Source organism: Rhizobium sp. SU303 (assembly GCF_021052345.1).
In the GTDB taxonomy this organism is placed as follows: domain Bacteria; phylum Pseudomonadota; class Alphaproteobacteria; order Rhizobiales; family Rhizobiaceae; genus Rhizobium; species Rhizobium laguerreae.
The window spans coordinates 835,586-889,858 of record NZ_CP088095.1 but is presented as its reverse complement, the minus strand read 5'-3'; the positions used below and the strand labels follow the sequence as shown (position 1 = coordinate 889,858).

The 54,273-nt window shown below is 59.7% G+C and carries 64 protein-coding genes and 2 pseudogenes (2 of these 66 only partly in view); 36 read left to right on the top strand and 30 right to left on the bottom strand.

Translation table 11 applies throughout. The annotated features are described in order from the left end of the window. From RlegSU303_RS04460 to RlegSU303_RS34495, 3 genes and pseudogenes are all read left to right on the top strand, one after another. Positions 1-384: the 3' portion of a peroxiredoxin-like family protein gene (locus tag RlegSU303_RS04460; protein WP_151520009.1), read on the top strand. Its footprint begins 258 nt before the window's first position; only the last 384 of its 642 coding nucleotides appear in the window; its start codon lies off the left edge, out of view; it ends in the stop codon at positions 382-384. Between the two features lie 184 nt (positions 385-568). Further along, on the top strand, positions 569-2,854 hold the full coding sequence (locus RlegSU303_RS04455) for a PBP1A family penicillin-binding protein (protein WP_231283505.1): 2,286 nt from the start codon (positions 569-571) through the stop codon (positions 2,852-2,854). A gap of 46 nt (positions 2,855-2,900) precedes the next feature. Next, a pseudogene (locus RlegSU303_RS34495) lies at positions 2,901-3,003 on the top strand (quinone oxidoreductase); the annotation flags it as partial. 14 nt (positions 3,004-3,017) lie between these two features. Here the strand turns inward: RlegSU303_RS34495 and RlegSU303_RS04450 are convergent. The 10 genes from RlegSU303_RS04450 to RlegSU303_RS04405 form a co-directional block, all read right to left on the bottom strand. Next, positions 3,018-3,521, bottom strand: a complete 504-nt coding sequence (locus tag RlegSU303_RS04450; protein WP_094086470.1) for a hypothetical protein — start codon at positions 3,519-3,521, stop codon at positions 3,018-3,020. Between the two features lie 462 nt (positions 3,522-3,983). Next, the gene (locus RlegSU303_RS04445; RefSeq protein ID WP_331275229.1) at positions 3,984-5,165 is read right to left on the bottom strand and encodes a glycoside hydrolase 5 family protein; all 1,182 of its coding nucleotides are present in this window, start codon (positions 5,163-5,165) and stop codon (positions 3,984-3,986) included. Between the two features lie 16 nt (positions 5,166-5,181). Continuing rightward, positions 5,182-6,561, bottom strand: a complete 1,380-nt coding sequence (locus tag RlegSU303_RS04440; RefSeq protein WP_222329500.1) for a hypothetical protein — start codon at positions 6,559-6,561, stop codon at positions 5,182-5,184. 2 nt (positions 6,562-6,563) lie between these two features. After that, the gene (locus RlegSU303_RS04435) at positions 6,564-7,565 is read right to left on the bottom strand and encodes a glycosyltransferase family 2 protein (protein WP_231283503.1); all 1,002 of its coding nucleotides are present in this window, start codon (positions 7,563-7,565) and stop codon (positions 6,564-6,566) included. After that, positions 7,558-8,388 (bottom strand): hypothetical protein, encoded by an 831-nt coding sequence (locus tag RlegSU303_RS04430; protein ID WP_231283502.1) that lies wholly within the window; start codon positions 8,386-8,388, stop codon positions 7,558-7,560. The genes RlegSU303_RS04435 and RlegSU303_RS04430 overlap by 8 nt, the downstream gene beginning before the upstream one ends. Next, the gene (locus RlegSU303_RS04425; protein ID WP_131630537.1) at positions 8,385-9,272 is read right to left on the bottom strand and encodes a DUF6492 family protein; all 888 of its coding nucleotides are present in this window, start codon (positions 9,270-9,272) and stop codon (positions 8,385-8,387) included. Before RlegSU303_RS04425 ends, RlegSU303_RS04430 begins: the two co-directional genes overlap by 4 nt. Beyond that, positions 9,269-11,368, bottom strand: coding sequence for a hypothetical protein (locus tag RlegSU303_RS04420; protein WP_231283501.1), 2,100 nt, complete (start codon positions 11,366-11,368; stop codon positions 9,269-9,271). Before RlegSU303_RS04420 ends, RlegSU303_RS04425 begins: the two co-directional genes overlap by 4 nt. Beyond that, complete coding sequence (locus RlegSU303_RS04415) at positions 11,355-12,515, bottom strand: glycosyltransferase family 4 protein (RefSeq protein WP_131630535.1); 1,161 nt, start codon at positions 12,513-12,515, stop codon at positions 11,355-11,357. Before RlegSU303_RS04415 ends, RlegSU303_RS04420 begins: the two co-directional genes overlap by 14 nt. 26 nt (positions 12,516-12,541) lie before the next feature. Next, on the bottom strand, positions 12,542-13,315 hold the full coding sequence (locus RlegSU303_RS04410; protein ID WP_131623882.1) for a glycosyltransferase family 2 protein: 774 nt from the start codon (positions 13,313-13,315) through the stop codon (positions 12,542-12,544). Positions 13,316-13,431: 116 nt separating this feature from the next. After that, positions 13,432-14,805 carry a polysaccharide biosynthesis/export family protein gene (locus RlegSU303_RS04405; protein WP_231283499.1) on the bottom strand — a complete coding sequence of 458 codons (1,374 nt, stop codon included), beginning with the start codon at positions 14,803-14,805 and terminating at the stop codon, positions 13,432-13,434. A 561-nt stretch (positions 14,806-15,366) separates the two neighbouring features. Between RlegSU303_RS04405 and RlegSU303_RS04400 the strand changes: the two genes are divergently transcribed. After that, positions 15,367-16,320, top strand: coding sequence for an NmrA/HSCARG family protein (locus tag RlegSU303_RS04400; RefSeq protein ID WP_168277355.1), 954 nt, complete (start codon positions 15,367-15,369; stop codon positions 16,318-16,320). 105 nt (positions 16,321-16,425) lie between these two features. Here RlegSU303_RS04400 and RlegSU303_RS04395 read toward each other — a convergent pair whose 3' ends face one another. Both RlegSU303_RS04395 and RlegSU303_RS04390 read right to left on the bottom strand, forming a co-directional pair. After that, the gene (locus tag RlegSU303_RS04395) at positions 16,426-17,346 is read right to left on the bottom strand and encodes a LysR family transcriptional regulator (RefSeq protein ID WP_131708505.1); all 921 of its coding nucleotides are present in this window, start codon (positions 17,344-17,346) and stop codon (positions 16,426-16,428) included. Between the two features lie 126 nt (positions 17,347-17,472). Next, a complete protein-coding gene (locus RlegSU303_RS04390; RefSeq protein WP_231283845.1) occupies positions 17,473-18,462 on the bottom strand; it encodes a LacI family DNA-binding transcriptional regulator in 990 nt (329 codons plus the stop codon). Positions 18,463-19,059: 597 nt separating this feature from the next. Here RlegSU303_RS04390 and RlegSU303_RS04385 point away from each other — a divergent pair. After that, on the top strand, positions 19,060-20,565 hold the full coding sequence (locus RlegSU303_RS04385; RefSeq protein WP_231283498.1) for a DegQ family serine endoprotease: 1,506 nt from the start codon (positions 19,060-19,062) through the stop codon (positions 20,563-20,565). Between the two features lie 151 nt (positions 20,566-20,716). On the opposite strand, the gene RlegSU303_RS04380 is transcribed toward RlegSU303_RS04385, so the two are convergent. Further along, entirely contained in the window at positions 20,717-21,091 is a 375-nt protein-coding gene (locus RlegSU303_RS04380; protein ID WP_179039087.1) for a hypothetical protein, read from the bottom strand. Positions 21,092-21,162: 71 nt separating this feature from the next. Then, on the bottom strand, positions 21,163-21,567 hold the full coding sequence (locus tag RlegSU303_RS04375; RefSeq protein ID WP_017959494.1) for a hypothetical protein: 405 nt from the start codon (positions 21,565-21,567) through the stop codon (positions 21,163-21,165). A 189-nt stretch (positions 21,568-21,756) separates the two neighbouring features. Between RlegSU303_RS04375 and RlegSU303_RS04370 the strand changes: the two genes are divergently transcribed. The 8 genes from RlegSU303_RS04370 to RlegSU303_RS04335 all read left to right on the top strand — a co-directional run bounded on the left by RlegSU303_RS04370 (position 21,757) and on the right by RlegSU303_RS04335 (position 25,026). Further along, positions 21,757-22,056, top strand: a complete 300-nt coding sequence (locus RlegSU303_RS04370; protein WP_011650973.1) for a hypothetical protein — start codon at positions 21,757-21,759, stop codon at positions 22,054-22,056. A gap of 140 nt (positions 22,057-22,196) precedes the next feature. After that, a complete protein-coding gene (locus tag RlegSU303_RS04365; RefSeq protein ID WP_003546348.1) occupies positions 22,197-22,460 on the top strand; it encodes a DUF1488 domain-containing protein in 264 nt (87 codons plus the stop codon). A gap of 78 nt (positions 22,461-22,538) precedes the next feature. After that, positions 22,539-22,901 carry a hypothetical protein gene (locus tag RlegSU303_RS04360; RefSeq protein ID WP_017959493.1) on the top strand — a complete coding sequence of 121 codons (363 nt, stop codon included), beginning with the start codon at positions 22,539-22,541 and terminating at the stop codon, positions 22,899-22,901. Positions 22,902-22,972: 71 nt separating this feature from the next. Continuing rightward, on the top strand, positions 22,973-23,119 hold the full coding sequence (locus tag RlegSU303_RS04355; protein WP_017959492.1) for a hypothetical protein: 147 nt from the start codon (positions 22,973-22,975) through the stop codon (positions 23,117-23,119). 66 nt (positions 23,120-23,185) lie between these two features. Continuing rightward, positions 23,186-23,629: a pyridoxamine 5'-phosphate oxidase family protein gene (locus tag RlegSU303_RS04350; RefSeq protein ID WP_131720272.1), complete on the top strand. Its 444-nt coding sequence runs from the start codon at positions 23,186-23,188 to the stop codon at positions 23,627-23,629. A 214-nt stretch (positions 23,630-23,843) separates the two neighbouring features. Continuing rightward, positions 23,844-24,080, top strand: a complete 237-nt coding sequence (locus RlegSU303_RS04345) for a hypothetical protein (protein ID WP_017959490.1) — start codon at positions 23,844-23,846, stop codon at positions 24,078-24,080. Positions 24,081-24,306: 226 nt separating this feature from the next. Continuing rightward, complete coding sequence (locus tag RlegSU303_RS04340; RefSeq protein ID WP_131630634.1) at positions 24,307-24,489, top strand: DUF3606 domain-containing protein; 183 nt, start codon at positions 24,307-24,309, stop codon at positions 24,487-24,489. 336 nt (positions 24,490-24,825) lie between these two features. Then, positions 24,826-25,026, top strand: a complete 201-nt coding sequence (locus RlegSU303_RS04335; RefSeq protein ID WP_131623872.1) for a hypothetical protein — start codon at positions 24,826-24,828, stop codon at positions 25,024-25,026. Between the two features lie 607 nt (positions 25,027-25,633). On the opposite strand, the gene RlegSU303_RS04330 is transcribed toward RlegSU303_RS04335, so the two are convergent. Together RlegSU303_RS04330 and RlegSU303_RS04325 are read right to left on the bottom strand one after the other, a co-directional pair. After that, on the bottom strand, positions 25,634-25,819 hold the full coding sequence (locus tag RlegSU303_RS04330) for a hypothetical protein (RefSeq protein WP_231283497.1): 186 nt from the start codon (positions 25,817-25,819) through the stop codon (positions 25,634-25,636). Positions 25,820-25,944: 125 nt separating this feature from the next. After that, positions 25,945-26,373 carry a DUF1515 domain-containing protein gene (locus RlegSU303_RS04325; protein ID WP_231283496.1) on the bottom strand — a complete coding sequence of 143 codons (429 nt, stop codon included), beginning with the start codon at positions 26,371-26,373 and terminating at the stop codon, positions 25,945-25,947. 132 nt (positions 26,374-26,505) lie between these two features. On the opposite strand from RlegSU303_RS04325, the gene RlegSU303_RS34205 reads away from it, so the two are divergent. Together RlegSU303_RS34205 and RlegSU303_RS04320 are read left to right on the top strand one after the other, a co-directional pair. Beyond that, positions 26,506-26,631, top strand: coding sequence for a hypothetical protein (locus tag RlegSU303_RS34205; RefSeq protein ID WP_261332663.1), 126 nt, complete (start codon positions 26,506-26,508; stop codon positions 26,629-26,631). Between the two features lie 928 nt (positions 26,632-27,559). Further along, a complete protein-coding gene (locus RlegSU303_RS04320; RefSeq protein ID WP_051077377.1) occupies positions 27,560-28,441 on the top strand; it encodes a dienelactone hydrolase family protein in 882 nt (293 codons plus the stop codon). 110 nt (positions 28,442-28,551) lie between these two features. Here RlegSU303_RS04320 and RlegSU303_RS04315 read toward each other — a convergent pair whose 3' ends face one another. Further along, the gene (locus tag RlegSU303_RS04315; protein WP_231283495.1) at positions 28,552-29,007 is read right to left on the bottom strand and encodes a hypothetical protein; all 456 of its coding nucleotides are present in this window, start codon (positions 29,005-29,007) and stop codon (positions 28,552-28,554) included. Positions 29,008-29,124: 117 nt separating this feature from the next. Next, entirely contained in the window at positions 29,125-29,610 is a 486-nt protein-coding gene (locus tag RlegSU303_RS04310; protein ID WP_017959481.1) for a hypothetical protein, read from the bottom strand. A 166-nt stretch (positions 29,611-29,776) separates the two neighbouring features. Here RlegSU303_RS04310 and RlegSU303_RS04305 point away from each other — a divergent pair, with 166 nt between their 5' ends. The 4 genes from RlegSU303_RS04305 to RlegSU303_RS04290 all read left to right on the top strand — a co-directional run bounded on the left by RlegSU303_RS04305 (position 29,777) and on the right by RlegSU303_RS04290 (position 32,029). Beyond that, positions 29,777-30,106: an ArsR/SmtB family transcription factor gene (locus tag RlegSU303_RS04305; protein ID WP_026158580.1), complete on the top strand. Its 330-nt coding sequence runs from the start codon at positions 29,777-29,779 to the stop codon at positions 30,104-30,106. Continuing rightward, the gene (locus tag RlegSU303_RS04300) at positions 30,103-30,567 is read left to right on the top strand and encodes an SRPBCC family protein (RefSeq protein WP_231283494.1); all 465 of its coding nucleotides are present in this window, start codon (positions 30,103-30,105) and stop codon (positions 30,565-30,567) included. The genes RlegSU303_RS04305 and RlegSU303_RS04300 overlap by 4 nt, the downstream gene beginning before the upstream one ends. 43 nt (positions 30,568-30,610) lie before the next feature. Further along, positions 30,611-31,027: a GFA family protein gene (locus RlegSU303_RS04295; RefSeq protein ID WP_017959478.1), complete on the top strand. Its 417-nt coding sequence runs from the start codon at positions 30,611-30,613 to the stop codon at positions 31,025-31,027. Positions 31,028-31,237: 210 nt separating this feature from the next. Next, a complete protein-coding gene (locus RlegSU303_RS04290) occupies positions 31,238-32,029 on the top strand; it encodes an aldolase (RefSeq protein ID WP_017959477.1) in 792 nt (263 codons plus the stop codon). Positions 32,030-32,209: 180 nt separating this feature from the next. Here RlegSU303_RS04290 and RlegSU303_RS04285 read toward each other — a convergent pair whose 3' ends face one another. Genes RlegSU303_RS04285 through RlegSU303_RS04275 form a run of 3 tightly spaced genes read right to left on the bottom strand, consistent with a single transcriptional unit; the run spans position 32,210 to position 33,562 of the window. Next, entirely contained in the window at positions 32,210-32,683 is a 474-nt protein-coding gene (locus RlegSU303_RS04285; protein WP_231283493.1) for a nucleoside deaminase, read from the bottom strand. A gap of 13 nt (positions 32,684-32,696) precedes the next feature. Continuing rightward, entirely contained in the window at positions 32,697-33,116 is a 420-nt protein-coding gene (locus RlegSU303_RS04280; protein ID WP_231283492.1) for a nuclear transport factor 2 family protein, read from the bottom strand. Next, positions 33,113-33,562 (bottom strand): VOC family protein, encoded by a 450-nt coding sequence (locus RlegSU303_RS04275; RefSeq protein ID WP_017959474.1) that lies wholly within the window; start codon positions 33,560-33,562, stop codon positions 33,113-33,115. Before RlegSU303_RS04275 ends, RlegSU303_RS04280 begins: the two co-directional genes overlap by 4 nt. A 51-nt stretch (positions 33,563-33,613) precedes the next feature. Here RlegSU303_RS04275 and RlegSU303_RS04270 point away from each other — a divergent pair, with 51 nt between their 5' ends. Next, entirely contained in the window at positions 33,614-34,216 is a 603-nt protein-coding gene (locus tag RlegSU303_RS04270; protein ID WP_017959473.1) for a TetR/AcrR family transcriptional regulator, read from the top strand. Positions 34,217-34,269: 53 nt separating this feature from the next. On the opposite strand, the gene RlegSU303_RS04265 is transcribed toward RlegSU303_RS04270, so the two are convergent. Beyond that, entirely contained in the window at positions 34,270-34,590 is a 321-nt protein-coding gene (locus RlegSU303_RS04265; RefSeq protein WP_017959472.1) for a hypothetical protein, read from the bottom strand. Between the two features lie 74 nt (positions 34,591-34,664). After that, positions 34,665-35,381 carry an SOS response-associated peptidase gene (locus tag RlegSU303_RS04260; RefSeq protein ID WP_026158579.1) on the bottom strand — a complete coding sequence of 239 codons (717 nt, stop codon included), beginning with the start codon at positions 35,379-35,381 and terminating at the stop codon, positions 34,665-34,667. Positions 35,382-35,578: 197 nt separating this feature from the next. Between RlegSU303_RS04260 and RlegSU303_RS04255 the strand changes: the two genes are divergently transcribed. The 6 genes from RlegSU303_RS04255 (at position 35,579) to RlegSU303_RS04235 (ending at position 42,421) form a co-directional block, all read left to right on the top strand. Then, a complete protein-coding gene (locus RlegSU303_RS04255; protein ID WP_231283491.1) occupies positions 35,579-36,169 on the top strand; it encodes a TetR/AcrR family transcriptional regulator in 591 nt (196 codons plus the stop codon). 71 nt (positions 36,170-36,240) lie between these two features. After that, entirely contained in the window at positions 36,241-36,858 is a 618-nt protein-coding gene (locus RlegSU303_RS04250) for a hypothetical protein (protein ID WP_231283490.1), read from the top strand. A gap of 229 nt (positions 36,859-37,087) precedes the next feature. Further along, a complete protein-coding gene (locus tag RlegSU303_RS04245; protein ID WP_222329486.1) occupies positions 37,088-37,666 on the top strand; it encodes a DUF308 domain-containing protein in 579 nt (192 codons plus the stop codon). 1,113 nt (positions 37,667-38,779) lie between these two features. Further along, entirely contained in the window at positions 38,780-40,702 is a 1,923-nt protein-coding gene (locus RlegSU303_RS04240; protein WP_231283489.1) for an adenylate/guanylate cyclase domain-containing protein, read from the top strand. Between the two features lie 532 nt (positions 40,703-41,234). Then, entirely contained in the window at positions 41,235-41,432 is a 198-nt protein-coding gene (locus tag RlegSU303_RS34490; RefSeq protein ID WP_222283534.1) for a DUF2934 domain-containing protein, read from the top strand. A gap of 254 nt (positions 41,433-41,686) precedes the next feature. Further along, complete coding sequence (locus RlegSU303_RS04235) at positions 41,687-42,421, top strand: phosphotransferase enzyme family protein (RefSeq protein ID WP_231283488.1); 735 nt, start codon at positions 41,687-41,689, stop codon at positions 42,419-42,421. A gap of 23 nt (positions 42,422-42,444) precedes the next feature. Here the strand turns inward: RlegSU303_RS04235 and RlegSU303_RS04230 are convergent, their stop codons facing one another. The 3 genes from RlegSU303_RS04230 to RlegSU303_RS04220 form a co-directional block, all read right to left on the bottom strand. After that, positions 42,445-42,939, bottom strand: a complete 495-nt coding sequence (locus RlegSU303_RS04230) for an SRPBCC family protein (protein WP_222283536.1) — start codon at positions 42,937-42,939, stop codon at positions 42,445-42,447. Then, complete coding sequence (locus RlegSU303_RS04225) at positions 42,920-43,282, bottom strand: ArsR/SmtB family transcription factor (protein WP_222283537.1); 363 nt, start codon at positions 43,280-43,282, stop codon at positions 42,920-42,922. The genes RlegSU303_RS04230 and RlegSU303_RS04225 overlap by 20 nt, the downstream gene beginning before the upstream one ends. A 66-nt stretch (positions 43,283-43,348) precedes the next feature. After that, positions 43,349-43,990, bottom strand: a complete 642-nt coding sequence (locus RlegSU303_RS04220; RefSeq protein ID WP_231283487.1) for a dihydrofolate reductase family protein — start codon at positions 43,988-43,990, stop codon at positions 43,349-43,351. A gap of 150 nt (positions 43,991-44,140) precedes the next feature. On the opposite strand from RlegSU303_RS04220, the gene RlegSU303_RS04215 reads away from it, so the two are divergent. The 6 genes and pseudogenes from RlegSU303_RS04215 to RlegSU303_RS04195 all read left to right on the top strand — a co-directional run bounded on the left by RlegSU303_RS04215 (position 44,141) and on the right by RlegSU303_RS04195 (position 47,078). Next, complete coding sequence (locus RlegSU303_RS04215; RefSeq protein ID WP_231283486.1) at positions 44,141-44,497, top strand: ArsR/SmtB family transcription factor; 357 nt, start codon at positions 44,141-44,143, stop codon at positions 44,495-44,497. Next, entirely contained in the window at positions 44,472-44,960 is a 489-nt protein-coding gene (locus tag RlegSU303_RS04210) for an SRPBCC family protein (protein ID WP_205913588.1), read from the top strand. Before RlegSU303_RS04215 ends, RlegSU303_RS04210 begins: the two co-directional genes overlap by 26 nt. Before the next feature lie 213 nt (positions 44,961-45,173). Next, positions 45,174-45,278: pseudogene (locus RlegSU303_RS34485) on the top strand (DoxX family protein); the annotation flags it as partial. Positions 45,279-45,654: 376 nt separating this feature from the next. Further along, positions 45,655-45,987, top strand: coding sequence for an ArsR/SmtB family transcription factor (locus tag RlegSU303_RS04205; protein ID WP_017959456.1), 333 nt, complete (start codon positions 45,655-45,657; stop codon positions 45,985-45,987). Continuing rightward, complete coding sequence (locus RlegSU303_RS04200) at positions 45,980-46,465, top strand: SRPBCC family protein (RefSeq protein WP_231283844.1); 486 nt, start codon at positions 45,980-45,982, stop codon at positions 46,463-46,465. The genes RlegSU303_RS04205 and RlegSU303_RS04200 overlap by 8 nt, the downstream gene beginning before the upstream one ends. After that, positions 46,458-47,078 carry a glutathione S-transferase family protein gene (locus RlegSU303_RS04195; protein WP_179038969.1) on the top strand — a complete coding sequence of 207 codons (621 nt, stop codon included), beginning with the start codon at positions 46,458-46,460 and terminating at the stop codon, positions 47,076-47,078. The genes RlegSU303_RS04200 and RlegSU303_RS04195 overlap by 8 nt, the downstream gene beginning before the upstream one ends. A gap of 110 nt (positions 47,079-47,188) precedes the next feature. On the opposite strand, the gene RlegSU303_RS04190 is transcribed toward RlegSU303_RS04195, so the two are convergent. Beyond that, positions 47,189-47,539 carry an ethanolamine utilization protein gene (locus tag RlegSU303_RS04190; RefSeq protein ID WP_026158575.1) on the bottom strand — a complete coding sequence of 117 codons (351 nt, stop codon included), beginning with the start codon at positions 47,537-47,539 and terminating at the stop codon, positions 47,189-47,191. 425 nt (positions 47,540-47,964) lie between these two features. Here RlegSU303_RS04190 and RlegSU303_RS04185 point away from each other — a divergent pair, with 425 nt between their 5' ends. Continuing rightward, a complete protein-coding gene (locus RlegSU303_RS04185) occupies positions 47,965-48,903 on the top strand; it encodes a sialate O-acetylesterase (protein ID WP_222283538.1) in 939 nt (312 codons plus the stop codon). 140 nt (positions 48,904-49,043) lie between these two features. On the opposite strand, the gene RlegSU303_RS04180 is transcribed toward RlegSU303_RS04185, so the two are convergent. Further along, positions 49,044-49,517 carry an SRPBCC family protein gene (locus RlegSU303_RS04180; protein WP_168277327.1) on the bottom strand — a complete coding sequence of 158 codons (474 nt, stop codon included), beginning with the start codon at positions 49,515-49,517 and terminating at the stop codon, positions 49,044-49,046. A 33-nt stretch (positions 49,518-49,550) separates the two neighbouring features. Then, positions 49,551-50,420: an SDR family oxidoreductase gene (locus RlegSU303_RS04175; RefSeq protein ID WP_131720282.1), complete on the bottom strand. Its 870-nt coding sequence runs from the start codon at positions 50,418-50,420 to the stop codon at positions 49,551-49,553. Between the two features lie 104 nt (positions 50,421-50,524). On the opposite strand from RlegSU303_RS04175, the gene RlegSU303_RS04170 reads away from it, so the two are divergent. The 3 genes from RlegSU303_RS04170 to RlegSU303_RS04160 all read left to right on the top strand — a co-directional run bounded on the left by RlegSU303_RS04170 (position 50,525) and on the right by RlegSU303_RS04160 (position 52,668). Next, a complete protein-coding gene (locus tag RlegSU303_RS04170) occupies positions 50,525-51,415 on the top strand; it encodes a LysR family transcriptional regulator (protein ID WP_131720283.1) in 891 nt (296 codons plus the stop codon). A gap of 81 nt (positions 51,416-51,496) precedes the next feature. Beyond that, positions 51,497-51,931 (top strand): hypothetical protein, encoded by a 435-nt coding sequence (locus tag RlegSU303_RS04165; RefSeq protein ID WP_131720284.1) that lies wholly within the window; start codon positions 51,497-51,499, stop codon positions 51,929-51,931. A gap of 152 nt (positions 51,932-52,083) precedes the next feature. Next, positions 52,084-52,668 (top strand): GNAT family N-acetyltransferase, encoded by a 585-nt coding sequence (locus tag RlegSU303_RS04160; RefSeq protein WP_131710181.1) that lies wholly within the window; start codon positions 52,084-52,086, stop codon positions 52,666-52,668. Between the two features lie 565 nt (positions 52,669-53,233). Here RlegSU303_RS04160 and RlegSU303_RS04155 read toward each other — a convergent pair. Further along, on the bottom strand, positions 53,234-54,273 hold the 3' portion of the coding sequence (locus tag RlegSU303_RS04155) for a TRAP transporter large permease (protein WP_077976769.1). It continues 388 nt past the right edge of the window; only the last 1,040 of its 1,428 coding nucleotides appear in the window; its start codon lies off the right edge, out of view — the gene reads right to left on this strand; the stop codon is at positions 53,234-53,236.

Sequence of the window (54,273 nt, the reverse complement as noted above, 5' to 3'; positions counted from 1 at the left end):
CGGCTCTATTTCCGTTACCATCCGATACCCGATCTTCTTGCTGCTTCCGACCCGGTACGGGCTTCGCACCAAGCCTTCGGCTTACGCGAGGTCGGGCTCGACACGGCCATGGCGATACGGATCGATCTTCCGGGCGAGTTGCCCGAGCCTATGGGCGTGATGGCAATGGACGAATTTCTCAACGAGAAGGAAGGATATCAGATTACGGAGGCCGATCAGCAGATGATGACTGCAGACCACGGGCAGCTTGTCGGTCAGTTCCTAATCGACAGGGAGGGAATCGTGCGCTGGAGCTTCACTGAAGTTCTGGAGGCTGGGCTCCAGACATTTCAGGCTCCGAATTCCCAGGAATTGATGTCGGTAGCTTCCCAAGTCGCACATTGACAACGAAAACTCGCTCGACGCCCAGCCGCAAGTCGGCCTTGCCTTCGACGCGCAGATCGTTGCCTTGCAGCCAGAGGGCATCGAGCCCGGAAACTCCTCGGAACCGTTGCGGCCTTTTACGGTGGAACACTCCGCGTCACCCGGCTATAAAGGTCAATGTGCGTTGGCTTTTTCGCGGTAATCGATGCCCAATTCTCCCGAATCCTCAGGTGAAAGCGTTAGCGGCTCGAGCTCCGGTCGCGATCAGACACTCGATTCAGCAGCGCAAGCGGCTGCCTCGGATTCGCCGGGAACCACCCGAGTCGACGACTCGCAACCGCCCCCCGGATCCTTCGGCCAAACTCGACGGGCCGCCAGGACTCTGTTGCGTGCGCTGCGCCAAGATTTGCAGGCAAGTTCTGTTTTGGCAAAGATCAAGACGGCCGCCTTGTCTTGGAGGACAAAACTGAGGTCGACGCGACCCGGAATCGCGTCCGCTGCCCACAAGTGGATTACGAGTGCTTTGGTTAAAGTGGGGCGCGGTCAGCGTTCAAAGCCGCGTGAAAGTCGACGAAGCGCTCCGTTCATTGCGGGCTGGCGCAAATTCGCTATCGGGTTGGTCTTGCTTGTCTGCCTCCTCGCAGGAAGCGTGCTGGTGTGGGCACTGAAAGACGTGCCCTGGAGCGAAATCCGGGCTGGAACATTAAAGCCGGTCGTCGTGCTGGAAACTGCCGACGGCGCGCCATTGGTAAGACAGGGACCTTATCAAGGACCATATGCGCGATACGACCAGTTTCCGCCCCATCTGATCGATGCCGTCCTTTCGATCGAGGATCGCCGGTTCATGGATCATTTCGGCGTCGACCCCAGGGGCATCGGGAGGGCGCTTCTGCGGAACTTGGAGGCTGGCTCGGTGGTGGAGGGTGGCAGCACGATCACCCAGCAACTCATCAAGCTGCAATACCTCGACAGCGACCGAACCATAAAACGAAAGATACAGGAAGTCGTCATCGCCTTCTGGCTGGAGTGGAAGCTCGGCAAGGCGGAAATCCTGACGCGCTATCTCAATAGCGTCTATCTTGGCGCGGGCGCCACCGGCATGCCTGCCGCAGCGCGCATCTATTTCAACAAGGAAATCGGCGCCCTCAACCTGCCGGAGTCTGCGATGCTGGCGGGGTTGCTGCGGGCGCCGAGCCAATGGAATCCGATCGACAATTTCGAAGGCGCCCGGCAGCGCACCTTGGTGGTTCTCGACGCGATGGCAGCCAATGCCAAGATCACCGAGCCACAGGCGGCGGAGGCCAAGACGAGCTTTGCCAGGCTGCACCCAACGACGCCTACGCCGCGCTCCGGAAGCTGGTTTGCCGACTGGATTTCGCCGCAAGCAAGCGAAATCGCCGGCTCCTCGCCAGGTTCGACGACGGTGCGCACCACGCTGGTGCCGCGGTTGCAGCAGATCGCCGAAAGGGTCGTGAAAAGAGCCCTAGACAGTGAAGGAAAGACGGTCGAAGCATCACAGGCGGCCTTGGTTGCGATGACGCCCGACGGCGCGGTCGTAGCGATGGTTGGAGGGCGCGACTACAAGGCAAGCCAGTTCAACCGCGCCGTCACTGCGATGCGCCAGCCGGGTTCCACCTTCAAACTATTCGTCTATTACGCAGCATTGAAGGCTGGGCTCACCTTGTCTGACCAAGTTCCGGACACGCCAATTGACATCGATGGCTGGTCGCCAGAAAATTCCGGTGGCAATTATCGCGGCTGGGTAACCCTTGCCGAGGCGTTCGCGCGATCGCTCAATGCCGCCTCAGTGGCGCTTGCCGAAGAGGTGGGTCTGGACAATGTGATTGCCGCAGCGCGTGAACTCGGCATCGATGCGCCACTGGCCAACACGCCGTCTTTGGCGCTTGGCACATCAGAAGTAAATCTGCTTAACCTCACCAGCGCCTATGCGTCCGTCCAACTCGGCAGGGCACCTGTCAGGCCCTGGGGCATCATCGACTTCCAGGCGGCGGGGCAGCCCAAGACGTTTCGAGTTGGCTCACAAGCAAAGCCGAATGTCGATCTTTCGCCCTACCAGTCCGACCTCCTCGGCCTGCTGCAGTTGGTGGTCGAGCGCGGCACTGGACGTGGGGCAGATCCCGGCACGTTTGCGGCCGGTAAGACCGGCACGAGCCAGAACAATCGTGATGCCTGGTTCGTCGGTTTCACGGAAGCGCTCGTCGTCGGTGTCTGGGTCGGCAATGATGATGACGCGCCGATGAAGGGGGTGACGGGCGGCGACCTGCCGGCGCATATCTGGCGGGACTTCATGCGTGAGGCAACGACCGAACCGACTCTGAACGGAGTGCGATCGACCGAAGCAGTGGTCGATGGTCAAGGCGCACCCCAGTCCTGTAACATCACCGCCTGCTCGCGCAGTTACCGCTCATTTCGGCCGTCCGATTGCACTTATCAGCCATATTCCGGCGGCCGACGGCTTTGTGAAAAATGATGTGATTCGGCAGAGATCGAGCACCGGTCATCCTTGCCTCACGCCCGTTTCGCAGATCGGCGCCGAATAATCGTTTGGCCGATATTGCGAAGGCGCACGAAGAGATGGAATCCGGACGTTCGGCGGGCAGTCTCCTGCTGAGACCTTGATTGGTCAACGTCCGTTATTTCGGCTTACGCAGATGGAGAGATCCAGTCGGAATAGGGACCACACTGGCAAGCCGTTGGCCTACCACCGTACCGATTGTGGGAACCCCGGACGTATTCCTGGATGCGGGCTCGATTTGCCGGAGAAACAGTCCGCTATTATCCGCGAGAGGTCCGATAGTAATCATCGGCTCATCGTCGACGAAAAGTATCAATCCAATGCCGGATCCAAGCTTATCCTCCACCCTGCATGGCAGGGCTCGCAGTACGGTCTCCGCCTTTGTCGAAAACAGGGATTTCACAAGCCCGCCAAGTGCCTCGATACTATTGACAAACGGCCGGACGACAAGCGTGACTGCTTCTTGTTCGGATAGAGAGAGTTCGACGGAAAGCTGAGCCGGCGCAGAACCGGTTGGCAGGCAAGCACTATAAAGCTGGAAAATCGCGGCGCGGGCGAAATTCAAGCGTGTATCATGGGATTCGGCTTCGACGATTGATTGAAGAAAGCCTGAAGAGTTCACTGCCGCAATCCCTATTTCGAATCGGGGTAGCCCGATGAAGTTTCATTATACGATACCGCTTCTGCGGGCGAGCCGTCCGCATTATTCATATTAACAAATGCTGACCTTCAAAAATCTCCGGTTTGTCCCCTATATCCTGGGATAGACCGCGAATATTTGTCCAAGCTGGAGACCCAGTTTAGATCGCAACAAAATATGGAGGCATTTAGGTCAATACTCCAGCGTGTCGAGATCGCTATCACTCGTCTATTAGTATGCGGCGATGTTGCGGAGAGTGTCAGCGGTATTCGGACGACATCATGCTCTGTACAAACAGGATTCAGATTTTAGGCCGACCCGGCCTAAATCATCCTGTTCTAGGGGAAAGAACGCGCCACCGTTCCGGTTCGCAGGCGCGCTTCCGATCTTCGTGTCACGCATATTGTCTCTTGAAATCGGTTTCCGCCTTCGAGCGAGCCCTGATTATTGAAACTTGAGGGCGGCGGCGCGCAGAGCCTGCCAAGCAGGGCCTCCATCGTTATGGATGTCGAATTTGTCGTGGTCGTCCTGGGGATAGAGGCCCGAGTCCTGCGCGCTGGTGAGCCGCCAAACCACCCAGCCTCCGCAATCCGACGTGGCGATCGTGTTCAGCCAAATTTCATAGGCATTTGCCTGATCGGGATCGGATCGGGGAATTCCAAATTCCTCCAGGATCACCGGTTTTCCGATATTTCGTGCGATCGTGCAGTATTCGCGAATGCGGGCATCGAAATCGGAATGGCTCATTTTGACGTAGGATGGGTAGCCATGCCATGTGCCGAAATCGACGCTCGGAATGTTCATATCCGCCAGCTTCTGTTCCATGTTCCCATGGCCCGTCGTGACGAGCTGTTTCGGTGCCAGGGATTTGACATAGGCTGACATTTCCGACACCCAGTCATGAAGGAGCGGTTTGGGATGGATGTCAGGTTCGTTGGCCAGATCCCAGGCAAATATGGTGGGGTCATCGGAATAGCGCGCACCAGTAATCGTGTTGACGCGCGACAGAACATGCCGAACCCATGCCTTGTAATCGCGGCGGGTTCGCGGATCAGCGGCAAAAAAGGTGTATTTGTCCGAACTCCCATACCAGGCGTTCATCTGCTGGGCACCGCCCGTATAGGCCCAGAAATCGACGAATGCGAGGATCAGCTTGAGCTTGCGCTTCGCCGCTTCCGCGATGAGGTAATCGACCTTTTGCAAGCCGTCGGGTCCGTCGTTGGGAACCATCTTGTTGGTTATCGGATCCCAACTCATCATATAGATGCCCTTGGTCCCAAGATTGCTGGAATCGGCAGTGCTTTTTGAATTCCAGATCGTCGGCACACGGCCGTCCAGCGACCCTATAACCGGTTGCAGGAAGGTGCGCACCACATTGGCACCCATTGCCGTGGCATCGTCCAACACGCGGGTGACTTCGCCTGGCGAGCCAAATGTCAGATAATGGTTGTTTACGCCGGCCACGCGAAATGGCTTGCCGTCCAGAAGAAAGCCCCCCTCCTTCGTCGTGACGAAAGATTGCTGCGCAGATGACTGCGCGTCCGCAGATCCGACTTGAGCAGACCAAAAAAGCGCCAGCGCCACAGCGCCGGTAGCGAAATTCCGGAAATGGTGAATAGGCCTCATGCGAAAAAACTCCCTTTCAAGCCCGTGACGCAATTCCGATTTGGTCTGTCTCATCGAGGGAATTGCCGTATGTCGAGACACCGGCAGCCGCTGATGGCGCGATGGTGGACGGCGTCGCAGTGCGCCGTGCGGCGCAATACAAAGCCGGGCACAGAAGGAGGCCTTCCAGCGAAACCGCAATGACCCAGAAGTTGGCTGTGCCCGCGATCCCGAATTGCGCACCACCGACGGCGGCCGCGATCTCCAGCACCGCACCGCCGGTCAGAACGAGCGTGGCAAAACCGAGGCGCCGTCGGACACGTTGAACCGCCAGATAATGATACTTCAACGCCATTCCGAAAGCGGCAACGCCCAGAAACTGGAGACTATTTCCTGCAATCACAGCATAGGCCGGATTGAATATCCAGAGCATGAAGCGCGACAGGAAGAGGAACGCCAAGGCGGTCGCCGCGCAGACCAGCATCGACAAGCCGAGCGACAGCCGCAGGCGCGCAGGAAATAGCTCCGGCTCCCGCACAGCGATGGCAAACAACACCGAGGCGAGTGACGCAGGGACGAGAAGCGCGACGTTCAGCACCGTCCAGGCGGCATAGAAGGCGGCGTTGATCTCAGCAGACAGCATCACCGTGACGACGAAGGGCAGCAAAAGCGCCGGCGCCTGAACAGCCATGCTGAGCGTATGATGGCCGAAAACCTGTCCGAGCGCCGGGCGGTAGGCGCGGATCTCCGGCCGGTGGAAAACGCGCCTGCCGGCATAAACAAGAAGCCCGGCCACGACGACCAGCGAGACAAGCTGTCCGACAAACCAGGTGGTGAAGATCCCCAGCTCGCTGCTCGCGCGGCCAAGTGTCAGGCCGAGAGCGATCAGTAGAAGAAGCTTGCTGGCGGCGAAGACGACATTTCGGGCCAGTTGAAGGCCGCTGCGCAGAAGGCCAACAAGGGCTTGGTCGAGCACGAGGGTCACGGCCGTCAGAGCGCAACCAGCGACGAAGAAGAGATCGGTCGCGGAGGAACCGACAATCGAGCCAAGCTGCGTCGATGTGAAGGCAGCGATAGCAAGATAGATCAGCCCCACGATGATGGAGGCGCTGAACGAGGCCAGGAGGGCGCCCGCCAAAAAGGGACCTGCTCTTTTCTGACGGCCTATCTCGCCCATCAGGAAGGGCCCGAGACCGACTTCGCCGAAATTCGCGAGGAGATTCATCAACGATATGGCGGCGGCAGCGAGCCCGACAGCTTCGGCCGAGAAGGAACGCGCCGCGAACCACCAGTAGACGAAGCCGAGAACGGCCGTCATCAACGTTCCAAGCCCCAGCATGCCTGCATTGAGGAGCAAAACCGCCTGATTCATCAGCAGACTGCGGACCTTGGTCATGGCGGCCCTGACGGTCATCATGCCTATTCCACCGGTTCGAGAGCGCGAGCAGGAACGGAGGTGAACGGTCGCGTAAGGGCAGCGCGGGTCCTGCCGAGAGCGAAGCCGGCCGCAGTGGCCGCTAGGCCGGCGCCCAGCGCGACGGCGCGAAGAAGGCCGCTCGGCTGACCAAGCAGCACATCAGCGAATCCCCGCATAATCCCTTGGGGCAACGTCCTCGTCATATAGGTCTTTTCCGACGCCAGCGCCTCGCCGGAGCCTGCCATCAACGACAGGCTGGCTTTTGAAAGCCCTTCGGCCCAGCATCGATGAAGGAAGTATTTCCACGTCGCGCGATCGGCGGGTATGGCGTGATCGCTGCCGCTCGACGGCTCGAAGACGAAGCGGCCATTCGGCAAGGCCCTGGTTGCACGGATGCAGAGTTCGGTTTCCTCGCATCCGAGCGGCAAAGCCTTGGCCGTTCGGCCCAAGCCGGAATCGAAGCCGCCCGTATGATCGAAGACGTATCGGCGGATGCACATGGACGCGCCGATGAGGTTGCGCACCGACCCCGGATGAAGGCCGCGATAGGTGCAGCCGAGGGTCCACAGGAATTCGTCGGGAAACCAGGACGGACGGTCTGTTTCCCACAGCGGGCGGATAGCGGAGACGGCGCCCAGAACCGAAGGATCCTCCAGTTGCCGCACCAAGGTCGCCAGCAAATCTTGATCCGACACGGCGTCGTCGTCGAGAAACAGGATGACCTCTCCGCGGCTGACAGAAATCCCGGTGTTGCGGGCACCGGAGAGGCCGGGCGGATGAATATTCTCGACGATGCTGAGCGGGGTTTCGAAGCGCTTGGCGCGCAGACGCAGCGCGAGTGCCGGATTATGATCGACGATGACGACGATCTCGTCCGCGGCCGGCACCTGGCGCGCTGCCGCCTCGATTGCCTTGTTGAGAATGTCCCAACGCTTGTCGGAATAGCAGCAGATGACGATTGCCGTCGTGAGCTTGCCGGGCACGGGGTGCTGGAAATTATCCATTCTTCGGCTCCGGGGCGAACTGAAGGGTTATTCCGGTTGGTGCCGGGGACTGGAGCGCGTCGATGGTCATCCAGACCTTGCGGTAGATCGTTCCTCTGTCGCCGTCCTTGTAGAGCCAGGCTTCCAGCCGTGCGGGGGGGCGCGTTTTTTTTGTCGGTACGGAGAATTCGAAGGTTTGGCTGGAGGAAGGCGCCAGTTCGAAGGTTGGCATCTTTCCAATCAACGTGCCGCCCAGAACAAGGTCAAGACTGTAAAGCGTCCTGGCGTCTTCCGAATTGCGCACGCCGACCGTTACCACATTGTTCGTCCAGTTCCATTTGGGCACCATCCAAAGCTCAGTGAACTGAAACGGCTTGTGTTCAAGCGCGACCGGGCGCGCCATGAGGACGGAACTCGTCGCCAAGATCATGGAAGCTGCGAAGGCGCCAAAGCGGCGGCCGGGCCAAGCCCAGGGAATGCCTGGATCCGGCCTTGCGAGCTGCAAAACGACATTCAGCCATCGAATGGCGATAGTCGTCAGGCCCAGCGCGTATACCCAGCCTCGCGCATCGAGATGCCCGACGACATGCAGCAGAAGCCCCAAAAAAATGCAGGTCGCGAAGCTCAGAAACACCGCGAGCGTCCCCCTTGTGACCGTATCGCCCTCGATGCGCAGGGTGTCCACCAGCATGCGGCCAGGGAAATACAATATCAGCGGCGCGCAGAGCGCCAGGCGGACCGCCTTCTCCCAGGTCGAAAAGGTTTCGGGCAGCCACGTTACGGCCAAGGCAGCGGCAAGAACCCACAGCGGAATGATTCCCAGAAAGACACGGCGGGCCATCATCGGGGACGCGCTCCTGCATCCGCCCATGCCGTCGCTCCGATGATCTGAGCGGCGCCCGGGTTCACCTTCATGAGCTTCTGGCGGATCACGTTCGGGTCGAAGGATTTCTGGACGAGATGAACGATCTTGCTGTCCAGCCGGCTCAGAGTGAGGCCGAGGCGGCTATGGATCTGCGTCAGATAGGCCCCGCGCGCATCGCGCATCGTCGGCGACTGGTGCATCACATCGAGCAGAAAGACGGAATAGAGCGTCCATTCCCCGAACCGTGTCTGGTCTTTTGACGCACTCAGACCCTTGAGCAGCTCGACGTAGGGTTTTGAGCCGTATTTCGACGCGATGTAGTCATTCAGCGCGATGAGCCATTCACGCTTGAAGCAGAAGAAATCGTTGATGAAATCGACGTAGCGAAAAGATCGAACCGGCTCGACGCCGAGGATCTTTGCAACATTGCGCAACCGTTGCTTCTCGAAACGGTAGTGCAGATCGGGCAGCCTGTGGCTGGAATAATAGAGAACCGGTTCGCCCCGGTCGATCAGATCGGTCGTCGCGATGGGCCGCAGCAGCAGTGTATCCGCACCGAGATTGCAGAAATGCTCGGTCCGGCAGAATTCGAAGGCGCGCAGCTTGACGATCTGCTGCCGAAACCAGCCGGGAAGTTCCAGTTCGCTGGCGGAAAGCCAGTCGTTGTCGCCGGTGACGGCTGCGCCGGGCACGAGACCCTTCGCGTCGAGGAAGGCTCTTAAAGCGGCCGGGTTGTCGGTGACCATGGTCAGGTTTCCCTTGTCGGGGAAATGCTGCTGGTAGGAGCGAAGGGACGCTTCGAGCAAATATTCGATGTCCCGCGAATGGACGCACATGAAAGCGTCGATACGGCTATCGATCATTGCAAATCTCCGTCTGTTCGTCCCAAGGATTGCACCGGCTCTCCGGTCCGCTTACCAGGGACGGCGGGCTGCCGCGCTTTCCCGAGCCGCCCGACGTCGAAAATGACCATGAAGCCGTTGTCGAAGATGCGGTCGACATCGGGCTCGGAATTGAACTTGAGCAGCGACGGCGACTGGAGGGGGACCAAGTGGTTTCGATCCTGCGCGCCGCCGTCGAAATAGACGCCGACGCCGGGCAGGCCGGTGGTCATGCGCAGATCGACCATGACGAAACCGACGCCCGCGTCGATCAGCAGTTTGCGTTCCATCGAGCCGAGATCGGCAGCAGTGATGGCCATGCCTGTATCCTGCCCGCTCTCAAGCGTGGTCGAGACCTTTTGCCGGCCGTAGGTGGACAGGAGCAGGCGATTGATCCGGTCGGTTGCGAAATGCTGGTCGTCGCCCAGCCATTCCCTGGTCCACTTTGCGGCGCTGATCCCCATCGGTTCTATCGACGAGGAGTCGGCCGACACCTCATAGCCGGCCGGAACCAGGATACGTGGCCCCTCGGAGCTGATGACGCCACCAATCAGCACCGTCGTTGCGGCGGCGGCAAGCGCCGTTGCGCGCAGCCAGCCACGCGACATGCCGTGCCAGAACGCCGCGACGGCCACCGCGACGACAATTGCGACGCCGAGGAAAGATAGGGAGCCGATGCGGTTGCCGATCTCCCACCCACTGCGCGTCAGGCGGAAGATGATACTGACAGGATAGGCCAGCGTCACCAAAACGAGGACGACGAGAAGGCTTGACCGCCATAGGCGCCATCTGGTCGGCGGCCAGAGGATGCTCGCATTCCGTGGCTGCCCATTGAAAACGAGCGAGCGGAGAAAGCCGGTGAGAAGTCCGAGGCAGATCAGCGCGACGCCCGCCATCGTCAGATAACGTTGCCACGCAGGCGCCAAGGCTCCCGTGTCCGACACGAAAAGCTTACGTGTCGCGGCCGAGCTCGATACGAGTTGCACTACCTCGTGTATGCCGCCTGCCAGTACCGGAAGGATGTAGCTGCCGGTGGGGTTCCCGATGATCTTCGACCAGGCGACAGGAGCAATCACGGCGATCGAGGCCAGCAGGATCGCCCGCTGCCTCTGCATAGAGGACGCGCCATGCCTCAGGCATTCCATCACCGCCGTGCTGCACAAAAGGGCCATGCAAAAATAGGAGGTGAGATGATGAGTAATCGCGAGTGCCACGATGAGGACCATGGTGGCGACGACCGTCGACCAGCCTGCCGCGTCGCTTCGCTCCATGCGTCGGCTTTCCGAAGCCAACAGCACGGCCGCAAGCATGGGGATCGCCAGGCTTTCATAGGAGTAGTGGACGTCAAACAGCAAAAACGCGGACGAGCCCATGTAGATGAGGCAGGCGATTGAGGCGATCCGTGCCGAATCCGTGATCTTCTCAAAGAGCAGGAAGAGCGCGCACATCAGCATCATCCGTGCCGCCGCCAACACGATGAGGCCTGCCGCGAAGACGGACAGTCCGGACAGGTTGACCAAAGCGGACGTTATGAGCTCCAGGCCGGGATAGAGGGGGCTGACCGGCAACAGGGGATTGGGCAGGAACAGTCGCCCCGCCTCCAGAATGTCGTTCACCGTCGCCCAGTGCAGGAATTCGTCATGGTCTATGAAGGCGACGGGCGCGCGGATGAGGCGCACCACGAAGAGGGCTGAGGTGACGATCATTATGAGCGCCAAGCGCTCCAGGCGGCTGGCCCCTGGATGGATGATCCGCGCCGCCGCGGGGAGAAAGATCGCGGCGATGGCGCAATAGAACGTCGGAACCGCCCAGCCCTCTCCCAGCCGACTGGCATTTGCAGCAAGAGCGGCCACAATAAGGGCGCAGCTGCATAGGAAGGCGAAGACCGGCGACATCCCCAGCGACGAAGGATCGGCAGCATCCCTGACCGCGCTGTCTTGCCTGCGCAGGCCCAGAAATGCTGCGATCCACAGATCGACGCGTGGAATGGAAACCCTTCCTGGATAGCCATGACGATAAGCTCCGTCCTGGTAGGCCTTCTGCCGGCCTGGAGAAGCCCGCCCCTTAACAACGGTCATCGTGCTTCAAATCTCCAAGCAGTGCTGGACCGGTTCGCAGTTCAGGCTGCGGATGCAAAAGTACGCGTCCGTACACCTTCAGCAGCCGATCCGTGCAATCGTTCCAGTCGGGCAACCTCGTCTCAATTGAGATCGGCCCCGCGTCCATGGCGGCGAGCATTTCGCGCGCGGTGAAGTCTGGCGAAGCGTTGAGCGGAATGGATCGCACGAGGCCCTCCTCAGCCAGTTCCCGAAAGCCGGATGTGTCGGTGGTCAGTACGGGAGCCTTGACCGAAAGCGCCTCCATAACCGCCACGGGATGAGCTTCATAATCGCTGAGGAGCACGACAAGAGCGGCCGAAGACAAAAGATCGGCCATTGCGGACCGGTCGGTCGGCGGAATTGCCCCGATCTCGACACGGTTGCCGAGCCCGAGCTCGGCCACCTGCTGACGCAGCTTCGCCTCATAGGGCCCCTCCCCCAGGATCCGAAGGCTCATATCAGGGAATTTCGTTGCCAGCACATGAAATGCAGCAAGCGCCCGATGATGACCTTTGTAACGCTCCAGCCTGCCGAGCGAGACAATCAGCGGCCCGTCGCGAGGTGAAGCCGGCCGACGCCCGGACTTTTCCGGCAGGCGCGCGCCATTGGGGATAACGATGAACCGGTCTCTCGCGATTGCCATATTGTGGCTGAATAGATCCGCTTCGAACCGCGACACGCCGATGAGTTGCGCTGCTCTGGCGGCCAGAGGCGCAAGCATTCTATGTTGGAAGCGCCGGATCGAAGACCGAAATCGCGACGAATGGCCCCCGCTGTGAAAGGTGACCACGAAAGGAAGACCCTTGCGCGATGCGGCGGCCATTCCGAGCGGTGCCAGAAAGGTGTGGTAGCCCTGGACATGCATCAGGTCCCAATCGCCTTCGGCGACCGCCCTGAAGACGCCGGGAGCGAAGCACCAATCCCGCCCACGGGGATACGTCTTCAGCCTGACAATCTGCACGCCGTCTCGGGTTTCCGCTGCCGGAAGAAGGCCGTCGGGATTGCCCGTCAAGACCGTCACCGCATGCCCCTTGCGCACGAGCCGGATTGCGACCTCGCTTACATGGGTTTCCGTTCCTCCGGCAAAAGGCAGGTATCTCGCGCTGAGCATCAAAATGCGCATCATGCGGCCTCGCCAATTACATCCGGACCTCAGGACATGCCCTGCTCGAGGACTTGGACGCCCGTCGGCGTACTGACGCGTTCTCGGAAGATCGTCTTCAGCACGCGCCAGCCGTCCGGAAGGGCACGCAGATTGCTGACGCCGTAGATACGCTCCGATTCAAAGCTCGCGACTTCCATGATTTTGAGCTTGTTCTTCAGGGCCCGCAAATTGATCAGCGTCTCAATTTCGAAGCCGTCGCAATCGGCACGCAGCAAGGGAACATGCCGTCTCCAAAAGCCCATGTAGCCGTAGCACAGATCGCTGAAAGAGCTGCCATAGAGCATCCGGACCAGGAGGGTCAGGCCCAGATTGCCGAAACGGCGGATGACCGTCATGTCGCTGGTGCCGCCACCCTGCATAAAGCGCGAACCCTTGACGAAATCCGCACCTGCAACAAGAGCCGCGACGAACAGGATGATTTCGTAGGGATCCATCGACCCGTCAGCATCAAGCATCACGATCATATCACCAGATGCGGCTTCGAAGCCCGTCCGCAATGCGATGCCTTTGCCCTTCTTAGGCTGAAGTACGATCTTGACATCATCGCGCATGCTTCGTGCGATTTCCGGCGTTCCGTCTGTCGATCGCCCATCGACGATGATAATTTCATGTACCCATGTCGGTATGCGGGGCAAGAGCAGCTTGATGTTTTCGGCTTCGTTCAAGGTTGGAATGACGAGTGAGGTCCTTGGCAACTTGAACATCGGACCTTGGACCGGCATTGAGGAATGCGAGGATTCTAAAGCTTCGATTGTAGACATAAGCTCTCCTTGGCGTTTTGGACCGCGTGACAAATCGCAAATCGACGATGCCCCTGAGCTCTTTGGCCGAGAGGAGGACTAAACTCTCCCCGGTCGGAGGAGTATGCGGCTAAGCCTCAATGTACTTTGATCAGATCGCCTGGCTGTAAGACCGTTTCTTCGGTCGCAGGTTCGACGATGACACCATTCGGTCCAGGCCGAACGATTTCAAATTCAACACCGGCGCTATCATTCGACGATACCATCGACCGGAAAATTTCAAGATCGCTCTCGGTCGTCTTCAACGCCGTGGATAGGCCTCTTTCGGCATCCGCTGCCGACTTTTCGATCTCGATCTTGCGTTCGATACGATCGCGCTCAACGTCCTGTTTCGCTGCCGCCAGCCGTTGCTTCGCGCTCTCGACATCGATGACGGCCTGCTGCTTTCGATCTTCCGACTCGGTCAGTTCGCTTTGTGCCCGGGTCAACTCAATGCTGGTGACAAGTTTGTTTTTGGCCAATTTCTCGATACTTGCCAGCCGATCCTGACGGACCCGAATGGTGGCATCATAATTACCGACGCGTGCCTGACGCAGATCGAGATCGGCCTGAGCATTTGCCACAGATTTCGCGTAAGCACTGCTCTGCGCATCCTTGCTCGTCGTTACCAATTGGCGCTGCCATGTCTCATCATCCAGTAACCGCTGAGCATCGGGATCGGGACCAAGAACAGGTGTGCCAATGCTGGCAATTTGTACGGAATCGCGTTTCGCCCTGAGCACCTCGGTTCGCGACGCAAGCCGCTTCAGATCGGCCAGCCCAGCCTTCAACCGCTCGATCTGGCGTGTAATTTCCACGCTCTGCCATGGCTCAATACTCTTCGCCGCCATGCCACCCGCTTGCGCAACGGCATGCAGAACAGTCATGCCATCAACATATCGAAACGATCCAGGGTTACGAACCGGGCCGGTAATGTAAATCGGCTGGTGCTCAATCTTGACGATATTCACGAACCCCTTTCTGCCGACCAAACTTTCGTACGAAGGAAGAATTATCGCCTCCACATCCGCCGGAGGAAGCCCTCGAACCGGGAAGCGTCCCAAAAGCGGAAGCGAAATCGTTCCGTCCGCTTCAACGACGTATTCGCCAGTGAGCTCGGGCCGCTGGTAAAAGTTCCAGGGAACCGTCCCCCGCGAGCCCGTCCAGCGATCTTCGACGGAGGCCAAGCTTTCGTAAAATGCGAGATTCAATCTATCGCCTGAGCGAAGAACGTCACGCAACGATTGAGGCTGCCGGGCCGAAGTCTCACCAGATGTCACAACCGAGACTGCTTCCTTGGGCGCAGGTAACTCCTCTGCTGCTGACGCCACTGGAACAATCGCTGCAAATACAACGCATAGTATTTTTTGATTTAGGCGAGAACCGATTCTCAACCTATATTCAGGCATAGCCGGCGATATTATCTGCGAAAGCTTCATGCTTCGAATTTCCGCTTTGAAAACGCTGAACACCCTCTGATCTCTTTAAGATTAACATAATATTAACCATATTCAATAGTGCTTAACAGTGATTAATACATCTGACAGGCAGACTAAGAGTCTGAATTGGAAAGAATTCAATAAACATAACATCTTGCAGCGACTGTGCAGCACTTAGAAAACCTTGACCTCATCGGTTTATTTGACGATCTGCAGGGTGAACTTTGCGATCTTTGCAATGCAGCTCTGAGCCAAGGCGAGCGTTTGAGAAATGGCTTCATGAACGACACTTGCGCCGTCGCGATCCTGAATATCGGCGGTGTCCAGGAGATGGCTTTCCGCTTCCGACCATCCGGGCGCGGGTTTCGGCGTTCTGATGCGGGATGGCGAACCGAGTTGTATGCGCGCCGGCTGGCAGCCATTTATCCGAAAAATGGCATTATGTTATGTATTTCAGATATCTACAGCCATAGAACCTGTTGCGATAGGGTACCCGCCATGGAGGTGGGCTCTCGGCACAGGCCGACCGCTCTCCCGCAAAACGACGCCTGGCACCGTAGCCGGCGTCAATGACAGGGAAAGGTTTAAAGCTCTATGTCTGCACATGAAAAGCCACTGATCGCGATCGCCGGTGCAACGAGCAAACAGGGGCGCAGCGTCGCCGCGGCACTCCTTCAGAGCCAACGTTTCCGAGTGCGAGCTTTCACCCGGAAAAAGGATTCGCCTGAAGCTCTACGCCTGGAGAAACTCGGCGCTGAAATCGTCACCGTCCCTCTGGTACTTGGCCTTCGGAAGGACCTCGTTGCGGCATTCAAAGGCGCGGAGGGCGCATTTTTGATGACGCCGCCGATCGCCCCGCCCGAGACCATCGAGGAGCCTCTCGGCCGACAACTGGCGGATGCCGCCGTGGAGGCCGGCGTCGGGCATATTGTTTTCAGCACCCTTGAGAATGTCGACGAGATCACCGGGGGCACGAAGTATGCGCCGCATTTTACCGACAAAGCGCGCGTTGCAGACCATATTCGCGGCCTGCCTATCTCTCATTCCTTCGTCATGCTGGCGTTCTTCTACACCAATCTTCTCGAATATTATGTGCCGCGCATGGAGGGCGATACGCTCCTGCTGCCGATTTATCTTCCCGAAGATTTCCGAGCGCCTTTTGTCGATCCGCTGACGGCGACCGGGCCGGTCGTCCTCGAAATTTTCTCAAACCCCGAGCGCTACAATGGGAAAACGCTGCCGATCGTCGGGGATATCATTTCTCCGCGGGAGATGGTCGAAACCTTTCAGCGTGTGACCGGGCTCAAGGCCGAGTATCGAAACGCTTTCACCAGGGATGGCCTGCTGCGCTTTTTTCCAGAGTTTGCCGCCAACGAACTTCTCGTTCGAGAGATTCTCGGGATGGTCGAATATGCCGTCGAATATGGGTATTTCGGCAAGGAGCATGACCTCGAATGGAGCCGTCGCCTGAACCCCGATACGCTCAACTGGGAGCAGTATCTACGGAAGACGGGGTGGCGTGGCGATAAACAATCTTTTGGATTCTAAAGCGCGTCGCGATCTTTCGGATTCGCTTGTCGCGCTTTAGCTCTTTGTTTTTCCGCATGTCGTTAGCGCAAAACCGTTGCACAGTTTTGCGCGACAAGCTTTAAATCACGATGGCCGGATTCCCGGCAATCTGGAAATCTCGGCGACAAGGAAGTCGACGAGAAGCCGAACGCGGGCAATGGCGGCGCGCTCCGGAACGATTAGCAAGCTCACAGGAACCGGTGCGGGACGATAGTCGCCAAGCAAGACCTCGAGCTGACCGTCGTCGAGAAGATCGTGAACCAACCAGAGGTGTGCGGGACCAATTCCGCGCCCGGCGGCAAGGGCTTTGCGCGCCGCAAGCCCGTGATCGACGCGCAGCTTGCCGCTCACCGGGATCATCAGGCTTGTGCCATCGGGAGAGGAAAGAACAAGCTGATCGCTCCCCGCCACATTGGACATTATAACGGTTTCGTAGCGGGACAGATCGGCTGGGCGCTCCGGCCGTCCATGGGCCGACAAATAGGTCGGAGCGCCCACCAACAGCCGATGGCTCTCTCCGAGCGCATGAAGTTTCATTGCGCTGTCGGCGAGAGGCCCAAGACGAAGAGCCACGTCGACGCCTTCGCGAACCAGGTCGATTCGCTCGTCCGTCAGGTTGAGGTCGACCCGGATGTCCGGATGCTTGTCCTGGAAATCAAAGATCAGGCGCGTGATGTGCATCACACCGAGCGCTGCCGTACAGGAAAGCCGGACAGCACCCGCGGGGGCCTGACGGGCATCTCTGGCTTCTTCAGCAGCCTGTTCGACCAGACGCAATATCTGCAGGCAGTTGGTGTAATAGCGGCTACCCTCGTCGGTAAGGGTGACGCGACGCGTGGTTCGGCTGAGAAGCGGGACGCCGACAGCCTCCTCAAGCTCATTGAGGTGCCGTGTCACTGTGGATTGACCAACGCCCAGCTCTCTGGCCACCATCGACAGGTTGCCGCGTTCTGCGACGCGGACAAAGGTACGCATTCTGTCCAGAGACAGTCCCGCACTATCCATTTTTCAGCACAGTCATCCTCATTCCCTCGGTATAGGGAATAATCTGGGCTATGCCTAGTTTGAGCATACGACAGTTCGGTCGCATTTCATTCGGCAGATCATAGCAGCTTACCGCGTCGAGCCGCGCTAGCGCGTCGAGCCACGTGGGATGATGGAGAAGCCGCAATCGACCTTGTCTTCGCCGGGCGGCTCGTCGCGGACGGCGCGCAGCAGCATATCGGCGACGCGGTAACCGATATCGTAGCGCGGTATGTGCACCGTCGTCAGTGACGGCTCGGTGAAGGCTGAAAATTCCAGATCGTTGAAACCGCAGATGCCGAAATCCTCCGGCACGCGGATGCCGCGCACGCCACATTCGATGAGCACACCGAGCGCCAGTTCGTCATTCTGGGCAAAGACGGCATCGACATCAGGCACGCGCTGCAACAGGCGGGTCAACAATTCCCTTCCGAGACCGGTGGTGCCCGTCGCATCCGCGCCGATGGCAAGATCGGGATCGAAACGGCCGGCTTCGCGCATCGCGTCCTCATAGCCCTCCCTGCGGCGGCGGGAGCGAAGATCAGTGCTGCCGCCGATGAAGGCGATCCTCTGATAGCCCCTCGACAGCAGGAAACGCGTGGGTTCGGCGCCTGCCGCATGATGATCAAGGCCGACGACCAGCCTTTCCGGCTCCTGGCTGAGATCGGTGATATGGGCGATCGGACAGGCGGCATTCTCGATCAGCGGCAGAAGATCATCATAGGATTCGGCACCGGCGATGATGACGCCGGCCGGCTTCTGCATCAGGAAGGATTTCAGCTGGCCGGCCTCCCGATCGGCATGGTGGAGCGTGTTGGAATATTGCACACCGAATTCGGTGGCGCGCAGGCGATCCTCGATGCCGATCATCAGGCCTGCAAAGGCGGGCCGGTGCAAAGCGGGCGTGATGACGCCGACGGTGCCGTTGTGGCGGCCGGCCAGCGCCCGGGCGGCAAGATTGGGGATATACCCCATCTCGTCTACCGTGCGCAGAATAACCTCGCGCAAATCTTCCGAGACGATTTCAGGATTGCGAAGCGCGCGCGAAATGGTGATGGGGCTGACCCCAACCTTTTTCGCCACATCGCTCAACTTCACATGCGCGCCGCGCCTGGCCTTCCGCCCCCGCTTCACTGCCGTCCCCACCGCCCCGTTATATCTAGCCCGCAAGTCTCGCTTGCTCTCGATTCGCGATCTTTACTTTCTGAAGAATAAATAATTTAGAGTCTACTAACATTTTATATTCGCAACAGGATCCCGGAATATAATTTACAGAAACGGCAGCGGGATCGTCTGTCGGCAAATTACGGGCGCATGCGGCGATCGGATCATCACCTCCTGGAAAAAGTGCGTTTATTTTCGAATGAAAACATCGTGGAGGCCGCCTGCGAAGCAAAATCAGGCCGGAATTTTTGAGCCGCTCAAACGCTGGGTGAGCGAAGATTAAGTTCCAGTCATTAGCTTACAAATCGGCAATATAAACATGATCAAACTTTAATTTGTAAATCCGCTTGGTGGGATCATATGAATCCCGAGCGCCAATTCTTCTCTTCCCCCGGCCACCGCCCTCGACGACTGCGTGTTCCCAGGAGGAATTGGCGCCAAACGCCATCCGACGCCAGGTCCCAGGACATGGAACCACGACGCCATCCAAGCCAACGCTCTCGCAAGGGACCCGCCCAAGGGATCACCACCATGTCACACATCCTCCGCAACCATCGCACCACAGCCCTTGTCGGGGCCGCCATCATCGCCGGCGCAGCCTGCCTGCCCTTCGCCATCAACGCCTCCAATGCCGTTGCCGCGCCCTCTGATACCGGCGGCATTCTCGCGCCGAGCGGCTCCTTCGCCTCCATCGTCGATGCCGACAAGCCTGCCGTTGTCACCATCACCACGACAATGAAGGCGACCGATGTCAGCGCCGGAGAGCAGGAATCGCCGATGGACGAGCAGTTCCGCCAGTTCTTCGAGGATCAGGGTGTCCCGCTGCCGCGCCAGGCACCGCAAAAGCGGCCTTCGCAGCAGGCGATGGCGCTCGGCTCCGGCTTCATCATCAGCCCCGACGGGGTGATCGTCACCAACAACCATGTCATCGACAATGCCGTCGACATCAAGGTGACGCTGGATGACGGCACCGAACTGCCGGCCAAGCTGATCGGCACAGACCCGAAATCCGATGTCGCCGTGTTGAAGATAGAGGCGGGCAAGCCGCTGCAGACCATCGCCTGGGGCGATTCCGACAGGCTGAAGCTCGGCGACCAGATTCTGGCGATCGGCAATCCCTTCGGCATCGGCACCACGGTGACGGCAGGCATCGTCTCGGCGCGCGGCCGCGACCTGCACAGCGGGCCCTATGACGATTTCATCCAGATCGACGCGCCGATCAACCACGGCAATTCCGGCGGCCCGCTGGTCGACCGCAACGGCAATGTCGTCGGCATCAACACCGCTATCTATTCGCCGAACGGCGGCAGTGTCGGCGTCGGTTTCGCCATTCCCTCCGACGAGGCCAAGGCGATCGTCGCCAAGCTGCAGAAGGACGGTTCGATCGACCACGGCTATCTCGGCGTGCAGATCCAGCCGGTCACCAAAGACGTCGCCGATGCCGTCGGCCTCGACAAGACCGGCGGCGCGCTGGTTGCCGCCGTCACCGCCGATACGCCGGCCGCCCATGCCGGCCTAAAACCCGGCGATATCGTTACCTCAGTCGGCGACGAGAGCGTCAAGACGCCGAAGGACCTGTCGCGCCTGGTCGCCGACCTTTCGCCGGGCGCCAAAAAATCCCTCGGCGTCTGGCGCGACGGCAAGACGATCGATCTCAACGTCACCGTCGGCACCAATGAGGAAAGCCAGAAGCAGGCCGCGGCCGAAAGCCCGGACACCCAAGGCCAGAGCACCGGCCAGCCGAGCCTCGGCATCGGCCTTGCGGATCTGACGCCCGACGTGCGCCAAGAGCTCAACCTGCCGCGCTCGATCAGCGGTGCTGTGGTCGCCAAGGTCGCCCCGGACAAGTCTGCGGCTGCCGCCGGCATCCAGTCGGGCGATGTCATCGTCTCGGTGAATGACAGACCGGTCCACAATGCCCGCGACGTCAAGACCGCGATTGCAGAGGCCGGCAAGGCCGGCCGCAAGTCGGTGCTGCTGCTCGTCGAACGCGATGGCAACAAGACCTTCGTCGCCGTGCCGTTTGGGGCAGCGTGACGGCGGCCTGGGCTTTGCCGCAAACAGGAAAAGCCTGCCTGAGGCGGGCTTTTCAGCGGACCGGAGCGGAAAAGCGTTGGAGCCAAGCACCGCTCAGTCGGCAGGAAAGTTATAGGGCGCCGTCCGCTGCTCTATTGCTCATATCTCCTGCTCAGGGATATTTCAGCTTCGTCCGCTTTGAACGCATACGAAATTTGCCTTTTTGGCGGTTTGCCTCTTGCTGCTTTACCGCATCGGATTGGCTGCGTTGCGCGGCCTCCAATTGCTGCCGCGTCGGGAGATCATGGTCGTAGGTGGAGGCACTGAATGCCGTCGCGTTATCGAACGGACCTCTGTGTGGACGCGCCAAACCATAGGCTTGCCTATCGGCGCTATCGATCCCCTCCTCCGCTGACGATGATCGCGCTTGACGCGCCTGCGCTATGAGATCGTCTGCAGTCGGGCCCAAGGTTGCGATTTTCCGCAGGAAGGCGATGATTTTGCTTTTCCTGGCCCTGTCCTTTTGATCGGCGGGAATCCCAGACATGTCTTCTTCCTTGTTCGTCATGTCATCGCGACGATCGATCGGGGGGTGCCGGCGACATCGCGGCAAGACGTTCACGGGATCTCGGACAATCGTTCAGGCAGCCTGGTTTTGGGAAAGCGGTAGGCTGGCGGCCGCAGTGGTGCGTCCGCACGCCCGGACGCCGTATACCGCGCGATCCGATAGGCTTTCACCGGGGCGCCGCCGTCATCCTGCCATCGGGCAAATGAGGCGTCTTCCATTGCCAGCGGAAGCGGGCCTGAACTCAACTGTGTCGCGAGATACATTTTCAGCGCCGATTTCAACGCGGCCTCATCGACGATCCCCATCTGGAAGCAATCAATGAGGAAACTTGTGGCGGTGATCTCACCCTCATCGGCCGCGTGGGTTTCGCCGCCGCGAAAGCCGGCCTTTCGCAGGATACGATCGAGCATCCTCAAATTGCCGACGCCGAAAAACTGATCTGATGTGGAAGACATGGCGTCCTCCTTCGTTGGGGCTAGGGTTGACTGGCGGCAGATTTCCCGCCGCGCCCCAAGCAGCGGTGCCCGTATCGTGCCCGCCGATAAATTAGCTTGCGCTTATTGCCGGCTGACCGCAACCTCATTCGCGGCGGCCATTGATAATGGCGTGGCGGAACCCATTTTAGCTATAGGAGGATTCGCATCATGCAGTTCAACGATGAAGCGACCCTCACAAAGCCGTCGGCACTGCCGGTGGAAAGGCGTGCGCTGGTCGATCACCTGCGAGAGGCGATCGCGCGCCTGACGCACGGGCTGGCAGCCGCCGGATTGGTGGAATTCGTGCCGCCTCTGCTGGAGATCAACAAAGTTCTCCGCGATATGACGGACGAAATTTCCCGTGCGGATTCGCTCTATTCCGATGAGGTTATCACGGGTACGATGCGCTTAATCAAGACATCGGAAGCCTTGCTTGAAAACCGGGTTATCGTGCAGACCATCCATTGAGATCTGCCGACATCCGGACATGCAGGCAGGCTGATCGCTGGACATCCGGCGTCAAGCTATTCGCTCCCTCGTGCATCCATCATCACAACCGGTGCCCGAGTTCCGCAGATCGGCCGCGCCCACTTCCAAGGATAACTGCAATGACACTTATTTTCCCCAATAGAAGCCGCAGCTTCGACGAAGCAAGAAAAGGCGTCCGCTTCACCGGCTATGACGGCATGTTCGAAGTCAGGTTTCTGGTCGAAGAGGCAGCCCTCGGCAGCGCCATCACCCAGAACTCTTCCGAGGCCGCCTATCTCAATGCCTTTGATGCGGCGCGCTCTTCCATTCAGGAGGCCGCATCGAGAGCCTATCAGCATCGACGCGGAAACAACTTCACGCTGACGGCCGCGGATTTTCGCTGATCGCGAGAAGGCGTGCGGCCGCGAACTGAAAACGGCGACCATCCTGCTACTGCCGGATGAGACAGGGAGAGCAAACATATGGTTTCCACACGATACCGCCCGAAGGACCTGAAACTGGCGCGTCGCCATATCGTGAAGGCAGCGCATCGTGTTGCCGATCAGGAAATGCTGATCAGGAAATTATTGCGCAAAGGCAGACCCTCCGGATCGGCCTATGCGCTGCTCAGCAGGCTCTATGACGATCAACGGCGGAAACTCGATCGGCTGAAACTGATCGAAGCGATGGTTGAAGTCGAAGGGCAATCCTGTATGGACGTGCCCCGCAATCCTGGCACCTCCGCGCCGCCCCTTGCGATCGTGCACAGCAGCGGGATCTCTTTGCCGGAACGGCAATCCGCCACGCCTTGTAGCGCAGATGATTGGCGCCCATATTTGGTGTAGTGGCAGCTTGTGAACGGGTGCTGCTTCCCGGGGTAATCAGAGTTACCCGGCCCCAACCAAAGGAGGGCATCATGTCTTCCACGGTAAACATCCATTCGTGGAAACGCCTGGCTCAGCATATCGGCAGGTTCCGGTATATCGACTTCCTGGTGAAATCGACACCAGCAATCTGTCTGGCCTTTATCGTCTATATCATTCTCAACGATGTGTTCTGGTAGCGCTGCAAAGACTGTTGCCGCGAGCCGAAGACGCTTTGCTGCCTATCAAACGAAGTGGATAACGCGATGCAACTGCGAGAAATGGGTGAACAAGACTGCCTCGCCTTTCTGGCAGGCCACACCCGTGGCCACCTGGCATGCCTCGGCGAGAAATATCCCTATATCGTTCCCATCCAGTATGCCTATGAAAAAGAACGTCTTTTCATATTTTCCATGCCGGGCCTGAAGATTGATCTATTGCGGGCCCATTCACCCGCCTGTGTTCAGGTTGAAGAATTCGGCGAAAACCGAACGTGGAAGAGCGTGCTTGTTCAGGGCACCTATGATGAGCTGACCGATACGCCGGCTCGGCATGACGAACGCCTCCACGCCTGGTCTCTCCTGCAGAAGCAACCGTTTTGGTGGGAACCCGGATCGCTTGCCTTAAACTCGGAAAGCGAAGACAGCCCTGCTCCCTCCATATTCTTCGGCATTTCGATTGAGGTGGTATCGGGGAGGCAAGTAGTTTAACATGCGGGCGTTCAGACTCGCCGCGCCTTAATCCTTGATTGGCAAGGGTGCGCTGCTGCATGATATATGGAACTCCAGACAGACACCTCCAGCTAAACGCTGTCCGATACCAGCCTTTCCCATAGGGGCGCGGATTGCTTGATGCATCCACCAACGTGGCCAGCTGAACCGCAGCACTGCGTTCAATGCCACGCGACCACTCATAGGGAAAACGATGACAGACGCACCTGAGAATGAAGCGCTTTTCAACATCACCGGACACTATGTGCAGGAGTTGAAGGCCGTTCTTCAAAGCGAGAGCATTGTCGAAGGCACCGACTACGAAAACAGCGCCTTTAACGAAAAACGACGGAACGAAGGACTGCACCTGCTGCGATTCCACAAGACCGGCACGGCAGCGCAGGCAACGCAGATCTGGGAAAAACATATGACGGCCCGAGCGCATCGATAGGACGGCAAGCCAATTCCTCAACCGATGCCGGCTTGGCTCGTTCCGAAGCCGACAGAGCAGGATGCCGAAAAGCGTGAGCGGTTTTCGGACGACATCATGCTCTAACTCTTTAATTGAAACAGGATTCCGATTTCAGAGCCGACCCGGCTGAAAATCATCCTGTTCTGGTGCTGACGCGGCGACATCAGCTGATGTCCGGCGCAACATTGCCTTGAAAGGAAAAATCATGACCAATGACACAAGCAAAAAGACCCAGCCCGCCAAAGCGGCCGTGGCTGACGCACCCTACGACGTCATCTACTTCGCGAAGAAACACCGCATTTCCAACGAGGATGCCAAGGACATCATCGAAAAACACGGCGCCAATCGCAAAGAGGCGGACAAGGCGGGCCGGCGTATCAGCGTCTAGGGCAGAAAATGATCTGGCAGGCGTTTAAATCCTAAAGTCTTTATTTGATGCATGTCGTTGTCCCAAAACCGCTCTACGGTTTTGGGCGAGATGCAGCAGCCTCTGTAGCCTTTGCATCTGCTGGCGATGCCACGATGCAACAGCAACGGACGAATTAACCCTACTGGCTTACCTTAATATCAGCATGCGCTTGAATACATCGGCTCATATGCCATCGTAGCATCACGATAACACTTCTGGTTCCTGAAGCAGCTCGCCGGAACCATGGCCCGCCTTTCTGGGGAGAGGCCGGCTTGCCTTCATAGGGCCCGAGCTCAATCGAATGGAGGGTGCGCCATGAACAACGTCTTGGAATTTCGGGCAAAATGCCCGCATGTCGAAAGCTTGTCCGACTGCCGAGAAGCGCTTGAACCTGCCGTGATGAAGATCGTCAGCGACGCCATCGGCAGGGGATACACGGCCGCGGAAGCCGCCATGGTGGTTGCCGACATCGCCGACGATTACATCCTGATGCTGTCGCGGCAACCACGGCATTGATACGCTTTGCGGGCGCGCAGCTGTACGGCTTTGCGCCCTGGCGATCGCGGAGAGCAATGCCTTCGGTTCTGCAGCAGTGGACCGCGCAGCAACTGCAGGGGTAGCAGTGGTACAGGAGACGAGACCTGCCGCGCGATCCGCCGGCAAAACCCCTGATATTGCCGGAAGTTCCCGGCAGAGCGACGGCACCGCGACCCCGGAAAATTCGTGGAAGGGCCATCGGCACCTGCCCCGGCATGATTCGGCCGGCATACCAATAGACTCCGTCCCGGGTGAAAATCGATAGGCACACGACAACGCCAACGAAAAACCCTGCCGGAGCAGGGCTTTGAGTGGATCGGAGTGTGGCAGGCCGAGCTGTCGGCCCACATCCTAAACAAGATCGATGATTGAAAAGCCCGGCAATAGAATCTCTTTTACCCACATTCGCAGCGCTGCTCCGTTTCGCTCAATCTTTGAATCAATGCCGTAATGCGGCGTGAAACGATCAGATGGACAGCCTTTTGCGACCCCTTCACCACTCAGAGCGGTTCAGCTTTCATGGAAGCTGAACCGCTCTGACCTTTTGTCTTGTGCAATTCCCGGGGGAAACCGCTTCGCGCTTGGACTAACGCCACCTTGGCTGCCGTGGCGGAGCATTGGCCTGGATTTCATGGAGCGGCGCCCGAGAGCCGAGAAGTTTCTTCAGCTTCTTCTCCTCTGCCGGGCCGATCCCAAACTTGCGGCAATGCTCCGCAACATCGTGCTCTCGCGGGCCGGGAATGCGAACTTGGCGCTTGCTCATGCTCTTCATGTCTGTTTCCTCCTGAGAGGAAAACCAACAGGGCGCAGATTTGTTCGTTAGCGATGTCTAAAATTTAGGAATCTGTTTGCTTCGGTTGGGGCACGTGAGTCTGCTGGCGCCCTGGTGCTCGCCGATCAATTGATCTTCAGCCAATGCCGCAGCGCCGCCACTGCGACGTCGCTCGCATAGGCAATCATCCCGCCGATCGTCAGGCCGGCGAAGGCAATCAACCCCGATATCCCGTAGCCGATCGTCTTCATCCGTTTCCACTCCTCAAGCGCCGGCCTCACCGCCTCCTGGTTCTTCTCGACGGTCTCCTTCAGGGTTTTGATCTCCTCGCGGATTAACGCATCCGCACCGCCGCTGATCGCCACCCTGGTATCGAGATGGGCGATCTGTCTTGCCTGTTCGTCAAGCCGCTTGTGGATTACGGCGCGGCTGTCGTGTGCATTGGCCTTTTCTTCACCGACCTCGTTGCGGAGAAGTGCCACGTTTTCCTCGATGCCTGTCAGCCTGCCCTCGACGCGTCCGAGGGCGCGGAGAATATCGTCATTGGATGTCATCTCTATCGGTGCTCTGTTGTGCGATGGAACGTTTTCAGCCTGGGGATGTTGAATCTTCGGATTCCTGAAGAGGCGTATGCATGCCGCAAGACAGCTCAATCGATCTGAAGCGAGGCGCCCATGAGAATGCTATTGATGATCATCATCGGGGTCATGGTCGCGTCGATCCTGAGCATCCCGGTGATCAAGCCGTTCGTTCAAGGGAGCGGCAAGAGCGAAACGCCGCCGCCCGTCATCCAACAGCCGGAGCCGAAGTGACGAGGCCGAAGGCCTCTTCGTTGGCTCCGCCTATGGATTGAATTTCAGCTTTTCGGATTGTGGAATGCCGCCCACGACACGGTCGATCACGGCGCCATAGGGATGAACGCCATCCGGCGTGACGCTCGGGCGGACGATGGAGCCGACCGGCAGCACCGTGGAGCGCGGGATCGAGATGGTAATCGTATTGCCGGAGATGCTGCGTCATCCCCAGGCCTTGATGTAAAGCCCGGATACATAGCTGACAGATGGAGGCCGGCGTGGATCCTCGGGTCAAGCCCGAGGAGGACGGAGCAAGGGGTGAGCCTTGTGGCAAACCCGCGATGATGACTCAGTGACGCTGGTCCTGTTATCGACCCAATAAGAATTGGCCGGCACCGATTTGGTTGCCACCACCTTTGGATTCAAATTTCGCAGCTTGGATTTACGGTCGTCCTAACTGATTTTCCGGGGGGGTGATCAACGGCTAATCGTGAGTCTCACGTCAGTTCGAAATCGAGCCTGCCCGACCAAGTAGGCGCCAGAATGCCATCCGCTCTCCGGCAAGTTTGGCAAGCCGCGCTCACCACCCTCCGTCATCCTCGGCCTTGAGCCGAGGATCCATGCCCGCTGCTGGTGGAGGCCAAGGTAGATCCTCGGGTCAAGCCCGAGGATGACGGAGCAAGGGGTACGCTCAGTGGCAAATCCATGGTGGTGGCTCAGTGACACTGGCCGCAATTATCAACTCAATCGGCATGGTGTTGGCCGACGCCGACTTGGTCGACATCACCTCTGGATTCAAATTTCGCAGCCTGGATTTACGGTAGTCATAACGGATCTGCCAGGGGGTGATCAAGGGCTTTTGATCGCGGGCATGCGCCGGTTTGAAATCGACCCAATCGGCGGCAGAACGCCTCACCGCTTTGCGAGCCTTCACGTCCGGCGTACAATGAGCAGGCTGTTGATCAAACGGTGGAGAAGTTCGGTGAAAACCACGAGACTTTTTCTTTGCCTCGTCGCTTTTCTCAGCGTCACGCTCGCTGGAAACCCAGCTGATGCCGACGAACTGGTTCACTTCGAAAGCGCGCCCGTAAAGCTAAGCCCATTTCGAATAAGCAAGGCTAGGGAACAGGGAGAAATTCTTTCTCAACCGCAAGGTACACCCCTGCTGGGATATCTATCCCGCCCTGGGGGCGATGGTCCCTTCCCGGCGGTCGTCGTGCTGCATGGATGCGAGGGCATGCGTTTGAGCGTCAAGGAGCTTTGGCCGAAACGACTGGTCTCATGGGGCTACGTCGTGCTCGTCGTCGATAGCTTCACCACCCGCAATATCAAGGGCACCTGTCAAAGCCATCTCCCCGATCGCGTCTTCGACGCCTATGGCGCTTTGAATTTCTTATCGAAACAAAGCTTCGTCGATGCCGGGCGCGTTGCCTTGATGGGCTTTTCAACCGGCGGCACGGCGACGCTGGAGGGAACAAAAATTGAAGGCAACGAACAGCTGATGGACCACAAATTCAAGGCGGCGGTTGCCTACTATCCCCGTTGCGCGGCAACTCAGGGCGATGCCACGGTGCCGATCTTGATTTTGACTGGCGATCGAGACAATTGGAGCCCGGCCGACCGATGCCGGAAGAGGCTTGCCCGTCTCAGTGACAATAGCCCGCCGATCGAGCTCAATATCTACAAGGGTACCTACCACGATTTCGATGCCCCGGAGTTCAAGGTGGGAAGGAAGGTGTTGGGTCACATCGAAAAATACAATCCGGACGCCACCGAAAAATCCATCCGCAGCGTTCGCACATTCCTTCGGAAATACCTCTCGAACTAAAGCCCGAGCTCGGAGCGCGTCGCCGGCAGGGAGCTTGGCGGTAACGCACCCATACCCTCCGTCATTCCAAGCCTCGAGCCTGGGATCCAGGCCCGCCACCCGCAGAGGCACTAGCGCAAGAGCATTGCCTTCAGTCGCTGTTGCAAGACAGGAGATTCGACAGCCATTCGAACCAGACTGAGCGCAAAACGCATGGCCGGCGTGAAGGGCAGCCAATGTTGCAGACGATCCAGCAACTCCTCCGACATCATGTCTTCGAGCGGACCGGCGCCTAATTGACCGAGCGCCTTTTCGTGGCCGGGCAATTGGGCTTGATCGATAATGGCGAGCACCCGTTTCAAGACGATCTCGCTCGGATCATGCAGCAAAAGCGTCGTCCAATACCATTCGCCGGGATCTGCGAGATAGGCCTCTACATAGGCTTCGGCAGTAAGCGGTGGCTTTCCAAAAGCCGTCATATCCGGCAGCCACGTCAGATCCGATGCAAGCGCACTGCGTGTGAACGCGTCGACCGCTGGCGTGTCGGCGGTGTGTTTTCCCAAGCGCGGCCTGCTACGGTTTTTCATCGTCGCTTTGGCTTTCTACTTCGTCGGCACCCTGCATCAGCATATGACGGAGGGGTGGCGACCGATAGCTTCATCCGCCGAGCATGTTTCCGGCAGAGATCGCCACCGGTTGAGTGCCTAGCGTAGCTCACCGAGCACGAGATAGATTCTTGCTCGCAATCCAATCTTCAAAAAAGCTGCGGATTGACCGTTTGCACAGTTGTGTGGGGCGAAACCCTTCGGCAACGTCTCATCCACTGATGAAGAAACCTCATGCTTTGCCAAGACATCAAGGTTCCGAGACCGTTTGAACGGTACAATCTCGATAACGTCCTTCCCAACCAGCACAAATGCAAAATGACCCTCGTCCGCAACATACTTGTTCGCCGCGAGATACGTGTTCACTCGGACGGCCAACGCATCTTTGGACGACAATCGATCCTGGTAGGGCTGAAGCAGGCAAACCGCCTGAGCATCAAAGGACGATAGTTTGGAAAATGCCGTGGTTTTGCCAGCTGGGATGCTTTTGAAAGCGTCGGGATCCAAGGAGCCGGCATTGGCCGACGGCCCGTAAACAATCGACGCCATCGAAACTAGAAAACCAATCAATCTCATGAAGTTCATCCGAGGTCATTCCTCCTGCGCCAACACTCACGACAACCCTGTGTTGCTGACATTGTCAACAACAAGGCCCTAGCTTTGAGCAGAAGTTTATCAAAGCCGAAGTGGCGCATCGGGAAAAAACAGATTAGTATTGACTCATCAATTAGTGTGCGCTATTGGTTTTCCCATGATCGAAACCGCCTCCATCACCGCCGTCATGCGCGCCCTTGCCGATCCTACACGGCGGGCCGTGTTCGAGCAGATCGTCGACGCCGACGAGATCACCGTCGTCGAACTGACGCGGGCAAGCAGCGTCACGCAGGGCGCGATTTCGCAGCATCTGAAGGCGCTGAAACAGGCGGGCCTCGTCGCCGAGCGCCCGGAAGGGCGGAAGGTCTATTACCGCGCCGAGCCGGAAGGCCTCGAGCCGCTTGTCGACTGGATGAGCCATTACGGCACCTTCTGGCGCGACCGCTTTGCCAATCTCAGAACATTGCTGAAGGAAATCGATCCATGACTGACGCCGCATTGAAGCATGACACGCAAGAGATCGTGGTCGACGAGGTCTTCCCGCATCGGCCGGAGACGCTCTGGAAAACGCTGACCACGGCCGATCTGATGGGCCGCTGGCTGATGATGCCGGCCGGCTTCGAGCCCATCGAAGGCAAACACTTCACCTACCAGACGACACCCGCCGGCGCCTGGGACGGCACGATCCACTGCCAGGTGCTGGAGGTGACGCCGAACGAGCGCCTCACCTACGCCTGGAAGGGCGGGCATGAGGGCAATGCCGGCTACGGCTCGCCGCTCGACACCGTCGTCACCTTCATCCTGTCCAAGGTCGAGAACGGCACGCGGCTGCGCCTCATCCATTCCGGCTTCGTGCTGCCGAAAAACGAGACCGCCTTCGAGAAGATGGGCGAAGGCTGGAAGAAGGTCGTGAAGAATGTCGGCGCCATAGCTGACGAGAAGAACTGAGGCGACCGCCGTCGCCAATACGGCGTTTTATCAGGAGAGAGACATGAGCAAGCCTTACACCGGCGGATGCGCCTGCGGTGCGATCCACTATGAAATCGCCGCCGAGCCGATTGCGATGAACGACTGTCAATGCCGCGACTGCCAGGCTTCAAGCGGCACCGGGCACGGATCCTATCTGACCTTCCCGAGCCGGCAGGCGGTGAAGCTGGAAGGCCAGGCGACGCATTGGCAGATGGTCGCCGACAACGGCAACGTCAAGACCCGCGGCTTCTGCCCCGCCTGCGGCGCGCCCGTCTATATGACCTTCTCCTACATGCCTGACTTCTTCACCATCCACGCCGCAAGCCTCGACGAGCCCGGCCGATACCAGCCGCAGATGGTGACCTACACCGCGCGCGGCCTTGCCTGGGACAAGACCGATCCGGCTGCGCAAAAATTCGAGGGAATGCCGCCGATGTGAGACGGGGCAGCGGCCTGTCAGATTGTGCAGTCGACGGTCGGACTGTCGCGAGCCGGTCGCAGGCCGCGTCTCACGCGTGCGCCGAGCGCCAATGCGGATTTGCAAATGAAGCGAACGATGTTTGTCTCCAGCCTGCTTGATGCGAGGCTGATCCGGGCGTAATCCAGAATACACCCACCCTCTCCTTCGGCACCAATTTGAAACGACCCCATGGCGCACTCCCTCAATACAGCCCCATCGCCCGCCGGCGGCCCCAACCAGCCGAAACTTGATACGGACGATATCTGGCAGGCCCGCGTCGATCTTGCGGCCTGCTTCCGGATGGCGGCAAGGCTCGGCATGGAGGAAGGGATCTGCAACCACTTCTCGGCCGTCGTTCCCGGCTATGACGACCTGTTCATCGTCAACCCTTATGGCTACGCTTTCGCCGAACTGACGGCCTCGATGTTGTTGATCTGCGACTTTCACGGCAACGTGGTGTCGGGCAGCGGGCAGCCTGAGGCGACCGCTTTTTACATCCACGCCAGGATTCACAAGAACATTCCCCGCGCCAAGGCGGCATTCCACACCCATATGCCTTATGCCACCGCTCTTTCCATGACCGAGGGCGATCCCCTGATCTTTGCCGGGCAGACCGCCTTAAAATTCTATGGACGCACAACCGTCGACCAGAACTATAACGGCCTGGCGCTCGATGCGCGCGAGGGCGATCGCATCGCGGCCGCGATCGGCGATGCCGACATCGTCTTCATGAAGCACCACGGCGTGATGGTCTGTGCGCCCAATATCGCCGAGGCCTGGGACGACCTCTATTACCTCGAGCGGGCCTGCGAAGTGCAGACGCTCGCCCTGTCGACCGGACGCGAAGTCCTTGCCGTCGCGCCTGAGATCGCCGAAGCGGCCTACCGGCAAATGCGCAAAGGAGACCCGGAGTCGGCCCGGCTCCATCTGGAATCGGTGAAGCGCACGCTCGATCGCAGCGAGCCGGAATACAGGCGCTGAACCGCAGACCGCGTTTTACGCGTGCGCCGACCGCCAGTGGAGGCCTGCCGCTCAAAAGCCAGCCGTCCCTTAGGCGGGCCCAGCAGTAGCGAGCATGTGTCCAATGTCCGCTCCGCGCAGCGATCCCGTGATAGCGGGCGTTGCGGGAGATAGCTGCCCTCGGCTTATCGCCGGCAACCTCTAAGCCTTGCCGAGATGCTTCGGCCAGAATTCCTGATGGACTTTGGCGGCTTCGTCTTCGAGGTTCGTCGGGCCAACCACAGTGACGTTGCGCGCGCCGGTCTGCAACACCGCCCGGCTCGGCACGTTCAACCCGATCCCGGCGATCTCGCCAAGCCGCGTTTCGGAGCAGGCAAACACCATGCGCCCGATGCCCGACCAGTAAATCGCCCCGGAGCACATCGCGCACGGCTCCGTGCTGGTGTAGAGCGTGCAGCCGGCGAGAAAAGCAGTGTCGTAGTGTTGTGCCGCCAGTTTAACCAGGTTCATCTCGGCGTGGTTGGTCATATCGTGGCCGCTGAAGACGCTGTTTTCGACGCGCAGGATGACTTCGCCGTCCTTCACCAGCACAGAGCCAAACGGTTCGCCGCCGTTTTCCAGCGCGGATTTCGAGAGTGCAATCGCCTCGCGTAAAAACGGCTCGTGGTTTTCCATCAGAGTCCCCCAGCTAGAGCGGGATGATCTTGTCTTGAATCGAAGGGATTTCCAAGGGGCTGCAAACAGGGGTGAGATGGGTCAGTACGCACCGCCACCTGTTGCCCTCCCGGTGATAGACGTCGGTGATCCATTCGTCGGCTGATATCGGTTCGCCACGGAACATGCCCGTGTTCTGCCCGCGGCCGGTAACCGTGGCGACATTGCCGAGCTGATGGACGTGATGCGTCGTCTTGGTCATCGTGTCGTGGCTCAAGACACCGGATCCGATCGCCGAAAGAATAGCCTGTGCAGGGATTGGGCCACGCTCAGGCGTTACCAGCACCCAGTCCTGCGTGATGCAGGCGGCGATCCGGGCGGGATCGTTGGAAACCATCGCCGCGTTGAAGGCGCGCTCAGCCTCCTCGAGCGCTTCAAGGGCTGCGGCACTCACGCCGACATGTCCTCGTTCCAGCGGCGTTGCATCTCCTCAGGCGGAACCTGCTCGATGGTTTGCGACAACATCCAGCGATGACCGAAGGGATCAAGCACCTGCGCCACCCGCTCGCCAAAACTCTGGTCGGTCGCCGGGCGCAACATCGTCGCCCCGGCCGACAGCGCCTGCGCGAGTGCTTCGTCGGTCGACACCGTGTCCATGTGGAAGGTCACCGGCGAGCCCCCGACAGTATCGGGAGACAGGGCGCCGAAGTCCGGATATTCGTCTGCCAACATCATCAGCGTCTCTCCGAAACGCAGCTCGGCATGGCCGATCCGCCCGTCCGAAGGATCGGTCATGCGGAAGACTTCCGTGGCGCCGAAAGCCTCCTTGTAGAAGTCGATGGCCCGTGCCGCATCCTTGACGATGAAGTAGGCGCTCACTTTTCGTGCAAAACTCGGCATGGGTGATCCTCCTTGACTGGGTCTTATATTAACGTTACGTATCGTAAAGATATGAGTCAAGAGAATAACGCAATACCGAAGAAACGAGGGCGGCCGCCAAGCGCTGCCGCGCAGAGGCGCGCCTTGGAGGCCGCCCATGAAATCCTGATGGCCGAAGGTTTTGGCCGCATGACGATCGAAGCCGTGGCGGCGCGGTCCGGTGTCGGCAAGCCGACGATCTATCGCTCCTGGGCCAACGCGCAAGAACTGGCGATGGCCGCTCTTCTGGTCAACCGGCTACCGGAAGCGGAGGTTGGAGGGGGCACGGCGCAGGCGGCTCTCGGCGCGCAGATGAGCGGACTGGTGACTGCCTTTGCAAGCACGCGCGGGCGGCAGATCACCATGGCACTTGCGGCGGCCGACCCGGAAAGCGAATTCACCAAGGCCTTCCGCAATCAGGTGATCCTGTCGAGCCGCAACGCGGGGCGTGTCATCCTGGAGGAGGCTCTGGCTCGGGGAGAGATCGTTCCGCCGCTTGATATGGAGGCGCTGCTCGACATGATCTACGGACCGGTCTTCTTCCGGCTGCTGGTCGGCCATCGCCCGGTCTCGCCGGAGTTCGGCGATGCGATCGTCAGGACCGCGTTGCGGGCGGTTGCACCGTCGGGCGCGTGAGACCCTCACGTCGCGATGGGCGAAGCGGACATCCCGCCTGCCTGCTTCAATGCTCATGGGTGCGCCGTCCTCCGTTTCCCGCTCTTGATGCTTTCATAGATCATTTCCAGCCGCCTTGAGGCGACGTAGGCGCTGTCCTCGTATCCAGCCGACGGCCAATCCAGTCGAGGGTTGCCGTCTGTCGCCACGATCCAGAACCATCGATTATCGATCCCTTCGCCGGCCTGTGACCGGAATATCCTTCCGATCTTGATATCGCCGTCAAAAGCGACGTAGTCGTCACCGGGTTTCTCCTTCCAGGCGTGCCGCCATTTGTATTTGATTTCTCGGCCGCTGACATGTTCCCACGATTTCCATGTGATTTGTTCTGGCATGCGTCGTCCTGTCCTCTCGCGAGGTTCTCTCTGACCGCATGGTTGATGGATGGCTCCCGCCCGAGCCGGTGAATTCAGATCAGCGTCGGTTCCGGATCGGGGTCGATCGGATCGATGATGTCAGCCGTGTCATTCTTGGGCGAACCCACATTGCGGCCGATCGGCCACATGGTCATCAGTTCCGCCGGGAATGGCTTCATCAAATCGGCCGGATCGGGTTCCGGCGATAGCCAGCGTTCATAATCCTCACGATGCAGGATGACCGGCATCCGATCATGGATCTGCGCCATCATTTCATTCGGTTCGCAGGTGACAATTGCGAAACTCCGAGTCTCTATGTCATTGTCGCGCCGCGTCTCCCAGATTCCGGCGAGCACAAAGGGCGAGCCGTCAGCCATGGCGATCGCATAGGGCTGCTTGTTCTTGCCCGTGCCGAAGATATCCTTCCACTCGAAGAAGCCGTTGATCGGCACCAGGCAACGGCGCGACCTGTAGGCCGAACGGAACAGGCCGTTGGTATCGATGCCCTCACAGCGGGCATTGATCGGCGGCGGCCGGCCACCCGGCTTCATCCATGCCGGCATTAGACCCCAGCGCGCCGAGGCGAACACCGGCCCCATGATTTTAGGCTCGCGGACCATGTCGCGAATGATGATTGGATAATCCAGCGTCGGCGCGCCGTTGTAGCGCGGAAATCGATTCCCGAGCGCATCGATCGCGCCTCGCTCCGCAAAGGCGAAATTGCGCACCAGCTCCTCAAGCGAGGTCTTGATATAGACGCGGCCGCACATCCAAAACTCCATTCCGCATATTAGATGTTCTGATTATGTTCTGGGTGTTCGAGGCGAGTCAAGGCCGGTCGCTACAACCGATGCCCCATCACTTTCGCCAGCGTCAAGGTGTTGCCTGTCACCGTCTCCAACACCGCTGACGGCAGAAAATCTGCTTTGCGCTTGACAGCCTTCCTACTGGAAGGTAGATGAAAGCCATGAGCAATCTTTTGACGACCTCCGACGAAATCCTGGCCTCCGCCCGAGCGCTGATCATGACCGGAGGCTATAACGGCTTCAGCTATGCCGATATCGCTGCCGTCGTCGGTATCCGCAAGGCCAGCATCCATCACCATTTTCCGAGCAAGACCGACTTGGTGCGCACGCTTGTGGTGCGATATCGCGAAGATGCAGAGGCGGGTATCGCGGGCCTGGAGCAGCAGGTGCAGAATCCCCTGGCGCTCCTTAAAACCTATGCGGGCCATTGGGCCCAGTGCATCGAGGACGCCAGCCGGCCGTTTTGCGTCTGCGCCCTGCTTGCGAGCGAACTGCCGGCACTGCCGCCGGAGGTCGCAGCCGAGGTCAAGGCCTTCTTCCGCTTTCTTTCGGCCTGGCTGACCGCGGTGATGGAACGCGGTGCCGAGGACGGCAGTCTGACGCTGTCGAGCGAACCGCGCGTCGAGGCTGAAGCCTTCATGGCCTCCGTTCATGGCGCCATGCTCTCAGCCCGTGCTTACGGGACCCCGGAGATCTTCGCCACCATTCTGGCCCCCACGCTGGAGCGGCTGTCTCCGACTGCCGCTCGATAAAGCTCCGGGCGGAATAAAGCCCGGAGCAATAACGACGTTCAATAAAACTACCAACTAGTAGGAAGAACGACATGATCAAGAACATTCTCCCCGCCCTCCTCCTGGGGCTCACCACTATCGCGTCGGCGGCACCCGTCCATGCCGAAGACCAGAAGGCCGAGCAGGTCCATGTCAGGGGCAGCATCGTCAGCTATAGCGGCTCCGCCCTCACGGTGAAGACCCGCGAGGGAGAGACGGTCGATGTCACCCTCGCCGACGGCTGGAAACTGGCGAGCGTCGCAAATGCCGCGGTCACCGACATCAAGCCGGGCGACTTCGTCGGCATCGCCTCCCTTCCGAGTGAAGGCGGCGGTGATGGCGCGCTTGAGGTGCTGATCTTCCCGCCGGCGATGAAGGGTGCCGGTGAAGGCAGCTACGGTTGGGATCTCAAGCCCAACAGCAGCATGACCAACGCGACCGTGGCCGATGCCGTCAAGGGCGTCGACGGCCGCACCGTCACCGTCTCCTATCACGGCAAGGAAAAGAAGATCGCCATTCCGGACGGCACGCCGGTCGTGACCATCGCTCCGGCCACCAAGGACGATCTCCTCCCCGGCGCCGTCGTCTTCATCCCCGCCGAAGAGGCTGCCTCGGGCCCCCTCGCCCATCAGGTGCTTGTCGGCAAAAATGGCGTGGTCCCGCCCATGTGACCACGTCGTCGCCGGTCGGCCGGGCCGCCCCCGGTTCGACCGGCGATTTACCGGGGAATGTCGCCTGACCGCAGCCGATGGACCCGAACGACGGAGGACGTCGTCGCGACAGCAGCCCGGCGGTGCTGGGGGCGGTTCCGTGAAACCCAATCTCGATGACGGACGCCACCGCTCGTGACGGTGAGCCCGTCCCTATCAGACCAACACCATCACATTCAGGAAAGAGATCATGATGACCACCGATCAAACCACCGTCGCGTCCGGCGACAGGGAAGAGTGGCTGACGCGCTATTACTTCACCCGCGCCGCCTTTTCCGCCATCTGGGTCGCCGCAGCCTTGACGGCCGGTCGCCAGTCTCTCGCCGTCGCGGCAGCATTGCTAATCGTCTACCCGGCCTGGGATGCCGCCGCCAACCTCATCGACGCAGCGCGGAACGGCGGCCTGGCAAACAACCGCAGCCAGGCGATCAACGTCGCCGTCAGCGCGGTGACGACAGCGGCCGTGGTCGTCGCCCTGACGATGAGCATGAACTGGGTCCTCGGCGTCTTCGGCTTCTGGGCGATCTTTTCCGGCCTGCTGCAGCTTGGAACCGCCGTCCGGCGATGGAAGACCGATGGCGGCCAGTGGGCGATGATCCTCAGCGGCGGCCAATCCGCGGTGGCAGGCGCCTTCTTCATCGCCCAGGCGCAAATGCCGGAAGCGCCATCCATCGCCAACATCGCCGGCTATGCCGGCCTCGGCGCCTTCTATTTCCTGGTGTCGGCCGTCTGGCGGAGCGTCACGCAGATGCGGCGGAAGCGGGCCTGAGCCGATCGAGGGCGAGATCTTCCGTTCGGTCCCTATCATAGATTGGCGCGGGCGAAATTTCGAATACTCAATGCCATCCCCTGCGCCAGCAGGGGCTTCGCAAAACCTGCCCTGCTGCGCCTCCGTCATCCCAGGCCTTGAGCCTGGGACCCATGCCCGCTGCTGAATCGAGACGAGAGTGGATCCTCGGGTCAAGCCCGAGGAGGACGGAGCGTGGGGCGGCGTCTGGAGCAAGGACAGCGACGCATCCGGACATGATCGGCTGCCATCAACACCAATATTCTGCCCCGCAATTTTACCCATGCAAGGCGCCGCCGAGGTCTCAAACGCCATTAGGCGACGCCCGCCTGATAGGGGAAGTTGACTGCGAGCGCCGACCGGTTTTATCCAGAGCAGATGAAAAACGTTCTCAGCTTCAAGTTCGAAAATAAGGACGAAGAGACAGTCGCCATCGTTCCGTGCGTGGATGGAGTGGGCTTGGATCAGCTCGTGGCGGACTTTGAACGAGCCGCCGGGTATAGAGCGATCCCGCCGGCGGATATGGCGGCCTCATACCCTCATTCTACCGCTTCGGTCCGCTATCGAGCTACTTCCTTGGACGGGAGGAGCCCGTACAAGGCGGTGGACAGGGCGAAATCTATGTCTTGTCGTGTGAATGTGGCGAGGTCGGATGCTGGCCCCTTGTCGCCCATGTTCGCCTGCACCAGAACAAGGTGATATGGGACGGGTTCAGCCAGCCGCATCGGCCAAGGCGGAATTATGAGAGCTTTGGCCCATTTGAGTTCGAACGCCAGCAGTACGAACAGACCATTGAGGACCTGGTTCGTTGCCACGGCGTCTACTGATAGTTTGCCGCCCATTTGCTTGTCGAAACCCCGCTCCACCCTCCGTCATCCCAGGCCTTGAGCCTGGGATCCATGCCCGTTGCTAATGGAGGCCGGTGTGGATCATGATCGGCGACAGCTCACACGGTCGGCGATCTTGTTCTGCCGAAACGTGCAGCGGCGGTGCGACCGCACTCACCGCCTTGTGTAAGTTTTCAAAAAGCAGTTAGCTGCCATCGTTGGCTATGCTTCGTGTGCTGAGACGTGTCCGCATTTCGGGGGAAATCTCGTGCACTGGTCTAAACCGCTCAGACTGCATCTCGGCGTCCTGGTCGTCGCGTCGCTGCTTTGCACGTCGACGCCCATCATCTGGCTGGCGTTCAGGCAAGGAAGCGATGCTGCGGTCAGTGCGGGCGTGCAGCAGATGCGCGAGATGAGCCTGCGGCTGATCGAGGGGTACCGCAATACGCTGCAGGGCGGCACCGAGGCGGTGGCACTGGCATCGACCCTGCCGCAGCTTACCTCCCCGCCGCCCCAGGATATCACGGCGAAACAGCAATTCTTTCTGGAGGTTCTCAGAAACGTCCCCAACGCGACGAGCGTCTACACCGGCTATCCTGACGGCTCGTATCTGCAGGTCATCAACATGCAAAGGCAGGATGTCCGCCGGATCCTCGCAGCACCCGATGGCACGGCTTTCGCGATCCGCACGATAGCACGCAGACAGGGGCCCGACGTCATATCGACGTTTCGCTTCCTCGACCTCCAGGCAAGGCCGATCGCCGAGCGTGACGTCGATTATGCATCATTCGATCCGCGGCAACGCCCCTGGTACCAATTCGTCATCCAGCACGGCGAGGAAGTATCCGTCGGACCCTATGTTGCGGGAACGCTGCAGCTTCCAACGCTGACGATCGCAGCACCGATGAGAGACGACGATCAGGTTGTCGTCGGTATCAACATCCACCTGATGACTGTCAGCCGGCTGCTGGATGCTGAGGAGATTTCGCCGCGGGCGCGCGCTTATATCATCGATGACGCCGATGATCTGATCGCCCATTCCGACCCGGCAATCATGAACAGGCTACTCGGCATATGGTCGAAAAATGCCGATGGCGCCGTTGCCGTCGATACGACGACGGACAGTTACGACACGAGCCTCGAAACGGTGGCAAGGCTCAGGCGGGATCCAGCCTTTGCAAGCGGCGGCGTGGTGCGGATCGATCTCGATGGCGAACGCCAGATCCTGCAGATCGCCCCCGTCGGTGTGTCCGGTCTGTTCAAGGGAAGCGTCGCCGCAATCGTCGTGCCCCTGGAAGATCTGGTAGCTGAAGCCAATCGGCTGCTGATGCACAATCTCCTGATTGCGGCCGCCTTCCTGATCGCGGGTGTCGCCGCCTCGGTGATGCTCTCGCGCATGGTCAGCCGCTCCCTTTATCGGCTGGCCGACGAGGCGCGCAGGATCGGCGATCTCGACGTCGGCGAGAAAGGTGTCTCCCATTCCTTCATATCGGAGATCAACACGCTGGCGAGCGCGCTGGCGGCAAGCCGCCATGCCATCAGCCAGTTTGCCCTCTATGTTCCGCGTGAAGTCGTCAGGCGGATCGTCAATCCCGAAGGGCGAGCGGTCGCCAAGGCGCAGCGACAGGATGTGACGGTGCTCTTCACCGACATCAGAGACTTCACCACCATATCCGAGCAGCATTCGCCCGAGGACGTGGTCGATACATTGTCGGCCTATTTCGAACTCTTAAACACGATCGCCGAGCGCAATCGCGGCACTGTCGTGCAATATCTCGGCGACTCCATTTTCGTCATGTGGAACGCCCCTGTTCCAGATGCCAGACATGCCGAAAACGGCTGCCGATGCGCGCTTGCCATGAAAGCGGCGATCGACGAGTTGAATGAAGCCAACCGCCGGAATGGCCGTCCCGCGCTCATCACCCGATTTGGATTGCACACCGGCCCGGCGGTCGTCGGCAGCTTCGGCGCGATTTCCAGGCAACAGTACACGGCCATGGGCGATACGATCAATGTCGCCTCACGGCTCGAAGGACTGAACAAGGACTTCAACACCTCGATCCTGGTCAGCGTCGCCATCCACGACGCCGTCGCCGATTGCTTTGTCCTACGCCCGCTTGGCCTTGTACCGGTTAAGGGACGCGCCGAGAAGGTCGATCTATGGGAGTTGGTTGGGGATATCAGCGACTAGAACAGGATGATCGAGGGTGGAGCATCAGAGCTGATCGCGTGGTTGCCGCGCTCCGGCATTGGTTGAAGAGCAGCCTACCTTTTGACCACTTGCCTGGCAGTCCACCCAACCGAAAAGACCCCGCAATTGCAGGGCAAATTTCAGGAATGGACATGAAAGAGGGGTCGCTGTGTCAGCGTTCTTCATGTCGGCGACCAAACTTGCTGGCGCCGATAAAGTTCCGAAAATTTATCCAAAGTATTTTTCCGTATTGGTTTGACTTTCACTTACTTGAAGCGCGCTGTGGCATCAGTATTACGGCCGTATAGACGTTGCAAAACACGGGCCTGACAATGAGGAAGACGAGATGTTGCCTACGTACGCCCGTCGCTTTCAGCCCGAAAAAGTCATTCGCGCCGTCTGCGACCATCCTCTCAAGTCCTTCGCGATCAAGACAGCGGTATTGGCCGGAATGGCAGTGTCGATAGCGATCGTCGTTTATATGTTTATCGGCGCCTGAGCCGCCCCTCGGCAAAATCCTGGAGACACGACAATGCAATTCACCGATGAAGAGCAGCTACGCCGTCGCGCATACGCAATTTGGGAACGTCAAGGTTGCCCCGAAGGGAAGGACACCGAGATTTGGGATATGGCCGTGAAGGAGATGAACGGCCAACGACCCCCGCAATCTCGCGATGCGCCCTTTCCCACCCAACCAGACGAAGCTGGTCCACACACTCATAAAGCATAGCATCAGCGCTGGCATCCCCTGATGACGCCGTCGCCGATCGCTTCGCCCTTCGCTCGCTTGGCCTGGTGCAGGTCAAGGCGCGCCGAGAAGGTCGATCTATGGGAGCTTGTCGGAGAAAGCCTGAGGGCGCAGGAATGAATGAGGCGTTCGGGTTGCTACCAACGGCAGCTTCGCGCCGCCAGCGGCCCTTGTGGCGTCGCAAACTTTCTCTATTTTTTTCGTTGTTTTGATCACGACCGCCAAGGGTATCGCCAATGGGATGGGAAGCACTCGGGCAATGGAGTGAAGACGCGGTTCGCATCGAACGGCTCACGGGTGGCGTTGCCAACGACGTGTGGAGCGTTCGCGTCCACGGGCAGATCGCGGTCGCTCGTCTCGGCTCCAGGAGCGACGCTGATCTTAAATGGGAAGCCGAGCTGCTCCAATACCTCGACCGTGAAGGCATGACCGTTCCGGGACCGATCCCGACGACTGACGGCCGACTGTTCGTGGACGGTCTGGTGGTGATGAAATACATGGAGGGCGGACCGCCCGAGACGGAGTCCGACTGGCGTCGCGTCGCCGACACGCTGCGCGAGCTGCATCGGCTGACGCAGGGCTGGCCGCAGCGCCCGGGCTGGCGATCATCGATCGACCTCCTGCATACTGAGACCGGAACGAGGATCAACCTTGCCGCGATGCCGCCTGAAGGCGTTCTTCGTTGTCGAGCAGCGTGGGCGCGGCTCATCGGGCGTCAGACATGTGTTGTCCACGGCAACCCCAACAGCCCTGGCAACGTCCGCATCACCGCAGATCGGGTCGCGTTGATCGACTGGGATGAAACACACGTCGACGTCCCCGACCTTGACCTGGTGCTGCCCGACAACGCTGCCGATCTCGACGACGGCGCCCATGACATCGCCGCGCAAGCATCCGCCGCATGGGAAGCCGCCGTCTGCTGGCAGGACGAATACGCAGTCAAGCGGCTTGCCGAAGTTCGAGCGGTCTAATCAGTTGAGTTGAAGGCGAGCTGTCACACGCTCGCGCTGAGCGTGATGAGTAGTTCATCCAACTGCTCGAACTGCTCGGGCAGTGCGTCTTCCATGCCGACGAAAGACTGGTCGAGCGCTTCCTTCGAGGGATAGAGTTCCTGCAGGACCAGCAGCGTCCTGCCTTCCTCTTCCTCGAAGGTCACCGTGGTGACGGCGCCCTCCTCCCCGCCTTCGTCATTGGTCCAGACGAGGCGCGATGGCGGCGACACGTCGAGATACTTGCCGAAGAAGGCCATGGCGTCCGAGGCGTCGTGTCCGAACGTGATGCGATAGCTGCCCCCGGTGCGAACATCCATCTCGCAGGAAAGCAGGGGCACGCCCATCGACTTCGGCGCCCACCACAGCTTGAACAATTCGGGCTTGGTCCACGCGTCGAATACGAGGCGAACCGGGCCGTTGAAGGTACGCCTCACCACGAGTTCGAGGTCCGACCTCCGTTCGACCACCGTGCGGCCGTTACTCGCTCTGTCTCCCATCGGCTTTCTCCTTCCGTTTCAGGGCCTCGATGACGTCATCAAGCGCGTCGAAGCGTGCGTTCCAGATCTGACGGCGCGCTTCGATCCAGGCCGCCTCTTCCTCGAGCCCGCGTGAGCCCAGTCTGCAGGTCCGCACACGCCCGACCTTCTCCGTCGTCACCAGCCCCGCCTGCTCCAGGACGCCGATGTGCTTCTTCATGCCCGTGAGGGTCATGTGGAATTTCTCTGCGAGCTCCGTGATCGAAGCATCCGCACTGCCGAGCTGTTCCAGAACGCCGCGTCGCGTGGCATCGGAGAGCGCGGCAAAGGAGGCATCAAGGCGAGCTGTCGAAAACTGAACCATATAGTTCAGTGTCTAGCACGCGGATCGGCGTCATGCAAGGGGCCGAGATCGGCCGGAGGCTAGCGGCTAGCGTTGGAAAGTGAGGTGGATGGTGCCGCTCGCTGCCGTTTCCGCCTTGACGGTGTAGCCAGCTTCCAGACCGCGCAGATCGTCCCATAGGCGGATGCCGCGCCCGAGCAAAATCGGCGTGATGGCAACATGAAGGCGGTCGACAAGGCCAGCTTTGAGATTGTCGCGAACGACGGTAGGACCACCGCCTATCCTCACATCCTTGCCGTTTGCGGCCCTTACGGCCTGCTGTAGCGCATCATCAGGGCTGGTATTGAGAAAGTGGAAAGTGGTGCCACCGGCCATCTCCAGGGAGGGTCGTGGCTTGCGGGTGAGGACGAAGACCGGACAGCCGAACGGCGGCTCGTCGCCCCACCAGCCACGCCAATTCGGATCGTCGGGAAAGTTGTGGAGACCGAACATGCCGGCGCCCATGATCTCGGCGCCCACATTCTCGAAATATTCCTTCGCATAGTCGTCGTCGAGACCTGTGGTCCCTTCCCCCGTCGTATCCTTGAGCACGCGCTCACGGAACGTTCGCGTTGCCGCATACGCGCCGACGAGACGCGGCCAGTCCTCACCGAACGGGCTTTCGGGCGTCTGGTCCGTCGTTGTCGCGAAACCATCGAGCGAGATCATGAGATCGACACGAACTACCACTGGGAATCCTCCTTGCGGGTTGTTTGCACCACAGCCGCCCTACCATTCAGGGCTGGACACTAAGGCAACTGCCTTCATATTTGGAGCCGGACACTAAGGCAAGTACCTTTTTATCCTTGACCGCCGCCACCGACCAATTTACGGATTGATATGCCTTACCACTCGACCCCCCTCGACCTCGCCTTTCACGCTCTCAGTGACCCGACCCGCCGTGCCGTGGTGTCGCGTCTGGTCGAGGGCGAGTTGCCGGTCAGCGCGCTTGCTGAGCCTTTCAACATGGCGCTGCCCTCCTTCGCCCAGCATCTCAAGGTGCTGGAAGATTGCGGGCTGATCGCCAGCGAGAAGCGCGGGCGCAGCCGCTGGTGCCGGCTGGTGCAGGCGCGTTTCGACGAGGCGGCGGACTGGATGGTATCGGAGCGCCGGCGCTGGACCGAGCGGTTGGATCGCCTGGAAGTCTACCTGGACAAAACCGAAGAGGATGATGAAGGACATGGCAAGCCTGTTTGAGACATGGTCGCTCGACCGCGAAATCGTGCTGGTGAAGCTGCTCAACCACCCGCGCGACAAGGTCTTTGCCGCCTGGATGGATCCCAAGGCGCTTGGCGAATGGTACGGGCCGGCCGGCCTCAGCATCGAGACCCACGAAGCCGATATCCGCGAGGGCGGGGTCTGGCGGTTCGACATGGTGGGCGTGTTCGAGGGCCGGGAGCAGCGCTTCCCGAACCTCATGCGCTTTCTGGAGATCGTGCCGAACGAGCGGATCGTAATGGACTATGGCACGCCCGACCCTGACGACCCCGACCGTTTCCGCGCCACGGTGACCTTCGATGAGCAGGCCGACGGCAAGACGGTGCTGACCATGCGCCAGCTCCACCCCAGCGCCAAGCGGCGTCAGGTGGTCATCGGCTTCGGCGCGGTGGAATACGGGCTGCAGACGCTGGATGGCCTCGCCGCCTGGTTGGACGGCTGAGCGCCAGGCGCCGCGCGCGGCTGGCAAGGGGAAGGAAGGCGCTGCTACACTTGTCCTCTTCTCCTCAGCGGGGAAAGATGCCCGGAAGCAGAAATTCCGGCCAGCCGCCAGGGCAGAAAGATTGGCAAAAGCGCCGCCTCGATCTCCCTCCTTCCTGTGCTCGTCACAGGAATCCATTGCGCTCAAGTCCTTGAGCGCCGGAGACTTCCGATCATCATCGCAACTGCGGTTTTCACGGTTCTACGCCACCGCGACTATGCGCATCTTGCGCCGCTGAGGGTCTTTGTCACCCTGATTGCTGTTGCCGTGATCTGGTCTTGGGCGCGGTCGGCCGCTTTCACCGACAGCCGTGGGCGAAGCAATATCATGTGGTTGCTGGCGCCACCTGATTGCAGCGGCAGCCACCTTCGAGCCTCACTCAACCTCCCTTTGGTTAGCGAAAACCCGCCCCCTCCTCCGTCATCCCAGGCCCTGAGCCTGGGATCCATGCCCGCTGCTGATTGAGGAGGCCAGAGCGGATCCTCGGGTCAAGTGTAAAGCCCGAGGAGGACGGAGCGCGGGGTGGCGTCTGCAGCAGGAACAAGCGACCTATCCCGACATGATCGGGAGCCATCAATTTCGACCATGCAAAATTACCTTTGACATTACGCTGTCCGCAATATATCCATACAGATATATAGCTAGATGGTGATATATGGACGACAAGCTCGATGCGATTTTCTCCGCACTCGCCGATCCCACGAGGCGAGCAATTCTTGGGCGGCTTGCCAACGGCAAGGCGACGGTGGCTGAACTCGCTGATCCCTTCGAGTTGTCTCAGCCTGCCATATCGAAGCATCTCAAGGTCCTGGAACAGGCCGGGTTGATCCGCTCCGGCCGTGAAGCGAATTCGCGTCCCCGCGTCCTCGAGCCGGCCGCGTTGAAGACGGTTGCTGATTGGATCGCCGATTACAGACGCTTCTGGGATCAAAGCTTTGATCGTCTCGATGACTATCTGTCCAAGGTACAAGGATATGAAAATGACTAATTCAGAGACCGACACCGACAACACCCGCGACCTGGTTCTTGTCCGAAAGTTCGATGCTCCATGCGATCTGGTTTTCAGGGCATGGATCGACCCGAAAGCGTTGGCGCAATGGTGCGGTCCGCACGGCTTCAAGGCGGTGGGCGACAAGCTCGAAGCCTGGCCCGGCGGTAGACACCGCGCCTGTCTGATCGCACCAGATGGAGAAGAGCATTGGGTCGGCGGAAAATATATTGAGGTCGAGCCGCCGCACAGGCTCGTCTTCACACATGCCTGGGAGCTCGCAACCGGCGAAAATAGCCCGGAAACGGTCGTCACCATCACGTTCAAGGACAGCGGCGGAGGCACGGAAATGACTTTTCGGCAGAGTGGATTTGATAGCGCATCGTCCCTTGAGGGTCATGGAGACGGCTGGTCGCAAAGTTTCGAGCGATTGAGCTTGTTTCTCGGGACTGAATCCGAAGGGCCGGATCATGCGTAAGGCGGCGATGAAGCTCTATTATTGCGAGACGCTCAATCCCCGGAAGGCCTGCGCCGCCGCTCGTTATCTGAAAGCCGACGTCGAGTTCGTCAGGGTTGATCTGGCAAACGGAGAACAGCGCACCGCAGAATTCCTGGCGCTGAACCCGAACGGGAAAGTCCCGGTGCTGCAGGATGATGCCGGAACTTTATGGGAAGCGAACGCCATCATGTGCAGGCTGTCTGACAGCGTCGCATCGGATTTCTGGCCGCATGACCACCGCCAGATCGACGTGCTTCGCTGGTTGAGTTGGGATGCCAGTCACTTCACCCAGCACGGGGCAACGCTCTGGTTTGAAACCTTGATCAAGCCGTTGTTCGGCGGTGAGCCCGACGTCGCCGTGATCGAAAATGCGAAGACGAGTTTTCGAGCCCATGCTCGCGTGCTCGACGATCATCTGGCCAAGAACAGCGTCGCCGTCGGGGAGACACTGACCGTCGCGGATTTCGCATTGGCCGCTGCACTTCCTTATGCGACTTCCGCTGAGATTCCACTTGCCGAGTTTCGGCATATACAGGCGTGGTACGACCGGCTTGAAGAACTGGATGCGTGGCGAAACCCTTTCCCAGCCTAGGAGGCACGGGCGAAGGACCTTTTTGCCAGGGTGAAAGGCGTTGGCAAAGGCACTGAACGGGTGTCACAGGAAAAAGCGCCGTGACAGGCAGTGAGCAAAAGCGCTCCGGTTCAGGCGTGCGCCGGGCGCCAATGCGGATAGGTGACATAGGCGGTGAGCGCGCCCTCCTCATGCGTGCTGATCGTCACCGTTTCACCTTTGGGCATGTAGACGATCTCGCCCGGTCCGGCGGTGACCGTTCCCGCCTCTGTCGCGACCGAAAGCCGCCCTTCCAGAACGATCATGACGTCGTCAACAACAATCGTCTCGGTCAGGCTCTGGCCGGGCGCGTAACGCCCATAGCCGATGGTGATCGGCCCTCCGTGCCGCTCGTCGACCAGATTGCCGACGGAGATGTCTGCCTCCTGTCCGGGGGAACGCTCGAGGACCGCATCGGTAATTGCGAATTTCTGCATCTTCATCGTCTTCCTCCATGCCGTGGGCAGAGCTAGGGCGGAGAATTGATGCGCCAAGACGGATGATGGCTGTTTCGATCGGAGGACATTTCAGAGTTTCCCTCTGCCAGCAGTTCGCGGGTCCGCTGGAGACCTGCCCGGCGGCGATTTCGCGCGTACGATCGGTGGCTCGCTGTTTTATCTGGACCCGCCCATAGCGGGCACGATCTAACCCATCCGGATGATTGTAATCACTGGTCCGGTCTATAGTTTAGAGCAGGTTTGCGGCGGCTCCAGGGAAATAGTCGTCGATGGGGCTCGATCTTCGTGACGAACTGTTTTTTGAAGGATCATGCCCCGAAGAAGCGGATGTGGCTGGTGTGTAAAGGAACCTTCATGGCTGGAGCAGCCTTGACCGTTCCGATAATCGATAATGTTTGAAAGGCAACGACATGCGTAAAACAATGGCAGTCGGCCTGGCCGCCTTGATCGCCATCTACTTTCTCGGCGGCATGAGCGCGAGACATGAGATCTTTCCTTGGCCACAACTTTCGGCGCTGAAGAAAATGGTTGTCGGAGAGAAGGTGGCGGCTCCAAGCCGTTATACGTTCGACGACAAGGGACGACTTATCGGGGATGAATCAAAAACGCTTGTGGCCTGCCCGCCTCAGACCGACCGAACTGCTGTCTTACTCATTCTTGGCCAATCGAACGCGGCCAACTACGGAGGACAACGGCACCGGTCGAATTATGGCGCTCGCGTTGTAAACGCCTTGGACAAACGCTGCTTCATCGCAGCTTCGCCACTTCTTGGATCGACCAATACCAGGGGAGAGTATTGGACGCTGCTTGCGAATAGTTTGATCGCATCGGGACAAAATGACAACGTCATCCTCGCACCCCTCGCCTATTCCGGATCTGAGGTCGCACGATGGGCGGCAGGTGGTGACTTCAGTCCCGTGCTGGTCGATACAGTGAAACAGCTTCAGGATTCCGGTTACCGGATAACGAACGTCCTCTGGGTGCAAGGAGAGGCGGACCTGGTTATCGGCACCACTGCGGAGGCCTACCAGGAACGTTTCATGTCGATGGTCAACACGTTGCGTCAGCACGGCGTCGAAGCACCCGTTTACATTTCCATCGCATCGAAATGCCTCGAACCGAGCAACGGCGGCTTCAAGGAGCATATCCCAGACAATGCGGTCGTGCGGGCGCAAGTGGCCTTGTCAAAAAGCGGCCACGGTATCCGAGAGGGCGTCAATTCCGACGCGTTACTCGATGGAGACGACCGCTACGACGATTGCCATTTCGGGAGCACAGGCGGGGAGAAAGCGTCCCGGGCCTGGCTGAACCTTCTGCGCTCCGATGGCCGCCTGGAAAGCTCGCGATAGTCTTGCCTGAACTGGTTTTCGCGCCTTCGCGAGTGGCGGCCTCGGGCCCTGCCCGGTATTCGACACCTTGTCGCTTGTGCCCCAGCAAGGCAGGGCGCCTCGTTAAGAGGTCGCCCTGTTGTTCGTGTTCCTCTTGATGCTCAGAGCTTTCCCTCTGCCAGCAGTTCGCGGGTTCGCTTCAGTGTCGACAGCAAGGCCGCCTTGTAGCCGGTTTCGCCGTCGAACTGTGCCTGCTCGGCCTGCTCTTCCGGGCCGTTCGGCTGTTTGCCGCGCAGGCCGAGATAGCAGTAGAAGCGCAGCTGAAGCTGGCCATCTTCATCTTCGAAAAGCTCGTTGACGATCGCTCCCTCGCGCGGCCCCGTCGCCTGAAAGAAGGTGACCTTGCTTTGCTGTTCCAGGGTGATGATCTCGCGCAGGTCCAGCCCGGCAATCGTCGCCTCGCGCACAAAGTGGGTCGGGCTTTCTTCCACGACATCGCAGCGAGTGCAGAGACCGGCGGGAAGAAAGAGCCGGGCGTCGCGCGCCTTGCGTTCGAGACCCTGCCAGGCCTCGGCGCGCGTTAAAGGGGTTTCGCCTTCCGGGTTCACCGGAACTGTGGCGGTCGAATAGATCATGGTAATCGTCCTTTCGAGATCGCTGTTGCTGCCTCAGGCGGAGGCAGCGGTTTCCGTGGCGAAGGTGCGATAGGAGCGCATCGGGCGTCCGAGCAGCTTTGTCAGACGTTCGAGGTCGCCGGTCTCAGGCAGCATTCCGTCGGTCAGGAAACGCTCGCCCATCAGCCGCATGTCGTAGGCCGCCCAGGCAGGCATGAACTGCCTGAGATTCTGCTCGAAGCCCTCGGTATTGTCACCGCCATAGGCGATCGGGCGGGCGAGCACGTCCGACCAGATGGCGGCGATACCGGCTCCGGTCAGCGTCTCCGGACCGACGAGGTTGATCCGGTCGAGCGCCAGCGGCTCCGCGGACTGTTCGCGGCGCAGCAGCTCAAGGGCGGCGATCTCGGCGATGTCACGCACGTCGATCATGGCGAGACCCTTGGCGCCGATCGGCATCGGATAGGCGCCGTAGCCGGTGATGACGTCTTTGACCATCAGATCATTCTGGATGAAGTAGGCCGGGCGCAGGATCGTCGCCTTGAAACCCATCTGCTCGATCATCCGCTCGACGCCGAACTTGCCGGCGAAATGCGGCACGTTCACGTAGACGTCGGCGTGGATCACCGAGAGGTAGACGATCCGCTCGATGCCGGCCGATCGGGCGACGTTCAGCGCAATCAGAGCCTGGGTAAATTCGTCCGGCACCACGGCGTTGAGCAGGAACAGCGTCGACACGCCCGACATGGCGTTGCGCAGGGAGTCGACGTCGAGGAAGTCGCCTTGGGCGACGCTGACGCCAGCCGGGAATTCGGCTTTCGACGGATCGCGGACAAGAGCACGGACATCGGCGCCGCGCTTGACGAGGTGTTCGACGACTTGGCGGCCAACATTGCCTGTGGCGCCGGTAACGAGAATGGTCATGGTGTTTCTCCGTATTGGGTTGCTTGACACCTCGAATATGTGTGGTTCACTGGCAGTCCGATAGACGGCGATTTTAGACAGACAGTCTCGCTGGTGGAACGCTCATGGATCTTCTTGCGCTTGCCGATTTCAATCTCGTCGCCCGCCACGGTGGCTTCGGCAAAGCGGCACGGGCGACCGGCCGGCCGAAGGCGACATTGTCGCGGCGTGTCGCCGAGCTGGAAAGCAGTCTCGCTCTGCGGCTGTTTGAACGCGGCGCGCGTAACCTGAAACTTACCGAGGAAGGACGGGCGCTGTTCGAGCGGACGGCGGCGTTGCTTGCCGAACTGGACGAGACGGCTGCGGCGATTGCCTCCGGCGGTCAGAAACCCAAGGGCAGATTGCGGATCAGCGCACCGTTGCATTTTTCCCAGACCGCCATGGGCAGGATCGCCGCCGGCTTTGCCCTCAAATATCCGGAGGTGATGCTTGAGGTGACGAGCGAGGACCGGTCCGTCGATATGATCGAGGAAGGCTACGATCTGGTCATCCGGGTCAATCCCGATCCCGACGAAAGCCTGGTCGGACGGGCGTTTCTGCGCGACCGGCTGGTGGTGGTGGCAAGCCCCGATCTTCCCCGCCCGACCGGCGGACGCGCTGCGCCCGGCGTTGCGCGTGGCGCAGCCGAAGCGCAGACATGGCAGGTGAAGACATCAGGCGGCCGGTCGACGATCAAGATCGAGCCCGTGCTCACCTTGTCAACGCTCATCACCATCCGCGATGCGGTGCGCGCCGGCGTCGGCGCAGGCCGTCTTCCCATTTCGCTGGTCAGCCACGACCTGGCGGACGGCACTCTGGTCAATTGGGGAGATATCGACGGTCCCGAGGTCACTCTCTGGACGCTCTACCCCTCAAGGCGGCTGCTCAGCGCGCGCGTCTCGGCGTTCCTCGACTTCCTCAAGCAGGCCTTCCCCAATGGCACGCCGGAGGAACTGGCCGCCTATATCGGCAGATGATGAGCGAACCCGCTTTCAGGCGTAGAGAGTCTGGCCTAGGCTATGCCCATAACCGACGACATCGACATCCGGAGGAGAGCAGTGTTTCGTTATCTCTTTGGCGCAATATTGGCGTCCGTGCCGCTCGCTACCGCCCATGCAGAACCGCCAAATTATTGCAGAAACAGTTTCAAGCCTAACGAACCGATCGAGTCGCGTTTCATGGGAATCGAGTACGCGCTGATCATGCATGTGCTTGCGGAGAGGTATTGCGGGGCGGAGCGGAAGCCGATGCGCCCGCGATTTTTACAATATGTCGAGAAACAAGGTTGTGGCCCTGGAACAGAGATCTATTCCGATGTCGAGGCGGCGATTGCAAAGATGGAGGGAGCGAGCCTGAAGCTTCTCGCTCAGAATGGAGACCCCGGTCTGGCTATCTCCGAACCGCAGGTGCAGGAGTGGGCGTCGGCCACGACGAAAGAGCTTGGAGGATGCGACGCATTGAAAGCCGCGCATGATGCCGAGCTTCAGCAGTAGGTCGCGAATAAGAGAAACTGTTAGCGGCATGGATAGCGGCTCGGTGAGCCCCAGTAGCAGTCGGTTTCGCTCCCACGTCATAGGTATTAAGGTGGGCTAGCTGAGAACCGGCGCGGTCGCTGCGTCCGGACCACTTACCTCAGGAGGGCAGTATGGAATCGCCAACAGTGAGAGTCATGGCCGCGGCCGAGGAAGATCTGGCGGCCGAAACGGTCCTGCTGGCGTTTGCAGCGGATCCTATGGCGCGGTGGACCTGGCCGCATGCACACCAGTACCTTGCGGCCATGCCGCGAATGATCCGGGCGTTCGGGAGCAGCGCATTCTCTAACGGAAGCGCCTTTTGCACCGACGGCTACGCCGGGACGGCGCTGTGGCTACCGCCCGGAGTGCATTCCGACGAGGAAGGACTTGGTGCGGTGCTCGAGAGCACAGTTGCGCCCGCTCTTGCCCCCGAAACCACGGCCATATTCGAGCAGATGGCCGAGTACCACCCGACCGAACCACATTGGTACCTGCCCCTGATCGGCGTCGACCCGGCGCATCAAGGCAAAGGTCACGGCGACGCCTTGATGGCGTATGCGCTCGCATGGTGCGATCACGATCACGCACCAGCCTATTTGGAATCCTCGAACCCGCGCAACATTCCGTTCTACCGACGCTACGGCTTCGAACCGCTCGGCGCGATCCAGGTCGGTTCGTCGCCGACGCTCGTCCCGATGCTGCGGCGGCCGCGTTGAGCTCCAGTTCGATAGAGAGTTGGGCGTCCCGAAGGCGAGCGCGCGGCCCAGCCGCGAACGAACTGGCGACAACGTTGCTGGCGAATACATAGTGGAGTCATGGGCGATGTCCGCTTTTAGAAGTCGGACAATCTAGCTTTAACGACCGACATGAGGTCAAAGGCGGCCTTGATATCTATGGCAACGGTGCGCCGTGAGCGGGCATTGCAGCGTAACCGGCGTCACGGTCGTAGCTTGCGTAGATGCTCTAGGCAGTCTCGAAGATTAGCGCCATGACCGGTCGATGGACGATCGGGCTTTTTGCAGCGGATTGCCGTCACGAAAGGGCGGCGGTTGAACGATTGCAGTCTATCCAGACGATTTCGACGGGCGTCGCCGAAAGAGCTGATCCCAGATGTCGTACCCCGCAGGGACAATCCCGATCAGCAGTGCAGCGGCCAAATCGAACCGTGGAACAAACGCCAGGATGACCGCGCAGAACGCGACAAGCGTCACGAATGCAAATATGGCAAAAAACCGGCTTCTGTTCATCGGTCTATCCTTTCGGAATTGGCCAGACACTGCGTCATCTCTGTACTCCATAGAGTAGATTCGGCAGCATGTAGACGATGCTCGGGAACAGATAGATGACCACCATGCAGAGAATGACGATCAACATATACGGCATCATGCCGCGGAAGATGTCTGTCAGTTTGACATGCGGAGGCGAGACGCCCTTCAAGTAGTATGCCGACATCGCCATGGGTGGTGATAGAAAGGCCGTCTGCAGGTTGATTGCCACGAGAATACCGAAGAACAGCGGATCGATCCCGAAATGCGGCAGCAGCGGAATGAAGATCGGGATGAAGATGACGATGATTTCAGTCCATTCCAGAGGCCAGCCGAGAATGAAGATGATGATCTGGGCCAGGATCAGGAACATCAGCGGCGACATGTCCAGGCCGGTCACGAAGTCACTGATGAACTGTTGGCCGCCGAGATAGGCGAATACCGATGCGAAGGTCGCCGAACCGACGAACAACCAGCAGACCATCGCGGTCGTTCGCGCCGTCAGATACACCGACTCCTTCAGTCGCTGCCAGGTCAGCGCCCGATAGGCCGCAGCAAGCGCCAGTCCCCCCAATGCGCCGATTGCGGCGGCTTCCGACGGCGTTGCAAGGCCAAAGAGAATGGCACCCAGCACCGCAAGAATCAGAAAGGCGAGCGGCGCGAAGGATGTAAGCATCATCCAGGCGAGTTGGACCGGCGTGTGCTCGCCCACATCTTCTTTCGTTGGCCGCGGCGCCAGTTGCGGCTGCAGGATTGCTCGCACCACGACATAGATGAGATAAAACCCCGCCAGGGCGAGGCCGGGCAGGAGCGCCGCCGCATACATTCGGACAACCGAGATCCCGGAGGTGGCCGCATAGACGATCAGCAGGATGGAAGGCGGGATCAGGATCCCGAGCGTGCCGCCCGCGCAGATCACGCCCGTCGCGTAGCGCACGTCGTACTTTGCCTTCAGCATCGCTGGTAGGGCGAGCAGTCCCATCAACGTCACCACGGCCCCAACGATGCCGGTTGCCGTGGCAAAGAGTGTGCAGGTGGCCAGGGCGGCGACCGCCA

Coding starts and splice junctions, on each gene's coding strand:
- RlegSU303_RS04170 (WP_131720283.1), top strand. CDS start 50,525: ATGGATCTTCTTGCGCTTGCCGATTTCAATCTCGTCGCCCGCCACGGT.
- RlegSU303_RS04355 (WP_017959492.1), top strand. CDS start 22,973: ATGTCTTCCACGGTAAACATCCATTCGTGGAAACGCCTGGCTCAGCAT.
- RlegSU303_RS04360 (WP_017959493.1), top strand. CDS start 22,539: ATGGTTTCCACACGATACCGCCCGAAGGACCTGAAACTGGCGCGTCGC.
- RlegSU303_RS04400 (WP_168277355.1), top strand. CDS start 15,367: ATGTCTGCACATGAAAAGCCACTGATCGCGATCGCCGGTGCAACGAGC.
- RlegSU303_RS04200 (WP_231283844.1), top strand. CDS start 45,980: ATGACTAATTCAGAGACCGACACCGACAACACCCGCGACCTGGTTCTT.
- RlegSU303_RS04250 (WP_231283490.1), top strand. CDS start 36,241: ATGATCAAGAACATTCTCCCCGCCCTCCTCCTGGGGCTCACCACTATC.
- RlegSU303_RS04345 (WP_017959490.1), top strand. CDS start 23,844: ATGACAGACGCACCTGAGAATGAAGCGCTTTTCAACATCACCGGACAC.
- RlegSU303_RS04350 (WP_131720272.1), top strand. CDS start 23,186: ATGCAACTGCGAGAAATGGGTGAACAAGACTGCCTCGCCTTTCTGGCA.
- RlegSU303_RS04455 (WP_231283505.1), top strand. CDS start 569: ATGCCCAATTCTCCCGAATCCTCAGGTGAAAGCGTTAGCGGCTCGAGC.
- RlegSU303_RS04205 (WP_017959456.1), top strand. CDS start 45,655: ATGGACGACAAGCTCGATGCGATTTTCTCCGCACTCGCCGATCCCACG.
- RlegSU303_RS04335 (WP_131623872.1), top strand. CDS start 24,826: ATGAACAACGTCTTGGAATTTCGGGCAAAATGCCCGCATGTCGAAAGC.
- RlegSU303_RS04290 (WP_017959477.1), top strand. CDS start 31,238: ATGGCGCACTCCCTCAATACAGCCCCATCGCCCGCCGGCGGCCCCAAC.
- RlegSU303_RS04160 (WP_131710181.1), top strand. CDS start 52,084: ATGGAATCGCCAACAGTGAGAGTCATGGCCGCGGCCGAGGAAGATCTG.
- RlegSU303_RS04275 (WP_017959474.1), bottom strand. CDS start 33,562: ATGCCGAGTTTTGCACGAAAAGTGAGCGCCTACTTCATCGTCAAGGAT.
- RlegSU303_RS04440 (WP_222329500.1), bottom strand. CDS start 6,561: ATGATGACCGTCAGGGCCGCCATGACCAAGGTCCGCAGTCTGCTGATG.
- RlegSU303_RS04295 (WP_017959478.1), top strand. CDS start 30,611: ATGAGCAAGCCTTACACCGGCGGATGCGCCTGCGGTGCGATCCACTAT.
- RlegSU303_RS04305 (WP_026158580.1), top strand. CDS start 29,777: ATGATCGAAACCGCCTCCATCACCGCCGTCATGCGCGCCCTTGCCGAT.
- RlegSU303_RS04215 (WP_231283486.1), top strand. CDS start 44,141: ATGCCTTACCACTCGACCCCCCTCGACCTCGCCTTTCACGCTCTCAGT.
- RlegSU303_RS04270 (WP_017959473.1), top strand. CDS start 33,614: ATGAGTCAAGAGAATAACGCAATACCGAAGAAACGAGGGCGGCCGCCA.
- RlegSU303_RS04180 (WP_168277327.1), bottom strand. CDS start 49,517: ATGATCTATTCGACCGCCACAGTTCCGGTGAACCCGGAAGGCGAAACC.
- RlegSU303_RS04255 (WP_231283491.1), top strand. CDS start 35,579: ATGAGCAATCTTTTGACGACCTCCGACGAAATCCTGGCCTCCGCCCGA.
- RlegSU303_RS04310 (WP_017959481.1), bottom strand. CDS start 29,610: ATGAACTTCATGAGATTGATTGGTTTTCTAGTTTCGATGGCGTCGATT.
- RlegSU303_RS04185 (WP_222283538.1), top strand. CDS start 47,965: ATGCGTAAAACAATGGCAGTCGGCCTGGCCGCCTTGATCGCCATCTAC.
- RlegSU303_RS04320 (WP_051077377.1), top strand. CDS start 27,560: ATGAGCAGGCTGTTGATCAAACGGTGGAGAAGTTCGGTGAAAACCACG.
- RlegSU303_RS04445 (WP_331275229.1), bottom strand. CDS start 5,165: ATGAGGCCTATTCACCATTTCCGGAATTTCGCTACCGGCGCTGTGGCG.
- RlegSU303_RS04435 (WP_231283503.1), bottom strand. CDS start 7,565: ATGGATAATTTCCAGCACCCCGTGCCCGGCAAGCTCACGACGGCAATC.
- RlegSU303_RS04410 (WP_131623882.1), bottom strand. CDS start 13,315: ATGTCTACAATCGAAGCTTTAGAATCCTCGCATTCCTCAATGCCGGTC.
- RlegSU303_RS04340 (WP_131630634.1), top strand. CDS start 24,307: ATGACCAATGACACAAGCAAAAAGACCCAGCCCGCCAAAGCGGCCGTG.
- RlegSU303_RS04365 (WP_003546348.1), top strand. CDS start 22,197: ATGACACTTATTTTCCCCAATAGAAGCCGCAGCTTCGACGAAGCAAGA.
- RlegSU303_RS04195 (WP_179038969.1), top strand. CDS start 46,458: ATGCGTAAGGCGGCGATGAAGCTCTATTATTGCGAGACGCTCAATCCC.
- RlegSU303_RS04380 (WP_179039087.1), bottom strand. CDS start 21,091: ATGTCTGGGATTCCCGCCGATCAAAAGGACAGGGCCAGGAAAAGCAAA.
- RlegSU303_RS04370 (WP_011650973.1), top strand. CDS start 21,757: ATGCAGTTCAACGATGAAGCGACCCTCACAAAGCCGTCGGCACTGCCG.
- RlegSU303_RS04395 (WP_131708505.1), bottom strand. CDS start 17,346: ATGGATAGTGCGGGACTGTCTCTGGACAGAATGCGTACCTTTGTCCGC.
- RlegSU303_RS34490 (WP_222283534.1), top strand. CDS start 41,235: ATGCAATTCACCGATGAAGAGCAGCTACGCCGTCGCGCATACGCAATT.
- RlegSU303_RS04285 (WP_231283493.1), bottom strand. CDS start 32,683: ATGGAAAACCACGAGCCGTTTTTACGCGAGGCGATTGCACTCTCGAAA.
- RlegSU303_RS04190 (WP_026158575.1), bottom strand. CDS start 47,539: ATGAAGATGCAGAAATTCGCAATTACCGATGCGGTCCTCGAGCGTTCC.
- RlegSU303_RS04420 (WP_231283501.1), bottom strand. CDS start 11,368: ATGACCGTTGTTAAGGGGCGGGCTTCTCCAGGCCGGCAGAAGGCCTAC.
- RlegSU303_RS04385 (WP_231283498.1), top strand. CDS start 19,060: ATGTCACACATCCTCCGCAACCATCGCACCACAGCCCTTGTCGGGGCC.
- RlegSU303_RS04415 (WP_131630535.1), bottom strand. CDS start 12,515: ATGATGCGCATTTTGATGCTCAGCGCGAGATACCTGCCTTTTGCCGGA.
- RlegSU303_RS04260 (WP_026158579.1), bottom strand. CDS start 35,381: ATGTGCGGCCGCGTCTATATCAAGACCTCGCTTGAGGAGCTGGTGCGC.
- RlegSU303_RS04265 (WP_017959472.1), bottom strand. CDS start 34,590: ATGCCAGAACAAATCACATGGAAATCGTGGGAACATGTCAGCGGCCGA.
- RlegSU303_RS04330 (WP_231283497.1), bottom strand. CDS start 25,819: ATGAAGAGCATGAGCAAGCGCCAAGTTCGCATTCCCGGCCCGCGAGAG.
- RlegSU303_RS04230 (WP_222283536.1), bottom strand. CDS start 42,939: ATGGGAGACAGAGCGAGTAACGGCCGCACGGTGGTCGAACGGAGGTCG.
- RlegSU303_RS04225 (WP_222283537.1), bottom strand. CDS start 43,282: ATGGTTCAGTTTTCGACAGCTCGCCTTGATGCCTCCTTTGCCGCGCTC.
- RlegSU303_RS04235 (WP_231283488.1), top strand. CDS start 41,687: ATGGGATGGGAAGCACTCGGGCAATGGAGTGAAGACGCGGTTCGCATC.
- RlegSU303_RS04325 (WP_231283496.1), bottom strand. CDS start 26,373: ATGACATCCAATGACGATATTCTCCGCGCCCTCGGACGCGTCGAGGGC.
- RlegSU303_RS04300 (WP_231283494.1), top strand. CDS start 30,103: ATGACTGACGCCGCATTGAAGCATGACACGCAAGAGATCGTGGTCGAC.
- RlegSU303_RS04245 (WP_222329486.1), top strand. CDS start 37,088: ATGATGACCACCGATCAAACCACCGTCGCGTCCGGCGACAGGGAAGAG.
- RlegSU303_RS04175 (WP_131720282.1), bottom strand. CDS start 50,420: ATGACCATTCTCGTTACCGGCGCCACAGGCAATGTTGGCCGCCAAGTC.
- RlegSU303_RS04430 (WP_231283502.1), bottom strand. CDS start 8,388: ATGATGGCCCGCCGTGTCTTTCTGGGAATCATTCCGCTGTGGGTTCTT.
- RlegSU303_RS04375 (WP_017959494.1), bottom strand. CDS start 21,567: ATGTCTTCCACATCAGATCAGTTTTTCGGCGTCGGCAATTTGAGGATG.
- RlegSU303_RS04425 (WP_131630537.1), bottom strand. CDS start 9,272: ATGATCGATAGCCGTATCGACGCTTTCATGTGCGTCCATTCGCGGGAC.
- RlegSU303_RS04210 (WP_205913588.1), top strand. CDS start 44,472: ATGAAGGACATGGCAAGCCTGTTTGAGACATGGTCGCTCGACCGCGAA.
- RlegSU303_RS04315 (WP_231283495.1), bottom strand. CDS start 29,007: ATGAAAAACCGTAGCAGGCCGCGCTTGGGAAAACACACCGCCGACACG.